Origin of the sequence: Bacillus sp. BR3(2024) (genome assembly GCF_039134555.1) — a bacterium.
Lineage (GTDB): Bacteria > Bacillota > Bacilli > Bacillales > Bacillaceae_G > Bacillus_A > Bacillus_A cereus.
In genome coordinates, this window is sequence record NZ_CP152433.1 from 4,922,346 (window position 1) to 4,980,016 (window position 57,671).

Below are 57,671 nucleotides of genomic sequence, written 5' to 3' on the forward strand. Positions count from 1 at the left end.
TTGAACGTGGATTACGACTCGTCGTTTTTTGATCGATTGAAATTGCTGGTGACAATCCTTCAATCGTGTCCACATCTGGCTTATCCATTTGTCCTAAAAACTGGCGCGCATACGCAGATAATGATTCTACGTATCTGCGCTGCCCTTCTGCATAAATCGTATCAAATGCTAATGATGATTTCCCCGAACCAGACAATCCCGTTACAACGACAAGCTGATTTCTCGGAATGGTTACATCAATATTTTTTAAGTTATGTGCTCTAGCACCTTTTACAACGATAAAATCCTTGCTCTTACTCACTTTTTTCACCCTTCCGCTTTTAATTCTAATAGTAAATCTCTTAGTTCAGCTGCACGCTCGAAGTCTAACGCTTTTGCTGCTTCTTTCATCTCTGCTTCCATCTTCGCAATTGTCTTTTCGCGCTCTTTTTTCGTCATTTTCTTAGCAGGAGTTGCTTCGTATGTTTCTGTCTCTTCAGCAGCTGTCGTTGCACGGATAACATCACGAACGCCTTTTTGAATCGTTTTCGGCGTAATACCATGCTCTTCATTGTAAGCTTCTTGTATACTACGACGACGCTTCGTTTCTTCAATCGCAATTCCCATAGATTTCGTTATACGATCTGCATACATAATAACGCGGCCGTTTTCATTACGCGCGGCACGACCGATTGTTTGAATTAATGAACGTTCTGAACGCAAGAACCCTTCCTTATCAGCATCTAAAATAGCTACAAGTGATACTTCCGGAATATCTAATCCTTCTCGCAATAAGTTAATGCCGACAAGTACATCAAATTTACCGAGGCGAAGATCGCGGATAATTTCAATACGTTCTAACGTTTTAATTTCAGAGTGAAGATAGTTAACTTTAATTCCTACATCTTTTAAGTAATCCGTTAAATCCTCTGACATTTTCTTCGTTAAAGTCGTAATTAATACACGTTCATTTTTTGCAATACGATCTTGAATCTCTCCTAATAAATCGTCAATTTGCCCTTCAATTGGTCGTATATCAATTGGTGGATCTAAAAGCCCTGTTGGACGAATAATTTGTTCTATTACTTCTGGCGACTGCTCTAACTCATACGGTCCTGGCGTTGCTGAAACATAAATAACTTGATTCGTTTTCTCTTCAAACTCATCGAATGTGAGCGGTCTATTATCTAAAGCTGACGGCAGACGGAATCCATGATCCACAAGCACTTGCTTACGCGCTTGGTCCCCGTTATACATCGCTCTTACTTGCGGTACTGATACGTGCGATTCATCCATAACGATTAAGAAATCTTTCGGGAAATAGTCTAATAGCGTATACGGCGTTGCCCCCGCTGGACGAAGTGTTAAATGACGGGAGTAGTTTTCAATACCTGAACAAAATCCCATCTCGCGCATCATTTCTAAATCATAACGTGTACGCTGTTCTATACGCTGCGCTTCTAACAACTTGCCGTTATCATTTAATTCCTTTAAACGCTCTTCTAATTCTTTTTCGATATTTTCAATAGCGACCTTCATCTTTTCTTCACGTGTAACGAAGTGAGATGCTGGGAAGATTGCTACATGATCACGTTCTGCTAATACTTCACCTGTTAACGCATTTACTTCACGAATACGATCGATTTCATCACCGAAAAATTCGATTCGAATACAATGCTCATCAAGTGATGCCGGGAAGATTTCAACTACATCTCCTCGCACACGGAATGTACCACGCTTGAAATCAATATCATTACGTCCATACTGTACATCAACAAGTTCACGAAGCAATTGATTACGGTCTTTTTCCATACCAACTCGAAGCGAAACAACTAGCTCGCGGTATTCTTCTGGAGAACCTAAGCCATATATACACGAAACACTCGCAACAATAATTACATCGTCCCGTTCAAATAATGCAGACGTTGCCGAGTGACGCAATTTATCAATTTCATCATTAATCTGCGCATCTTTTTCAATAAACGTATCTGTTTGTGGTACATACGCTTCTGGCTGATAATAATCGTAGTAACTAACAAAATATTCAACTGCATTATTCGGGAAAAAGTCTTTCAACTCACTATATAACTGCCCTGCTAACGTTTTATTATGAGCCATAACAAGTGTTGGCTTTTGCACTTCTTTAATGACATTTGAAATCGTAAATGTCTTACCCGTTCCTGTTGCTCCAAGCAACACTTGCTTTTTCTTTCCACTATTAATTCCCTCTACAAGCTTCTCTATAGCTACCGGCTGATCACCTTGCGGGGAATACGCTGAGACAATTTCAAATTGACGTTCCAAGAAGATCCGACCTCCTCATAAAAATCTGTATTATTATTTTACCACGAATACCTATAAAAAACCTAAAAAAACGAACAGATATTCGGTAAAGTTTTCGACAATATACACATAGAAAAAGGAAGGAGTAAATACTTCCTTCCTCTACTAACTCTATTTTTTTGATACATATAATAAGTCATATCCATTGCGTCCATCTTCATTCATACAATCTGTTAACCGATAAGTACTTTCTGATTCGCGCTGCTCTTTAACAATACTTTTACAACTATCTTTATGTAATCCTTTATGGTCACCAGCAAACTTGTCTTGTCTACTATCTAACACATAAAGGATATCTTTCCCACTATGCTCTAACGTTTGAAAAACCGGGTCACCTTCATCGGTATACTGTACAATTCTTATTTTATCAACTTCCCCTTGATCAACGTTCATAACGAACTGTTCGAATTTATCTAGATTGGAAGTTCCTGCTCCCTTTACAATGACATCATTCTTCTTATCAATTGTAGTGCTAGATGGTGAACATGCTACTAAACTAAAGAGAAATAGACATATACAGCTGATTCTTTTTTCTCTTGTCATCCTCTCCTATAAAAATTATTTGTATACCAGAAAAGCTACTTTCAACTATGAAAGTAGCTTTTCTTTTCCTTTCTCCTTCTTCGGAAAAATCGCATATGAAAATGAAATTGCTGTATCAACTAAAAATACAATCGCCCACACTTGGCTCACGCGACTTGCAGCTTTATTTAAAACGATTCCCGATTCTAACCAATTACCCCATTGTTCAAATGGAATAAATCCATACGCGAAGAAAAAGAATATGTGCACACCAACGAATAAAACAAGATGTAATACCCAATTTTTTATTTCCTGCTTTGCATAGGCCATGCCTGTTAATTCTATCTGTTCTTCAATAATAGGCGCCGGTTCATTACGCCATTTCGCAACTGATTTTTGTGCAAATATATCAAGCTTCTTCAAATCCTTTTTCCCGTAGAAAACTGCATACAATAAAATAATTACAGTAATAATTTGAAAGTTAGAGAACTTTCCTGTTTGATAATAGTCCACTACTCCTAAAGTTAAAATAAACACTTCATTTACGAGGAGTACAATTCCCATAATAAAACTCGCCTTTTTCAAACGGAATCCGTAGCGAAGTAAAAAGAAACCGATAGCTGATAACCAAAATACAATTTCTGCCCCAATTAAAAAATACCAACGATATTCTGCGAGTATGCTCATTTATCCTTCTCCCTTTCATCATAAATACGAAAAGCCTCATCCATATACACTAAAAGTTCTTCTTCAATTGGATACATGCTCATTTTCTGTGAATCTTCCTTCGATTTTCTAACTTCCCATAACTTATCTAAAAACGCTTCGTCACCATTAGCCATTTCTAAACACTTCTGCATTAATCTCTTCGTTGCCTTTTGTACCTCATCACTCGCGACTTCTTTACCCTCTTTCATAAAAACACGTAATTGCTTTAATAAATCTACCCATTCTAAAACATTCGGATCTTCTTTACTCATGTTTGGTAAATTATGAAGCAATTTTTGTTCTTCCTTTGAAAATACTTCATTTTGAAATATTTCACGTATACGAGAAGACTGCTTCGAAAGCTGAATCAGTTCAAACATAACTTTCCAATCGAGTTCTCCCTCCACATCTACCGAATAAACAACTGCTTGTAAAACACTCTCCATTCGATTAAATTTCTTTTGTTCTTCCTGTACAAACCGAAGTTGTTTTTCAAGCGAATTTTTTAAATCCAGCTCACCTTTTACTAACATATTCGCAGTTTCTTTTAATGAAAATCCCATTTCTTTTAAAAATAAAATTTGTTGCAAACGAATAACGTCATTTTCACTATATAACCGATGTCCACCCTCTGTTTTTCCGCTCGGCTTTAATAAATCTATTTGATCATAATAACGTAGTGTACGTACTGTAACCCCTGTTTCTCTCGTCAATTCTTGTATTGAAATCACTACCATCACCTCTTCCCTTTCATTATAAAAGATGACGTTACGTAACTTTCAAGCTTTTTGTAAAAAAAATACAAAAAGCTGTTTATACAAAATGTATAAACAGCTTTTATGGAAATAACCCCTTTTGTATGGCGCGCCCACAAAATAAAATAAGTGCTCCAACAACAACACTCGTTGCCGTTTTATGATAATGGGCTAATAATAATAAATAATACGATAAACCTACAGTACCAATCATAATACAAATACTCGGCACTGGATTACGAGAAAAGTTTTGCATTCCCCAAAGAAGCGAAAATATAGCTGTAGCGACACATAACACCGGTAATCCCATCCCAGTTCCCCTTTTTCTATCTATTATTCCTTGTTGCTAGCACACTCGTTGATGCGATACTTATTAATACACCAAAAATAGCAATATATAATAGCTCAGTTACATGTACTGCTTGCCTATCTAAATACTTATTTACACAAAGATACATAATAAACAAGAAAACGAAGCTTGTAATACAAATCGTAAAATATGACTTCATCTTGTTCACAACTCGCTCATCAATCGATGGTACTCCCTCTTCTTTCAAACGCTTCTGCTCTTTATATTCCGAAATTCCATATAAAATGACTAGCGCTACATTCGATATAAAAATAGTTCCCCACGAAATACTTAAAATCATTAAACTCGTATTTAAAAGAATTCCTGCTACAAGCAAACTCCCTACGAATCTCATGACCTCTCTCTTACTCATACATGATCAGCCTCTTTTCGATTTCTATATTTCCACTTCGGCCAATAGTTCACAAGAAAATACACCCACTACCCTAGTACAAATAAAACAAACGGCATACCAGCATTTCCATCAACAATTAAATTATATAAACTCCATATCGCTAAACTAATCGTAAAAAATAACCCTACATATTTAAACGCTTTATCTGACTGAAATCTCTCAAACTCATCCTGCATTTTTTATTCCCCCTATCGCTATGCTCGTTTTCCTACCATTTCTCTCCCCTTACTCCAGCGTAAAGATTTCCTCCACCTTCACTCCAAAATATTTGGCGATTTTTAAAGATAACTCTAGACTCGGGTTGTAATGGTGGTTTTCAATCGCTACGATTGTCTGCCGCGTCACTTGCATCGCCTTTGCCATTTCAACTTGCGTTATATGATGTTGCTTTCTTAATTCTTTAATTTTATTTTTTACACCCATAGGATCCACCTTCAAAAGTAAAGATATCTTTACTTGAATTATAAATATTTTCCAGTTATAAGTAAAGATATCTTTACAAATTTCAGAAAAATATTTCATTGAACATCTACTCTAACAAAGTACAAGAGTAATTCAATTTATATCAGCGATTTTTTAAATATATCAGCGCAACTTAACTTATATCGGCGATTTCCCAAATATATCAGCGCAACTCCATTTATATCGGCGATTTTTCAAATATATCGACATCCGTAGCGCTACTATAATCATAAGAAAAAGCTGTCCCCAAATACCTTCGGGAACAGCTTTCTCCTCTACTACATAAATCCTAACGCATATACAAGAACGTATCCAAGAACCGATAAGCAAACCGAGCCAATCAGCCCTGCCACGAATGCTTTACTTCCTAATTTACGGAACGTTTTAAACTCTACATTTAAACCGAGCCCTGCCATCGCCATTGCGATTAGCATATAAGCAATGACAACAATGTATCCCGCAACAACTTCTGGAATAATCCCGAGCGAATGCACTGCACTCATCGCTAAGAACCCGAAAATGAACCATGGTATTGGAAGTTCGCGCCACGATTTCTTTTCTTTGCTACCTTCACTCTTACCAAACCATAGACCAATTAAAATCGCTACTGGCACAAGCATTGCTACGCGCGTTAACTTCACAATAACTGCGATGTCTACAGCAGTACTTCCTCCTGGCGCCGCAGCTGCGATGACATGAGCGATTTCATGAAGCGTCGCACCTGAGAATACACCATAACCGTACGGAGATAAACCAAGCACTGGATATAATAACGTATAAATAAGCGTAAATATGGTACCTAAAATCGCGATGATTGCTGCCCCAACTGCTGTTTCATCGTCCTTCGCTTTCACTTGCGGTGCAATTGCCACGACCGCGGCTGCGCCGCAAATTGCCGTACCGCATGCTGTTAAAATCCCAAGTTTCTTTTCTACTTTAAATACTTTCGTTAGTCCGTATACAACAAAAATAGTAAATGTAATAACAACCGCCGCGATGACCAATACTTTCGGTCCCGCCTTCGCAATATCAACAAGATTTAATCGCATTCCAAGTAAGATGATCCCAAAGCGCAGCAACTTCTTACTCGCAAAGTTCGTTCCTGCTATCGCATCGTGAGGAACTCCAATTGCAGCGCGCCAAACCATCCCAATTAGAATAGCAATTACTAATTGTCCCATAATATTTAAAAATGGAAGCTCTGCTAAATATTTCGCGGCAATTGCGATTAATAATGTAATCCCAATTCCTTGCGAAAATCCAAAACGCTTCTTCTTTTGTATAACAAGTGTTTGTTCCATTTTGAACCACTCCAATAATCGTATTGGAACATGCATGTTCTTTCTACTTACATTATAAGAGAGTTTCTATAATAAGTTTAATACCAATACCAAATATCTATCATCAGAAATACTTATGATAAGATGATAGAAAAAGAAAGGAGCCCATTATATGAACGTAGACATTTTAAAAATTTTTGTTACTGTCGTTGAACAGAAACACTTCTCCCGTGCAGCAGAATTATTAAACCTTTCACAGCCTGGAGTAAGTATGCATATACGCAACTTAGAAAACGAATTTGGCACTACGCTTATTCAACGCTCCCCGAAGCACGTCCAAGTTACTGAAGCTGGAAACATATTATATATACATGCAAAGCAAATGCTCTCTCTTTACGAAGATGCTAAACAAGAAATTAATGAACTACATAACGTTGTAACAGGAACACTTCGCATTGGTGCTAGTTTTACAATTGGCGAATACTTACTTCCAAAAATACTGGCTAACTATGCGAATGAAAATCCACACGTCGAAGTTCATACTTTCATCTCAAATACAGAAGACGTTTTGCAAAGCCTTCGCTCTAATCAAATTGATATCGGCCTAGTGGAAGGACAAGTCGTATACGCCGACGTAGATGTTGAAACATTTATGCAAGATGAAATGAAGCTCGTCGTCCCGCCAAATCATCCATTACTCCGCACAAATGAAATAAATGAAAGTACACTCCAAGATCAAGTATGGGTATTAAGAGAAAGTGGTTCTGGTACACGCGCTTATAGTGACCGCTTTATTCATCAACACCATTTAAAAATGAAACGATTCTTTACATTCAGTAGTATCCAAAGCGTAAAGGAAGCTGTTAGTGCCGGGCTTGGCATCGCTATCCTTTCTGATTGGACTGTACGGAAAGAGCTATTAGCAAAAGAACTATTCCACGTCGAAGTTCCAAATGAACAACTAATCCGTCCGTTTTCCATCGTGCGCGGTAAATATTTCATTCCATCTAAAGCCATTCAAGTGTTCTTAAATCATGTAGATTCTTTTGCGAAAAAACAGAGTTGACCTTCACATTAGTGTGAAGGTTTACAATACATGTAAAAGGAGTGAAATACATTGCGAATTGGAGAATTATCAAAAGAAACTGGCGTTAGTGAAAGATCACTAAGACATTACGAAGAAAAGGGCTTACTCCCTTCTAAGCGCCTTGCAAATGGCTACCGTGATTTTGATGAAAGTGCCATCGAAAAAGTGGAGCTTATTCAAATGTACTTTCAAATTGGCTTAAATTTAGAAGAGACGGCAAGGATGCTGCGCTGCCTTGAAATTGAACCGCACCTGTACGACAATCCGTGCAGCAGTATCCTTACACTTTACGAAGATAAACTCAATGAAGTAACAAAGCAAATTACATTACTTTCCAACATCCAAACGAATTTGCAAAAACACGTTTCACTCCTAAAACAAGCAAAAGAAAAGGAATGATTACATGTTTGTTATACATGGCAGTTCAAGACAAAACGGAAATACAGAAGCTTTAACACATATGATGATAGAGGACATTGAAACAGAACAAATTTATTTGCGTGATCATACCGTCTATCCTATTACAGACCAACGTCATGATGCAGAAGGATTCCAATCCGTAAATGATGACTATGAGCAGTTAACCAAACGCATGCTAGAGCACGACACGATTATCTTTGCTACACCATTATATTGGTACGGAATGAGTGGACATATGAAAAACTTTGTTGATCGCTGGTCACAAAGCTTGCGCGATACATCTCTTCATTTCAAAGAAAAAATGAAAGGCAAAAAAATGTATGTTGTCATCGTTGGCGGGGATAATCCAAAGCTAAAAGCATTACCGCTTATTGCTCAATTCCAATATATCTTTGATTTTGTTGGTTCTTCATTTGAAGGTTATGTTATTGGAGATGCAAATGGACTGGATGAAATTAAAAACGATGCTGAGGCGCTGGCAAAAGCACAATTGTATAATAATAAATTCAAAAATAGCGAACAGAAATAAGTTTGACAAACCCTTTTGTATGCGCATACAATAAAAGTAATATTATGAAAGGAAGGTACTTTGACCAATGAAGTTCTAATTCTCTTATTTATTTCATCCATCACAAATAGTGAACAAAAATGATGAAAACTAGCAGGGGATTAGTCTGTCCATTTGTCGATACTTTCTTTCGAAACGATCATGTAAAAAATCGTTTATTTATGTACGATTTTTTACATACAAGGGCGACGTTTATCCTCTCTAGTGAAACTAGGGAGGTTTTTTTATGACTATTTTATTCGCACGTAATATTGAAAAGAGCTTTGGTGATCGCACACTATTTACATTACCATCACTGGAAATTCAAGCACAGGATCGCATAGGAATTGTCGGAGTCAACGGAGCTGGTAAATCTACGTTATTACAAATATTAAGTAAAGAAATAGAAGCTGACAGAGGCATAGTAACTCATCATAGTTCTATCGCCATCATTCCTCAGCTCAGCGAAGAACTACCGGAAACCGCTTCTTCTCTCGCAAAAGGAAAATGGAGTATTTCAAACGTTACCGACGCAATGAGCGGCGGTGAACGAATGCGACTAAAGATTGCGCATGCTCTCGAACAAAATGCAGGCATTTTATTCGCTGATGAACCAACAAGCCACTTAGATATGGTCGGTACAGAGCAATTAGAAAAGGCACTTTCATCTTATAAAGGGGCACTTGTTTTAATATCGCATGACCGTGAATTTCTAGATAATACATGTACCAAAATTATTGAAATTGAAGACGGTATTATTCAAGAGTACAAAGGTAATTATTCAAACTATCGAAAACAAAAAGAACGTGAACGAATACAAAAACAAGCAGAATATGAGCAATATATACAAGAAAAAAATCGTTTAGAACAGTCCATTCTACAAAGAAAGCAACGTGCTTCTAACATGAAAAAAATCCCAACACGGTTCAGTTCATCTGAATCTAGACTTTATAGGTTAAGTGGGGCTCATGGCCAAGAACAGGTTAGTAAAGCAGCGAAAGCATTAGAGACACGTCTCGAAAAACTAGAAAAGAAGGAAAAGCCAAAGGATCTTTCTCAAGCTCAATTTGACGTGCAATACCATACACCCATTCATAGTAAGGTGGCAGTACAATTCAATAAAGCAACAAAGAAAATAGGCGACCGTATACTATTTAAAAATATGAATGGAACTATTGCCCCTGGTGCAAAGCTTGCCGTTTTAGGGGCAAATGGAAGCGGCAAAACCACTTTGTTCAACATGCTTCTCATAAACGAGCGTGGCATGCAGCTATCGAAAAGTTGTAAAATTGGATACTTCGAACAAACATTATCTATTTTAAAAACAGATAAAACCATTTTAGAAAATGTTCTAGAAGAAACAAACTATACAGAAGCATTCGTTCGCACAATACTTGCACGACTTCTATTCCGCCGTGAGGATGTTCATAAACCTGTGCACGTTCTAAGCGGGGGTGAAAGAATGAAGGTTGCACTCGCAAAAGTATTTTTAGGAAACTATAATATGCTTCTGCTAGATGAACCGACAAACTATTTAGACTTAGCGACGCAAGAAGAATTAGAAACCATGTTACAAGAATATCCTGGCACAATACTTTTCATTAGCCATGACCGTGCCTTTATTCGCTCTGTTGCAGACCATATTCTACAAGTAGATGAGAATGAACCAAGAATCTTCCACGGTAATCACGAGCAATACACAAAAAGAACCACCGGAGATTCTGTAAACGTTACTGAGCAAGAAATGTTACGATTACAAACAAAATTAACAGAAGTCATCGGCCGGATTTCCATTCCAAATCATCACGATGACATCACATCTCTCGAACAAGAATACGCAAAATTATTAACTCAAATTCAAAAATGTAAAGAAGCACTCTAATGTCTTCCCTATATATCGACGGAGCATTCCACATTTCCCAAGAAATATTGAATCTTCGACATAGAATACAAAAAGCCGTGCATCAGCACGGCTTTTCATTTTAGATACGGACAGCAGTCCCGCTCACAGCAACCATTAGCATTCCTTCGCGAACTACCTCGTAGTCCACGTCGATACCAACAATTGCATTTGCATTTTTTTGTCTTGCGAAAGTTTTCATTTCTTCCATTGCGATGTCGCGTGCTTCTTTTAATTTACTTTCATAAGCACCCGCACGACCGCCGACAACGTCACGGACGGAGGCGAAAAGGTCACGAACGATATTCGCGCCCATAATCGCTTCTCCATTGACAATATCAATATACTCAATAATTTCTTTTCCTTGAATTGTAGACGTTGTTGTTACAATCATACTTTATAGCCTCCCATATGAGATTTTTACCTACTTATGGTGCACTAATTCTGTACAAATTATATTTACGAACTAAACTGAGCTTCGTATAACCTACTGTATCCTCCACCTTGCTCAATTAATTCATTATGTGAACCTTGTTCTGCAATACCATCTTTATTTACAACGACGATGCGATCTGCATTTTTAATCGTTGCAAGTCTGTGAGCGATAACTAATGTTGTACGGCCAACAGATAGCTCCGCAAGCGATTTTTGAATCGCAAGTTCTGTCTCTGTATCTAATGCAGAAGTTGCTTCATCCAATATTAAAATTGGGGGGTTTTTCAAGAACATACGAGCAATAGCTAGACGCTGCTTTTGTCCACCTGAAAGTTTCACGCCGCGCTCACCGATAACAGTATCTAAACCGTCCGGCTGTGAGTAAATTAAATCTTCTAATTGCGCACGTTTTACTGCCTGCCAAATTTCAGCTTCTGATGCTTTTAAATTTCCGTAAGCGATATTTTCACGAATTGTTCCTGAGAATAAGAACACGTCTTGCTGCACAATTCCAATTTGCTTACGAAGTGAAGATAATGTCATATCTTTCGTATCAATTCCATCAATTTGAATCGATCCAGATGATTGTTCATAAAAACGTGGTAATAGGCTACATAACGTCGTTTTCCCAGCTCCTGATGGTCCAACGAACGCAACTGTTTCACCTGCATGTATTTTCAAACTAATGTCATTTAAAATCGGTTCTTTGTTTTCATATCCAAACGTAATGTTGTTATATTGAATATCACCGTGTACATGCTTCACTTCCATTGCATCTTTAGAGTCTACAATGTCAGGCTCTGTTTCAAGAAGCTCTACATATCTTTTAAAACCGGCGATTCCTTTCGGATAGCTTTCGATTACCGCGTTAATTTTTTCAATTGGGCGGAAGAAAATATTCGTTAATAGAACGAATCCGATAAATCCACCGTACGTTAATTCTCCTTGCAGCACAAACCATGTACCGCATATTAAGACGAAGAGCGTTACGAGACGCATGAGCATATAACTAATCGACGAATTTAACGCCATAATTTTATACGCCATTAATTTTGTTGTACGGAAACGAGCGTTGTTAACAGCAAATTGCTCTTTCTCAAACTTTTCATTTCCGAATGCTTGTACAACGCGAATACCACCAACATTGTTCTCAATGCATGCATTAAAATCAGCAACGTCTGAGAATAAACGTCTAAATGTACCTGTCATTTTTTTATTAAAGTAAAGTGCTAACCATAATAGGAATGGAATGACGAAGAACGTTAATAACGCTAACTTCCAGTTGATCATCATCATAAATGAGAATGCCCCAACTAAAGTCATTACGGCGATAAATAAATCTTCTGGTCCATGGTGAGCAATTTCCCCAATTTCCATTAAATCGTTTGTAAGGCGTGAAATTAAATGACCTGTTTTATTATTATCAAAAAATCTGAATGATAGCTTTTGAATATGATCAAATAATTTCTGCCTCATATCTGTTTCAATGTTAACACCAAGCATATGTCCCCAATATGTAACAACATATTGCAGGCCTGCATTTAACATATAAACTGCGAGTAAACCGAAACAAGCCCATAAAATAAGCGTCCAGTTTTGCCCTGGCAATAACTTATCAATAAATTGGTTTACGATAAGCGGGAAGCCAAGTTCTAATAATCCTGCGACAACCGCACAAGAAAAGTCGAGTATAAATAAACCTTTATACGGTTTATAGTACGAGAAAAATTTACGCAGCATATCTTACCTCCATTTTCCAAAATTAAAAAGACTCCCTAAATGATAACCATTATCAAATGATTATTCAAGTTATCCGTCTATGAAACTGAAAATAAGCTTTGCGATAGTTGTCGTTTTTTGCTGGAAAGTCGATATATTCGAATAATCGCCGATATATTTCGAGTTGCGCTGATATATTTGCAAAATCGCCGATATATTTCAAGTTGCGCTGATATATTCGGATAATCGCCGATATAAATTTCATTTACTAACTACTCTCCCATCCCCCAAAAACAAAAAAGGTACCACCACAAGGTGATACCATTCCTTCTATTACATCGCTTCCGAATCCCACTCATGCTCCTGTTCAACGAATACAATACCTAATTCGTGATGTCCACCAGCATATAATGCAGTTTGTGCAAGACGAAGCTCACCATTTGTATCTAATACTTCTAATTTACAAAATGCTCCTGTCGTCTTCGTTTGAAGCGCATCATAAAATTCCTCGGCGCTTTTTGGAATGACTCCATTTACTTTCGTAATAATTTCTCCAGGCAGTAATTTCAGCTCTGCTCCAATTGTATTTGGAATTGTATCTAGTACAACGAGCCCATCATTGCGTGCAGCAAAATACGCTGGTCTTGTTTCATCGGCAATTTTTTCTTGCATCGAAATTGTGAAACGCCCAAGCATAGCGACTCCCATCGCGATAATTGCAAGTACGTGCCACCAGTAACTTGCGATTCCTAAAACGAGCACAAGTCCTGCTAATCCGTACACACGTCTTCCTGTAAATAATAAAGCTTCCGTCGGCTCATAACTTCTAATCCTTCTCATAAATCCAATTAAAAATGGAACGAGGAATAGAGAATATGTATTTGAACCTATTGAAACGACAGGCCACCATGAAATAAACTGCGTTACCGCATCACCCGGTACAAGAATAAAAATAGGAACGATCCATAAACGCTTTGATTCGTGTAAACCAATCTTTAATCCACGCTTCCCCTGCCTAAGCCTCGGCGTCGAATATCCTACTGCGTTTTTCGAAATCAATAAGCCTTCTACAATAAGCATAACGCCTAGTAAAATAACAAGGGATACAATGGTACTCTCTTCACCTTCTCGAAGCTGTAAAAAGGAAACTGGTAGCTTAGAAGATAATAGAACACATACAATCGCAATGCTAAATGTATAAGCCGCCGATAAATATCGATACATAGCCGTTAATCCAAATAGTAACGTCCAAATTAAAATGGCCCATAAGCTTGCTTTAGAAACAACAAGTCCAAGCCCAATCGTAATAATAGATACTACTAATCCGTATCCAATCCCTGCAAATAGAGAGGTTCGCAGTTCAAACCAAATATCATAAACTTTAAAAGAAAAATCTTTTCGTTCTCTTAACATACGTAAGTATCCAACGAAGATACTACTTATTACAAATATATAGACAGCAGGGTGTAAGAAAAAACGTCCAACTGCCCGCATTATTTCAAAAATCCACGCCTCCACGAACTCATTCACCACCATTTATATCATTCTTTCTTTTTATATTATCATAACTAAACAAACGTTTGTTTAACACAAAAAAATACAGGCAGCAAACTGCCTGTATTTCTTCTTATTTTGCCATTAATTTTAATGCTGACTGTAATTGTAGATCATTTTCTCCAGAACGGATTTTTTCGATAATTTTAGTTTGAATCGCTTCAGCTGTCTTTTTATCAAGCTGTCCTGTCGCTTCCATTTCATTTGCATTTTGGAATGCTTTCAGAGCCGATTCTGTCTCTTTACTAAAGTATCCATCTTCACGACCTGGTACATAACCTAAGCTCTTAAGCATTTCCTGAGCATGTTTTACTTGTACATCATTTGAATTGTATGAAAGTGTTTTTTCAATTTGAATTGGTGTCGCATGATAATAATTTGGTTGCTTCACTTCTACTGTTGGCGCGATTCCTTTTTTATGAATCCAGTTCCCATCCGGTGTTAACCATTTAAACATCGTTAATTTAATGTTGCTGCCGTCTTTAAATGGAACAGCTTGCTGGACAGTACCTTTACCAAATGTCTTTTCACCAATTAAATCGTATCCTTCTCCTTCTTTTAGCGCACCCGCTAAAATCTCTGAAGCAGAAGCACTTCCATTATCAATTAATACTGAAATTGGATATGGTTTTCTCTCTTTCAGTTCCGTAGAGAATTTCTTCTTCTCACCATTTCGCTGCTCTACTTGTAGCATCGGCTTTTTATTCGTCATAATTTCCCCTAGTATATCTTCTACACTATTTAAGTAGCCACCAGGATTACCACGCACGTCAATAACTAAGCCTTTTATATTTTTCTTCTCTAACTCTTTTAACTGATCCTTAAATTCTTTCGCTGTATTTTCAGCAAAAGAAGTGATTTGCATATAACCGATATCTTTTCCACTCTCTTGCTTCACAGAACTAAACACTGTAAAGATCGGAATCTTTTCACGCTTAATTTTAAATACAATCGGATCAGTTACTCCCGCACGTTTAATTTCAATTGCGACAGTCGTTCCCTTTTTACCACGAATTTTTAATACTGCTTCTTCACGTGATAAGTCTTTCACACTGTTTCCATCTACAGATAAAATTTGGTCATTCGGTTTAATTCCTATCTTTTCTGCTGGTGAACCTTTAATTGGCGATACGATAATAAGCTTACCGTCCGTCTTGTTCACCTCAGCCCCAATCCCCTCTAATTCGGGATCAAGCGATTCACTAAACTGTTTGGCTGTTTCTTTATCCATATACGTGGAATAAGGGTCCTTCAGCGTAGACAACATACCTTGTATTGCACCTTCAACTAACTTTTCATCTTTCACGTCTTCCACATAACGTGAATCAATTAGTGCATACGCCTCATTAATTTTTGCCAAATTCCCTTGCGCAGTGCTAGCATTCCCACTCGAAATTGTTTGCGTTACTTCTGATGGGTTAACCCCAAATACAGACATGCCTGCAAACATTCCGCCAGCACCAATTAAAAATGCAACAACCATTCCAATAATTGCAACTCTACGTTTCAATGCGGAATTCCCCTTTCCAAAACACACAGGTGGTGTAGCAAAAGGCATCACACAGTGTGTGATGCCTTTACCTATTTCTACTATATGATAAGCTTGTACGAATTATGTTTGCAACTTTTTATACTTTTAAGAAGCGACGAATTGACATTACACTTCCCCACATACCGATTAAAGCACCGATTAACACTAGTAAACCAGCTAATTGGAATACGAACGGACTGTATGGTAGAAGCTCGAAAATTGTTCCGCCAAGTTTTTCATTAAACACACCTTGCAACGAATTATACGTAATTAGAATTAGGCCAATTGGAATAATTGATCCTAATACTCCTAAGAATAATCCCTCTAGCAAGAATGGCCAACGAATAAACCAGTTTGTTGCACCAACAAGTTTCATAATTTCAATTTCTGTACTACGAGCATAAATTGTAATTTTAATTGTATTAGAGATTAAGAACATCGCTGTGAATAAAAGACCAGCAATTAACGCAATCCCAATGTTACGACCAGTTTTTACAGTATCAAATAATCGTTCAACTTGTCCTTTTCCGTACTGAACATTACTAACAAACTGCATTTTTTCAACCTTCTTCGCGATTGTCGCTGTATCGGTTGGTTCTTTTGCTTTTACAACGAATACGTTTTTAAGTGGGTTATCTTGTTCAAATAACTCAAACGTTTTTCCACTATCACCTAAGCTTTTAATTAAACGTTTTAACTCTTCTTCTTTAGAAGAATATTTAATAGAATCTACTTTTGCAATCTTACTCATATCTTCTTCTAATTTCTTTTGATCCGCTTCTTTTGCAGCTGGATCAATGTGTACACGAATCTCTACATCTTGCTCTACTTTCGTCGCAAAATGGTTCATATTCATAATCGCTGTTAAAAAGACACCTACAAGTAATAATGTAACTGTTACTGCACTAACAGAAGCAAATGTCATCCATCCGTTACGTGATAGATTCTTTACACCTTCTCGCAAATGTCGACTAAGGGTCTTAGCCTTCATATCCGTATCCTCCCTCAATCTCATCTCGAACAATTTTTCCGCCTTCAATCGCGATTACACGATGACGGATTGTATTTACGATATCTGCATTATGCGTCGCCATAACAATCGTTGTGCCGCGCTCATTAATGCGAGTAAAAATATTCATAATATCAAGAGCTGTTTCAATATCTAAGTTACCTGTTGGCTCATCGGCAATTACAACCTTTGGTCTATTTACAATTGCTCTTGCAATAGCCACACGTTGTTGCTCCCCGCCCGAAAGCTCACTTGGAAGTGCGTCTGCACGATCTTCAAGGCCTACAAGACCTAGAACTTCTGTTACACGCTCACGAATTGCATCCGGTTCTTCTTCAATTACTTCTAAAGCAAACGAAACATTCTCATATACCGTTAATTTAGGTAGCAATTTGAAATCTTGGAAAATCACGCCTAATTGACGACGAAAATACGGAACGTCTCTTTCTGCCAATGTTTCGATAGTAAGTCCATTTACATTAATAGATCCTGTAGATGGTTTCTCTTCACGATACATCATTTTAATAAATGTAGATTTTCCGGCTCCACTCGGTCCAACTACGTATACGAATTCACCTTGTTTAATGTTAACTGTAAGACCAGCAATGGCTTTCATACCATTCGGGTACTCCTTATAAACATTCGTCATTTTTATCATTATTTATCACCCAATACTTAATGATTTTTTTCGAAATACTTTTCTGTACATCTGAAAACAAAAGACATCCTTCATTTTCATTTAGTCATCCTTGTTGAAGATAGTTTACTTATGCTTTCTCATAAGCAATACCACTCTATGTAATATATTTCAGCAAAATTCTACAAACCCCATTGTAACATCAAACGGTTTCCAATTTGGATACATTTTTGTTACAGTTATGTTACATACCAGAAAAAAGGAAAACGAGTTGACTATATTATCAACTCGTCCATTTCACCTTTTTTATTTATGTTCAGCTAACCATTCAGACACTTTTTTCGCATCTTCACCTTGAATAAGTCCTGGTGACATTGAACCGCGGCCTTTTTTAATAATCTCTTCGATATCTGTAGCGTCGTACTTACCGCCTACTTTTCTTAAATCAGGTCCAGTTGCCCCTGATAAATCTGTTGCGTGACATCCCGCACAACTTCTTTGGAAAATTTGTTCTGCGCTGTCTGTGCTTGCAGACTGTTTCGAAGACTTACTCTCTTCTTTATTTCCGCATGCTCCTAAAGCAAAAACAACCGATGTCCCTAGCGCAATAGCCAACAATTTTTTTTTCACTTCTATCGCTCCCCATTGTTGATATTCTTTTTATTCCTAACACACTCATTTTCATTATAAGCATTATCTTTATATAGAAAAACTAAGGTGTATTTCATATCCCTCAAAAATACAGTGAGAACCTTGATAAAATAAAGCTTTCATAAGTTGTTTCAATTCTGTGAACAACTTAAAAAACTTCTATAAAGCATCCTTTTTAAAAGGAAAATTAGAAAAGTTCTATATAAATCTTTACCATATTACCGCTCTATTTTACTATTCTCTACTTTTTACAAAACAATATACAGCATTGTAATCTACATATAATCCCATCAAAAAGAGAAGTTGTCGTTTCCAACTTCTCTTCCTCTTTACTTCATCTATAAAAATAAAATCAAATTCTTTATATCCTCTATTGTCCTCAGCATGCGCCAACAATTTCGTTGGCTTTTTTTCGCTTATTAGATGCGAGAACGTAAGTAAGCATCAATAAATGGATCAATCTCTCCATCCATAACAGCTTGTACGTTACCAACCTCCGTATTTGTACGATGGTCTTTTACAAGAGAATACGGGTGGAATACGTAAGAACGGATTTGGCTACCCCATCCGATTTCTTTTTGCTCTCCGCGAATTTCATCTAATTCTGCTTGTTGCTCTTCTAGTTTCTTTTGATATAATTTCGCTTTTAACATTTTCATCGCATGCTCACGGTTTTTAATTTGAGAACGCTCCGACTGACATGTTACAACCGTATTTGTCGGTGTATGTGTAATACGAACTGCTGAATCTGTCGTATTTACGTGCTGTCCACCAGCTCCACTTGCTCGGTACGTATCAATTTTTAAATCTTCTGTACGTACTTCGATTTCAACTTCATCATTGAACTCTGGTACAACTTCACAAGATACGAATGATGTATGACGACGCCCTGAAGAATCGAATGGTGAAATACGTACAAGACGATGTACACCTTTCTCTGCTTTTAAGTAACCGTAAGCGTTATGACCTTTAATTAATAAAGTTACACTCTTAATACCAGCTTCATCACCTGGTAAATAGTCAACCGTTTCTACTTTGAATCCGCGTTTTTCAGCCCAGCGTGTGTACATACGTAATAGCATAGAACCCCAGTCTTGTGACTCAGTTCCACCTGCACCTGGATGTAATTCTAAAATCGCATTATTTTTATCATAAGGATCACTTAATAGTAACTGAAGCTCATACTCATTCATTTCTTGAATTAAGCCTTTTACTTCTGATTCTAATTCCTCATGTAAATCTTCATCATACTCTTCTTTTAAAAGCTCATGCGTGATTTCTAAATTTTCGAACGTCTCATCTAACTGACGGAACTTTCCAACCATATCTTTTAACGCATTCGCTTCATTAATTACAGCTTGTGCGCCTTGTTGGTCATCCCAAAATCCTGCGCCCATCATTTTCTCTTCTAATTCTGCAATTTGTTTCTCCTTAGTAGGGAGGTCAAAGAGACCCCCTAAAAGCCGCTAATCGCTTAGCCATTTTCTCTAATTCCTGTCTAATTTCTACTAATTCCATTTCCTTCACCTCTATGTAATTGCTGTTACTTTCGTATGAAAACAAGGGAAACTCTCTCCACTTATTACGGAGAGAGTTTAATCCTTCTTAATTATACATTTTTGATATAAAAGTTTGCAAAACAGCCTAAGCTACCGTCCTATATTACTGAACGATACCACAGCAGTTTTTATATTTTTTACCGCTACCACATTTACATAAATCGTTGCGGCCCACTTGGTCACCTTTTACAACTGGCTTTTTCTTTGCTTCTTCGCCATCGCTAGAAGGATGAACAGCTTCACCTTGAACAACTTCTTGACGTTCTAAGTTTTGTTCAATTTCAGCTTTCATAATGTAACGAGAAATTTCCTCTTCAATAGAAGCAACCATTGACTCGAACATCGCGAACCCTTCCATTTGGTACTCACGAAGTGGATCGATTTGACCGTAAGCACGTAAATGAATACCTTCACGAAGGTGATCCATCGCATCAATATGCTCTGTCCATTTCGTATCTACAACGCGGAATACAACAACCTTCTCAAACTCACGCATTTGCTCTTCTGGCATAAGCTTTTCTTTTTCATTGTATCGCTCAATTAATTTCGCAATAATTGGCTCGCTCATTTCCTCAGGAGCAAGGCGACGTAATTCTTCTTCTTTTACATCTCCGTCTTGAAGAAGGTTTGTATTTAAGTAGTCAACAAGACCTTTAATGTTCCAATCTTCTTCAATTTCCTCTTGTGTATGAAGAGCAACAGCACGTTCTACTGTAGATTTCATCATACCTTCAATAATGCCGCGTAAGTTGTCAGACTCCATTACCTCTTGACGCTGTTTGTAAATAACTTCACGTTGCTGACGAAGTACATCATCATATTGCAGTAACTGCTTACGTGCATCATAGTTATTTCCTTCAACACGTTTTTGTGCAGATTCTACCGCACGAGAAACCATTTTACTTTCAATCGGCTGAGAATCATCCATACCAAGGCGGTCCATCATTGCTTTCATATTATCTGAACCAAATCGGCGCATTAATTCATCTTCCATCGATAAGTAGAACTGCGTAACACCAGGGTCCCCTTGACGACCAGCACGACCACGTAACTGATTATCAATACGACGACTTTCGTGACGCTCTGTACCGATAACTGCTAAACCAACGTTTTTCACATCGTCTCCAAGCTTAATATCTGTACCACGACCTGCCATGTTCGTCGCGATTGTTACAGCACCTTTCATACCAGCCTCTGCAATGATATCTGCTTCACGAGCATGGTTTTTCGCATTTAAGATGTTATGACGTACACCTTTACGCGTTAACATTTTTGAAATAAGCTCTGAAGTTTCAATTGCAACTGTACCTACAAGAACAGGTTGTCCTTTTTTATGACGATTTACAATATCCTCAACAACAGCATTGAACTTACCTTCCATTGATTTAAAGATTAAATCGGCACGATCATCACGAATAATCGGTTTGTTTGTCGGAATTACAATAACGTTCATATTGTAAATGTTACGGAATTCCTCTTCCTCTGTTTTCGCTGTACCAGTCATACCAGATAATTTTTCATACATACGGAAGTAGTTCTGGAATGTAATTGTTGCAAGCGTCATGCTTTCATTTTGAATTTCTACACCTTCTTTTGCTTCAATCGCTTGGTGTAATCCTTCGCTATAACGACGACCTTTCATAAGACGACCAGTGAATTGGTCTACAATTACGATTTCGCCTTCTTGTACAACATAATCTGTATCACGATGCATAACAACGTGTGCACGAAGCCCCTGATTAATATGGTGAAGAAGTGCTACATGTTTTAAATCGAATAAGTTTTCAATATGGAAAGCTTTCTCTGCTTTCGTAATACCATCTTCTGTTAGCATTACATTTTTCGTTTTCACATCAAATGAATAATCTTTTTCATTTTCTAACGTACGAACAAATGCATTTGCAAACATGTATAGCTCTGTTGATTTTTGAGCTTGTCCTGAAATAATAAGCGGCGTACGTGCTTCATCGACTAAAATAGAATCGACTTCATCGATAATAGCAAAGTGAAGTGGACGTTGAACGCACTGCTCTTTATATAAAACCATGTTATCACGTAAGTAATCGAATCCAAGCTCATTATTTGTGCTATACGTAATATCAGCAGCATAAGCCTCTTGTTTCTCTTCGCGTGACATACTATTTAAGTTAATTCCTACCGTTAAGCCAAGGAACTCATGAAGTTGTCCCATTTCGCTCGCATCACGTTGTGCTAAATATTCATTGACTGTAACAACGTGAACACCTTTTCCTGTTAAAGCATTTAAATATACAGGTAATGTAGATGTTAACGTTTTACCTTCACCCGTTTTCATCTCAGAAATATTCCCTTCATGTAAGGCAATACCACCCATTAACTGTACGCCATATGGACGCATTCCAAGAACACGAGTTGCCGCTTCGCGAACAACTGCAAAAGCTTCAGGTAGTAAATCATCTACTGTTTCACCTTTTGTTAGACGTTCTTTAAATTCAAGCGTCTTTCCTTTTAATTGTTCATCAGTTAGTGGCTTAATAGATGACTCTAATGCATCAATTTGCTCAACTGTCTTTTGCATACGTTTAATTTGGCGTTGATTTACATCAAACACCTTTTTTAAAATACCGATCATAGGAAATACGCTCCTCTTTTTATTAAAATAAAACTTCCGATTGTTTTTCTTTTTCTCTATTACAATCAGTCGTTATAAAAATCAAATGTATGTTATGCCAATTTTTCTCCTAATTAAAAAAACTAAAATGTATATACCTAATGATAATTGTAACACTTGTCTTATAACTATGACAACAATCGGCCGATTGTCTCGTTCTAAATTAAGAAAAGTTTTTTAAAAATCTATTTTCAGCAAAAAAAGCGCAGCCTCATTCGGCTGCGCTTTCGAATTATTATTTAGTTTCGATTAAACCATATTTCCCATCTTTACGACCATATACAACATTAGTTTCATTTGTATCAGCATTTGTGAAGACGAAGAAATTATGTCCTAGCATATCCATTTGTAGGATTGCCTCTTCAACATCCATCGGTTTTAAATCGAATCGTTTTGTACGTACAAGTTCTAATTCATCTTCTTCTACCTCATCCAGCACAGCTACTGCTTCTGGAAGGATAAAGTTCGTTTTTATAGAACCTTTCTCACGTAACTTACGATTTACTTTTGTTTTATGTTTACGAATTTGTCGCTCAATTTTATCAACTACTAAATCGATAGCAGCGTACATATCGCTATTAGTTTCTTCTGCACGAAGTAATAAATCAGTAAATGGGATTGTTACCTCGACACGTTGCTTGTCAGAGTATACTTTTAAATTAACTTTAATCTCTGGGAATGTATCAAAATAACGCTCTAACTTACTTAGTTTTTTCTCTACATATTCCTTTAATGCTGGAGTTACTTCAATATTTTCACCACGAATGTTGAATTTCATAGATGAATTCCTCCTTTCAAGCCTATGTACTATAATTTCGACATTGGCTTAAAAACTCCTTCTAACTTTTTTAAAAAAATTAGTGGAATTGCGATTTTTTTATCGTTTTTTGTTGAAATGAAAAGATGCATCGTTTCTATCTTTATTTTATCCTATTAACATCGTGAATAACGAATATAACTGTGGACAATTCGTTACAGAAAAGAAACAACTTTTTGACAACTTACCCTATAACAAAAACCCCTTGCGAAAAACAAGAGGTTCTACTACATATATATAACGTTGCCACAAACGCAGCTTTCTCTTCCCCAAACAATATACCCTACAGTTTCACAACATTAGCTGCTTGTGGTCCACGTGCTCCATCTACAATGTCAAACTCTACTTGTTGCCCTTCTTCCAATGACTTATACCCATCTTGTTGAATAGCAGAAAAATGGACAAATACATCGTCACCATCTTCACGCTCAATAAACCCAAATCCCTTTTCTGCATTGAACCATTTCACTCTTCCTTGCATGTTCATTCCATTCCCTTCACTCTAAAAATCAGGGCATTCGCCCCATATTTTGACTATAACGAATGACAACATATGAAGTCAAAGAAGACTTATCGTCTTTTTATTATCCCTTTCGACACTGCCATATTAACTTCTATAAAGTGTCAAACTAGATACTTCCCTTGCCCCTCTTTCATATAACAAACTTCCGATTTGCCTAACTGTAATCCCTGTCGTATACACGTCATCAACGAGTAAAATATGTTGCCCAGAAAACATCTCTTCTCCCTGAAAATAAAAAGGATTGCTTCCTGACACCCTTTCTTTACGTGTCTTCTTACTTTGCTTTTCTGTTTCCCTTCTTCTTAATGATGGATAAGAAATTTTGACAGGCAAACAAACTGCTAATAACTCAGCTTGATTAAAACCACGTTCAACTTCCCTTTCCTTACTAAGTGGAACAGCGATAACAGTTGAAACATTGGCAAAACACTTTTGAAATAAACTTCGAAAAGGACGATAAAAAATGTGCACTAACTCTGCATCCCCCCGAAACTTAAACTGCGCTACTATTTCTTTCATCTTATCATCATACATATATAACGAACGGTTTTTAAAAGAACGATACTTCTCCTCTTTCATCCACCTTATACAATCTATACAAATACCGTCTTCTTGAAATGAGGCAGGAACAAATTCTAAAGGTCGCCCGCACTCCATGCAAATTTCTCCTATAATATAGGAAAGTTTCTGCTCACATCTCTCACATATATATTTTCTATGACACTTTACAAAAAAAGTGTACCAACTAACCTTTTCTACAAAATACTCATCACAAAGTAAACAATGCATTAATCGATCAATCCTTGTTCTTTCGCATTTTTATTCATACCTTGAATATGTTTTTTCGCGCGCACCATCGCCTCTGTCTTGCCATAGTGAAAATAAATGACCTCTCCATACGGTGCTTCAAAGCTCCGCCCTGCTCGGCCCGCAATTTGTACGAGCGCACTTTCTGAAAATATTTCTTCTTCCGCCCCTAAAACTGCAACTTGCAAATTTTTCACCGTTACGCCTCGCTCTAAAATTGTCGTTGTAACTAATAATGGGATTTCTCCCTTTCTGAACGCTGCGACTTTCTCTTTTCTCATCGGATCTTCTGCATGTACCCCTTCAACTTTATTATGCAATGATTTCAATAACGAGCTTATTTCTTCTATATATCGTATATGGGGAACGAATAAAAAAACAGGATACTTTTTGTTTAAGTACATCTTTAACCATTGTAGTAAAACTCGAGGAATTCTTTCACGGTTGAGGCTTTTCTTCCAATTTCCGCACCAGCAAAATAGAGGAACTGGCAACGGATGACGGTGATATCGTCCAGAAACAATAACACCTTTTTGTTTACCTTGTTTAAGTTTTCGCTTCCACGTTTCATCTGGAGTCGCAGTTAAATAAATACGCGCCGCTTTTTCTTTCATCGCTTGTTTTACCGCGTACTGTAACATTTGATCTGCACAATATGGAAAAGCATCTATCTCATCTACAACTATGACATGAAACGCCCTATAATAACGTAATAATTGATGCGTGGTCGCAACGACTAGTACTGCATCTTTTTCTTTATCTACACTCCCTCCATATAAAGCCGCTACCTTTATATATGGAAATACTTCTTGTAATCTCGGTGCTAATTCCAAAACAACATCCGTTCTTGGCGTTGCGATACAAACTCTTTCTCCTTTTTGAAGCGCTTCGTTAATACCGTAAAACAACATCTCTGTTTTCCCAGCCCCACATACAGCCCAAATAAAAAATGATTCTTTTTGCTTAATAGCCTCTATAACTCCTTGCGCCGCCAAATTCTGGCCAGTAGACAACGTCCCGTTCCACTGTAACAAATTTGAATTCTTTTCTCTCTTTCTTTCAGCAATCCCGCGAACAAGTACAGCACATTCACTTACTCTCCCCATCGCTATACACTTCCGGCAATATGTGCACACTTTACTGCACCTTTTACATAAAAACGACGCAAATAGCCACCGATCTACGTTTCCACAGCGTTGGCACATATATTTAGAATTCTTCTTTTTTACACCTTGTACACATACGATCTCTCCCTTCTTTTTCAAATCGTTTAATTCCCTCTGTAAATCTGAAGAAAGTTCTTCTAATAGCAACTGTTTCCCCGCTAGCATCAACAATCACCTCCAGCACTACTATAAACCTTTCTCATCATCTCGTAAAAACTCAAAAAAGCCGATAACCTACTTAGAAAATAGTAAGCTATCGACTTTATACACGTTTTTCATTGAATTATAATTCTATAATCTTCCGTAACCTAAGAAATGTTTTTGGTTGTAAGAGCTATTTACGCTACCATAAGTAACACCTGTTGACTCATCAGCAGCATGAATCATTTGACCGCCACCAATGTAAATTCCAACGTGAGATACGCCCGCTCTATATGTGCCTTGTAAGAAGATAAGGTCTCCTGGTTTCGCTTCAGATGGGCTAATTTTTTGTACAGAACTCCATAGACTTCTAGTATCTTGACGACCTAAACCGTAAACGTAAGAGATTAAACCACTGCAGTCAAAACCACCGTTTGAAATTGACGCACTACCCCATACGTATTTTAGACCTACTAAGCCTTTAGCTTTTTCAACAACATCTTGTCTTCCGCCACCATCATTTGTTACTACTGGTGCTGGTTTTTTCGCTTCTTCTTTTTTAGGTTCTTCTTTTTTAGACTCTTCTTTTGGAGCTTGTACAGCATTATTTGCTGGAGCTGCTGGTTGAGCTTGCGTTTGTGCTGGTTGAGCCGCCGCTGGTTGCTGTGCTGGCTGAGCTTGCGCGTCTTTAGCAGCTTGCTCTGCTTGCTTTTGAGCAGCAGCTTCTTGTGCAGCTTTTTCTTGCGCTTCTTTTTCAGCAATTTGTTGTAATTTTAATGCCTGTTGTTCAAGCTCTTTTAATTGGCTTTCCGTACTTGTCATTGTAGTTACAACTGTTTCCATTTTACCGCTTAAATCATTTACTGCAGTTTCTTTTTTCGCTTTTTCAGCGTCAAGATCTTTCTTAGCAGTTTCAATTTGAGCTTGTGCTTCTTTTAATTCTTTTTGTTTCTCTTTTACCGTTGCAACATCTTTTTTCACACTAGCTTGATCTTCTTGTTGTGTTTTCATGATATCTTCATCAGACTCAAGAATTTTAGAAACAGAAGTTAAGCGATCAACTAAATCTGCAATATTTTTAGAGTTTACAAGAACTTCTGTTACAACGTTCGTATTTGGTTGTTCTTGAAGTGCAACTAAACGCTTTCTTAATAGTTCTTCACGTTTTGCAATCTTTGTTTGTAATTCTGCAATATCTTTATTTTTCTTTTCAATTAATTGCTCAGTATCAGCAACTTTTTTCGTTGTTTCATCAAGCTTTGCAGCATTCTCTTGAACAGATTTATCTAAACCTTGAATTGTTTTGTTTAAGTCATTCATTTGTTTTTGTAATTCATCACGTTCTTGTTGTTGTTTATGTAAAGTGTCATTTTGTGTATTAATTTGTGATTTCACGTCAGAAATTTTATCTTCTGCAAATACATTTGGTGTTAGCCCAGAAAACATTAACCCTGCAACTAATGCGCAAGATGCCATTTTTAGCTTTTTCATTTTATTTTTTACACCGCTTTCTTTTTTCTTTTTCCGTATATAACCTATAAAATTTATACCATAATTCGGGATTTTTTTTGCTAATGTTACGTTTTTGTAAAACAAATGTAATATTATATGTAGCTCTAGCGCAAAATGCGTATATTTTTGTATGTATGTGTAGAAATTTATATACTTTTCTCACTTCTATAAACAAAGAAAAAACGTAAGGAATCCCTTACGTTTTATTAAATATACGAATACAAATGAAATGCTACTTCATCCATTTCTCAGCCCAATTTTGGACCTCATCCATAACACTTTCTAACGCTTTTCCCTTGTCAGTTAAGCCATACTCGATTCGAACTGGTACTTCTGGATAGACATTACGAACTACAATGCCCTCGCTTTCCAATTCCTTCAAACGCTCTGACAACATACGATCGCTCATATTTGGGATAATATCTGCAATTTCTCTAAAACGTTTCGACTCTTCAAGCAAAGATTTAATAATTAAGCCAGTCCACTTCTTACTAAGCAGAGTAAAAGCTGACTCAAACTTTGGACATAAACAAGAATTATGCTCCATATGTTTCACCTCTCTTCTATTATAATATAGTTTCTTGTAAAAAGTAAGTTATAAAACTTTCCTCATTATTTTATTTTACGTACATTTTACCATTTCCAAATATTAACTTGTCAACTAAACGTAACATACCCGTAAAAAAACCCTCTTAAAAAGAGAGCTTTTTATATCTTTATTACTTCGTATACCATCCAAGACCTAATGCACCTTCACCTAAGTGCGTACCAATTACAGCTCCAAAATAACCTGTACGAATTGTGACGTGAGGATATTTTGCTTCTAATTCTTTCTTCCATTCATTCGCTTCTTCTTCACGTTGTGCATGAATGATAACTGCTTCCATAGGTACACCTTTACTTGCTTGCTCATCAAAAATTTCAATGATACGTTTTAATGCTTTTTTACGTGTACGAATCTTTTCAAACGGAATAATGATTTTATCTCTAAAATATAAAACTGGCTTCACTTGTAACAGACTGCCGATGAAAGCTTGCGCGCTATTCAATCGACCACCACGTTGTAAATGATGTAAATCATCAACTACAAAATAGGCGTCCATCGTTTTCTTCATTTCATCAAAACGAGCGATAATCTCTTTTGGGTTCTTTCCTTCACTTGCTAACTTTGCACCTTCACGCACATAAAATCCTTGTACTTCACAACTAATTTCAGAGTCATACGTGTATACATCAATACCCTCTACCATCTGTCCAGCTGTCGTTGATGTTTGATATGTACCACTAATTCCACTTGATAGGTGAATACTAATAACTGCATCATAATCTTTAGCTAGTTCTTCATATAGCTCAACAAACTTTCCGATTGCTGGTTGAGAAGTTTTTGGAAGTTCCTCTTGTTCACGTACTTTCACATAAAAATCATCTGCTGAAATTTCAGCTTCTTCTTGATAAGATTCTGTTCCAAACACAACGTTTAATGGAATCATATATATATTGAGTTCATCACGAATTTGCTTCGGTATATATGCCGTACTATCAGTAACAATAGCTATTTTCATTTTCGTACCTGCCTTATAAAAAGTTTTATTTCCTAATTTTACACGAAAACTACAAATGGTGCATCCATACATGAAAATGCCGGTTGAAATTATACCTACCATCTCGACAAATTACAACAAAAAGATAAAATACTCACCAAAAACTTCAGCATATTTAGAAAAAATGTTTGAATATAAAAAGGCTCGCTTTTAAAATGGAAAGTACTAGTCATTTTGATAGATAGGGGCGTACACAAGTGCTATTACAATATTTAACAATCAAAGACTACGGCGAACACGAAATCGTCATTCAAAAATCAAGATTTATTTGTTATATTAGCCGAGCAACGACTGAGGAAGAGGCTCAAGAATTTATACAAAAAATAAAAAAACAACATTGGAATGCAACACATAATTGTTCCGCTTATTTAATTGGCGAACAAGATCATATTCAAAAAGCAAATGATGACGGCGAGCCTAGCGGTACAGCTGGCGTACCAATGCTGGAAGTACTTAAAAAACGGGGACTAAAAGATACCGTCGTTGTTGTAACACGCTATTTTGGTGGCATTAAACTTGGTGCAGGTGGATTAATTCGTGCATATGGAAAGTGTACAAGCGAAGGCATTAATCATGTCGGTGTTGTCCAGCGAAAACTAATGCGTGTGATGCAAACCGAGATTGATTACACATTACTTGGCAAAGTGGAAAATGAATTACGCAATTCAAAATATGCCATTAAAGATATTCATTATCTAGAAAATGTCACATTTGATACGTATGTAGAAGAAGACGGCAAACAAGCATTTACAGATTGGATGATTGAATTAACAAACGGGAAATGTACAATTACAGAAGGAGATATGTTGTACTTGGAACAAGATGTTATCTAAGCATAACCAATTTATCACCTTCAAAGATTAATGTAGTGAATTACTTCCCTACAAATGAACTAACGAACTAAGGAGATTATATATGGAAGAACGTTATTATCATCTCCAAAATAGCAGAATAAAAAAGAAGCGAAGAAGGAAACTTTTCTTCTTCCTTATTTTCGCATTTTTATTTGGCAGCATAGGAGTTTATGTGTTAAATTCTTACTCTTCTCTTATGGGGATGTATAGTGGTTTTACTCGTGAAAAATCAGATTTAAGAAACAAAGATGTAGAAATTACAAAAGAACCTTTTACAATTCTCATTATGGGTATAGAAGATTATGCGACAGATGGTCAAAATGGTCGTACAGACTCATTAATGTTTGCAACAGTCAATCCAAAAACGCAAAAGATTTCACTTATGAGTATTCCTCGTGATTCTCGAGTTAAAATTGTTGGCAAAAATAAGGAAGACAAAATTAACGCTGCCCATGCTTACGGCGGAGAAGAAATGGCAATCAAAACTGTCGAAGGCTTTCTAAAAGTTCCTGTAGACCATTATCTGAAAATTGATTTCCAAGGCTTTAAAGGTATCGTTGATGCTGTTGGCGGCGTTACCGTTGACGTACCCTTCGATTTCTGGGAGCGCTCTGACGTGGATTACTACAAAAAAATTCAATTTAAGCAAGGACAGCAAAACTTAAACGGTGAAGAAGCACTTGCTTACGTCCGTATGCGAAAGCAAGATCCAAATGGCGATTATGGTCGAGCTGCTAGACAAAGACAATTACTGGCCGCTGTTGCTCATAAACTAAACTCCACCTCTACTGTATTTAAAATTAAAGATTTAACAGCTGTCGTTGGAAAATATATAAAAACCGACATTCCTATTTCAGACGGACTTGCTCTTTATAATAAACTTTCTGGATTTGATCCTTCTACAATGCAAACGTTAAAGCTTGAAGGCGAAGACAAAAAGATAGGCGGTATTTATTACTTCCTTCCAGATCCAATCAGTGTAGAAACGGTGCGTAACGAAATTGAAAAAGAATTAGGAGAAAAAGCAAAAAACCCAACTACAAAAAACAACTCAAATCCTGATTTAAATTCAAGTTCTAATTCTAACGAACAAACAAAAAAAGCAACAAACCAAAATAAAACACCAACTGATCCGCCACCTTCTACAAATGCTCATGCAGAGTGGATTATGCGCAATCAGCCGTAACAAAAAGGCCCAATCTATTCGATTGGGCCTTTTTTATTTACTTATTAAAGTGCTGTAAAATTGCTTCTACAATACGCTCTGATGCACGACCATCACCGTAAGGATTAGATGCTTTCGCCATCTTATCATGAGCTTCTTTATCTGATAACAGCTCATCAGCAAGACCAAAGATTGTCTCTTCGTCTGTTCCTGCTAATTTCAGCGTACCTGCTTCAATACCTTCAGGGCGCTCTGTTGTATCACGAAGAACAAGAACTGGTACACCAAGTGATGGAGCTTCTTCTTGTACACCACCAGAATCCGTTAACATTAAGTATGAACGAGCTGCAACATTGTGGAAATCAATTACATCTAGCGGCTCAATTAAATGAATACGGTTATGTTCACCTAAAATTTCATTTGCTATTTCACGAACAACAGGGTTCATATGAACAGGGTACACAACTTGTACATCTTCATGCTTATCAACAAGACGCTTAATTGCACGGAACATATTACGCATCGGTTCACCTAAGTTTTCACGGCGGTGAGCTGTCATAAGTACAAGACGATCATTTCCAAGTTTCTCTAGTACAGGATGACTATATGTTTCTTTTACAGTCGTTTGTAGCGCGTCAATCGCTGTATTTCCTGTAATGAAAATACGTGACTCATCTTTATTTTCCTTCTGTAAGTTCGTTGCTGATTTTGCTGTTGGTGAGAAATGAAGATCCGCCATTACACCTGTTAATTGACGATTCATCTCTTCTGGGTATGGAGAATACTTATCCCATGTACGAAGGCCCGCCTCAACATGACCTACTGGAATTTGATTATAAAAAGCAGCTAAGCTTGCAATAAATGTTGTTGTTGTATCACCATGTACAAGTACAATATCCGGCTTCGCTTCTTTCATTACTTTATCCAAACCTTCTAAACCACGCGTTGTAACATCAATTAAAGTTTGGCGGTCTTTCATGATATTTAAATCGAAATCTGGCGTAATTCCAAAGATACTTAATACTTGATCTAACATTTGGCGATGCTGTGCTGTTACAGTCACAATCGATTCAATTTTTTCTGGGTGTTTTTGCAACTCTAATACAAGAGGTGCCATTTTAATTGCTTCTGGACGTGTCCCGAAAATTGTCATTACTTTTAAACGTTCAGTCATGTGATTGCCTCTTTTCTTTCACTAATTACAGCTCCTATTATGACATATAAAAATATGCATGAGTACATCCCTTTTTAACGCATAACAGAAACTTTTCTATTACAAATACTTTTTCTTCCCACCGAGTAATAATCTATCTTTTGTTTCTTAACATCTTCATCAGTATAACAATTTCTCCCATCAAATAAAATAGGCTCCCTCATAAGTTGTACGTACTTTTCTAACGGATAAGTTTGAATATCTTCCCATTCTGTTACGATAAAAACCGCACTCGCATCTCTAATCGATTCATCTATACATCTACTATATTGTATAGCATCTCCAAATATATTTTTTACATATTGAATTGCTTTTGGGTCGTAAAGAACAATTTCTGCACCTATATTAAGTAATGCTTCTATTATAATAAGAGATGATGCCTCTCTAATATCATCCGTATTCGGTTTAAAGGATGCGCCAAGAACTGCAATCCGCTTTTTACTCATGTTCATAACTTTTTTCGCTTTTTCAATCAATAGCAGCTGTTGCTTATTATTTACTTCAATAACCGCTTTTAACAAACGAAAATCATGAGCAACATTTCCCGCAATTTGCACCAGCGCTTTCGTATCTTTCGGAAAACACGACCCTCCGTAGCCAATGCCCGCATTTAAAAAAGATGCACCAATTCTCTTATCCATTCCCATCCCTTTGGCAACATCCAATACATTCGCGCCTACCTTCTCACATATATTTGAAATTTCATTAATGAAACTAATCTTTGTAGCTAAAAAGGCATTCGACGCGTATTTAATCATCTCTGCACTTTTAATATCTGTAACATACGTTTCTAAACATAATTCACTATACAAACTCTCTACTCTTCTTGCTACTTCCTCACTATCCGCTCCAATTACAATACGATCTCCATGAAAGAAATCATAAATACCTGAACCTTCACGCAAAAACTCTGGATTCGATACGATATGTACTGTATGCCTCCCTTTTAACTTCTCCTCAATCCATCCCTTCATTACATGATTTGTACCTACTGGAACTGTACTTTTCGTAACAACAATAATATCGTTCGTCGCATATAATCCAATATCGTTACAAGCACTCTGAATATACGTTAAATCTGCCGTCCCATCTAATAAAGGTGGTGTTCCAACTGCAATAAATATAAACTCTACATCATCAAATGCCTCTTCTTTATTTGATGTAAAAATTAAAGCATTATTCTCATATGTATAATTTATTAATTCATGTAATCTAACCTCATAAATAGGTAAATCCCCTTTTTTTATCCGTTCAATTTTTTCATCATCTATATCAAAACATGTAACTGAATGCCCTAATTTTGCTAATCCTACTCCTGTAATCAATCCAACATATCCAGTACCTACTATCGTAATTTTCATTTCCTTTTCGCACAGGAATTTACAATAGAAAAGATATGAAATATAGAACTCTCCCTGCGCTTCCCCCTCTCATATTAAAAATGAGAAAACCCTTTTCCTTCTTCATTATATGAATTACTTCCCTTACTTTTTTTAAAGTTTTTGTAAAATTAAATGCACTATAAAGTAAAACTTAATCAGTGAGAATCCGGCTGCCAGTTCACGCGTGATAAATTCCCACATTTTAACACGAAACTTACTCATTTCTACGTGCAACACTTATAATACTGAAATAAAAGTATTCACTATTGAAGAAAAAGAGGAAATGTTACATTCCAAAGCCCAGTACGATTAACCTTCTTATATGATTCAACATTCTATATACAATTGTCATATATTCTATCCGCTTCCATTAACCGTAAAAAGAAAAAAAGATTGAATTCTAATCTTTTTGTGATACCATATGTTATGAGCCTGTAAATAAACATCATAATTTTCAGATAAATTCATTAAAAAAATACGTTAGACTATAAAGGGTGGGGTATTAATGGACTCACAAGTGATTTATGCCATTTTGGCATCTTTCATCACTGTACTCGTCGTTACTCCTTTAGTTATTAAATTAGCTTTTAAAATAGGAGCGACAGATAAGCCAAACGCACGTAAAGTGCACCAAAAGATTATGCCACGTCTTGGCGGGTTGGCAATATTTATTGGTGTAGCTGTAGGATTTGTTGTCGGCGGCTTATATGAGCAAAGAATGTTATCGATAACGCTAGGTGCGATTATCATTGTAATCATCGGAATCTTAGATGATATGTACGAGTTATCTGCGAGAGTAAAATTCGGTGGACAACTGTTAGTTGCCATTATGATTGTAAAAAGTGGATTATTAGTGCAAGTATTATATATCCCATTCTTTGGGGATACTGAACTTGGATGGCTTGCTTATCCAATTACAGTATTTTGGCTTGTAGGTATTACGAATGCAATCAACTTAATTGACGGCTTAGATGGATTATCTGCTGGGATTTCATCTATCGTACTTGCAACGCTAGCATATATGGCCTTCACTAGCCCATGGGGTACTGGAACAGCTATTATATTGCCACTTGCATTAATTATATTAGCAAGTACAATTGGATTTTTATTCTACAACTTCCATCCAGCAAAAATTTTCATGGGAGATACAGGAGCACTATTTTTAGGATACTGTATTTCTGTTATATCGTTACTTGGATTATACAAAAGTGTAACGTTATTCAGTTTTATCGTTCCAATTATCATTTTAGGTGTACCTATATTTGATACGATATTTGCAATCATCCGTCGTATCGTAAATAAAAAACCTATTTCAGCACCAGATAAATCGCATTTACATCACCGCTTACTTGCAATGGGATTCTCTCATCGCAAAACGGTACTAATTATATACGCATTCGGTATTTTCTTTAGTGTAAATGCCATTATTTTCACTACTGCAACATTATGGTTATCCATTATTCTTCTTTTCGCTTTGATTTTCTTCACAGAAATCATCGCTGAAATAATCGGGCTTGTACATGAACGCTACAAACCAATCATTTCCTTTTATAAAAAAGTGAAAAAACGCGAAGACTAATTGTAGTATAGCCTTTTCAATTATGAAATATTCAAATAGCATCCTCTTTCTTATAAGAGGCTGCTATTTTTTATTCCATATTTTATATTTCCAAAATATAGATTGTTTGAGAGTTCCTCTATTGGAGAAAGATATACATAATAAGAAAAGTATCAAGTTTTCTTTTTTTACATCTTGATTGTCAAACTGAGGGTGAATGTTATGATCAAGCGAGTATTTCAATGTATTATTTTATTTTTAACGATTACTATGTACGTATCATCTAATACTGAAGCAACAACTGTTATTCCTGCTGAATATCATCCAAATGCTGAAACAACTTCTCCTACACAAAAAATTGCGTACTTAACATTTGATGACGGGCCAAACAAATATACTACACAAATTTTAAACATCTTAAAAGAAAAGAACGGAAAAGCAACTTTCTTTGTTATTGGTGGAAAAGTACCACATTATAAAAAGACAATGCAACGATTAATTAAAGACGGACATTATATCGGACTTCACAGTATGTCACACGATGTAAAACGCCTTTACACTGGTGACCCTTCCACTTTAATTGCAGAAATGGAGCAAACACAAAGCATTGTCCAGCAAGTTACGAAATTAAATACACATCTCGTTCGCGTTCCATATGGTAGTATGCCTTACTTAAAAAAGAATTACCGTGACGCACTTGTATCGGCCCAGTATAAAATGTGGGATTGGACGATCGATACATACGACTGGAAAAGCTATGACAATCCTTCTGCCATACTCGAAAGAGTACGTAATCAAAGTGATGAACAAGTCGAAGTCATTTTAATGCATGATTCGAGTGTAACCGTACAAATACTGCCAAAAGTAATTGATTACTTACAGTCACAAGGATACAAACTTCTTCCCTATAATCCTTCTTCTCATCTCAAGGTAAATTTTTGGAAAGACACAAGATTGTAACAGCTTTAGTGCCTATGTGCTAAAGCTGTTTTATTTTTCTCTTCCCACCCTTCCCATTTTTGTGTAAAATTTTAAATAGTGATGAAGTTTCGAGGTGAATAGAAATGAAACGAATAGATCTCATTTTTAACGCAATACAAAAAGGCAATTATACAGAAGGTGTAACCGCATCAGAACTCGCTACATTTCTGCAACTAGATCGCGCCAATGTAAGTAGCGATTTAAACAAACTTGTAAAAGATAAACGTTTATTAAAAACAAATACGCGACCTGTTCGTTTTTACATAGAAACGAACACTTCGTTGGAAACGCATTCAAAAGACATAACTTCATTGGATACATTTGCAATTGAAAATACGAGCCTTAAAATTGCAATTGAAAAAGCGAAAGCTTCTATTCTCTATCCTCCAAACGGTATGCATACTTTACTACTGGGAGAAACAGGGGTCGGAAAGTCTATGTTTGCTTCTTTAATGCACGAATATGCAATTGAAGTTGAACAGCTTCCCAAAGATGCACCATTTATCGTCTTTAACTGTGCTGATTATGCAAATAATCCACAGTTACTACTCGGGCAATTATTTGGGATTAAAAAAGGAGCTTATACAGGAGCAAGTGATCAAAAAGGGTTAATTGAAAAAGCACATGAAGGAATTCTTTTCTTAGATGAAGTACATCGCCTGCCTCCAGAGGGACAAGAAATGCTTTTCACCTTTATTGACCGCGGAGTATACCGCCGCCTTGGAGAAACAGAGAACGAACGTAAAGCACAAGTATTAATCATTACTGCAACAACAGAAGAACCAAATTCATTTTTATTAAAAACATTTACAAGACGTATACCGATGACTGTTACGCTGCCACCACTTCGTGAGCGTACACATAAAGAGCGCTTTGCTTTACTACAGCTATTTTTCACAAATGAAGCAATTCGTCTGCGAAAAGACATTCACGTTAGCCCAAATGCAATGCGTGCTTTCGTCTTTTACAATTGTCCCAATAACATCGGTCAATTAAAAACAGATGTTCAAATTGCCTGTGCGAAAGCCTATTCTGATTTGGTCACAAAGAAACGTGATTCTGTCTATGTTTCAAGTACAGATTTACCTTGGTATATGAAAGAAGGGTTATTCATTGAAAGGAAGAGCCGTCACCTATACCAAATACCAAATGAAACATTTGTATTTACAGGTGAGGAAGGTTGGAGTAATCATAAAACAGAAGATGAAAAACGCTCTTCTATTTACGATTATATTGACTATAAATACGAAGAACTTCAAGCACGTGGTATTGAAGAGGAAGAATTAGAATTACTAATAGAAAATGATGTTCAAAGCTTTTTCGTACAATATTTTAACCAAATATCCAAAAAAACAAGCCATGAAAATGTTTTTAAAATTGTGGATCGTAATATCGTTTCCGTATGTGAAAAAATAGCGGAACTTGCTGAAAAGCATTTATCTAAGACGTTTGATGAAAAAGTATTTCTTGCTTTAAGTTTACATGTACAGACAACTCTACAACGTTTACAAAGCGGAAAACAAATACATCACCCACAATTAAATCAAATTCGTACGAAATATAAAGAAGCTTTTTCCGTAGCTATGCAATGCATTCAACTACTGGAGGAAGAATTACAAATAACAATGCCTATTGATGAAGCTGGCTTTTTAACAATGTTCTTCGTTGTTGATCCAATTCCTGCCTCACAAACAGAAGTAAAAGTATTAATATTAGCACACGGTAATGGCATCGCAACTGAAATGGCAAACGTTGCAAACGAACTTCTCGGCATTGAGGAAGTAACCGGTATTGATATGCCGTTACACGAATCACCGAAAGATTTCTTGGAACGTGTGAAAGTGTATATGAAAACACTACAAAATGTAAATGGGCTGCTCTTACTTGTCGATATGGGGTCACTTGCTTATATCGGTGACATATTAGAAACGGAGTTCAAAATCCCTGTACGTGTTCTCTCGATGACGAGCACACCACATGCACTAGAAGCAGCTCGAAAAGCTCAGCTCGGTTATTCATTAGATGCGCTGTATGAAACAGTAAAAAATTTAACACCGTTTTACTTAAACGTACAAGAAGAAAAGAAAAAACCTCTCTCTCCAATGAAATCTGTTATTTTAACAGCTTGTTTAACTGGTGAAGGAAGTGCTTTAGCTATTCAAAAAATGTTAGAGAACTATTTACGATTTGATAAAGACTTAATTGAAATTATTCCGATTAGTATCGTCCATGAAAAAGATTTAACGAAAATGATCGAGAACATAAAAAAAGAGCGTAATATCATTTGTATCGTCACGAATTTCGATGTGCAAGTGCCGTGCTTAACATATCATTTCCATGACATCGTAAACTACACAGCGATTCAGCCCATTCAAGAATTAATTACGTATGAAGAAACATATGCAAAAATGGCGGATATTCTTGAACAACAAATGCAGCGTAACGATGGAGCATTACTTATTAAAACAATTCGTTACGCATTAAATACAATTCAAGAATTAATTTCCTTACAGCTAACTCCTGATAGCTTAATGGGGGTTATTCTGCATATGAGCTGTATGGTTGACCGTCTTCAAAAAGGAGAAAGCCTTCTTCCTCACCCTGATAAAGAGAAAAGAAGACAAGATGAATACTGGATGTATATGAAAGTAAAAAAAGCATTGCAACCGATTGAAAATACATTTGAAATACAAATACCTGATGACGAAGTATTTTACGTTATGGACTTCTTTATTAAAAATCAGCCTGTTAAAAATTAATTGAGGCCTTTTTTAAAAATATCGACCGTAACGTGAGTTATATCGGCGCAACTCAGATTATATCAGTGATTTTCAAAACATATCGATTTACCGACAATAATCGCTAAAACTAGCACCTTATATAATGAGAAAAGGCTGTTCCAACATATGGACAGCCTTTTCCTCTACTTCTTTACTTTTCTAACTCGCCCTCTTATTTCTCCTCTTTTTTGTGATTTCGTATGGACATTAACATATACATTTGCTTGAATAATTTCTTGAAGTAAATGTACAAATGATTTCCCTTGTAAAGGTCCCTCAAAATCCTCTACATTCACTACACCAGTAATACTTCCCTCGTTCAAACTAATCCCTTGCTCCAGTGGACCATACAAATATAAAACAACAGGACCAATTTGAGTAAACTTCCCTAAATGAATTTGACACGATGTAACCTTTTCTATATTTTTTAGTATTACTCTGTAATGCAATTTCGTTAAATCATCACTAAAAATAAACTCTGCTACCCCAAAAGCTTCTGTATTTACAGGAGGCACTTCCCTCTTACCTGTTAACCTGGCAAAGAAATGTGTTGTCATAAGGCATTCTCCTTATATAAATTTCCCAGCACTACTTCTACTACTTTATGGTTTAGACATAATCATTTATGACTTTTTCAATTTTAATTACAAAGAAAAGATTCACAAAATCTTTACATTAAAATCGTTCCTGTAGATTGAAAGTCTCTTGTATAATGCACATAGAAAAACATTATAGGAGGTTATTTTGAAAAAAAACAAACACATCTTTCACACATTATTAGAGATTTTTCTCGTCTCATTTAAATTAGGACTTACTTCATTCGGCGGTCCTGTCGCTCATCTCGGCTATTTTCACCACGAATACGTGCAAAAAAGAAAATGGATGGATGAACGAAGCTATGGAGATTTGGTAGCGCTATGTCAATTCCTTCCTGGTCCTGCCAGCAGTCAAGTCGGTATGGGGGTTGGATTATTAAGAGGCGGACTATTAGGAGCTATTATTTCATGGATTGGATTCACTTTACCGTCTATACTTGTTTTGGTTTTCTTCGCCTCATTCCTTAATCAGTTCGATCTTGGAAGTGCTGGCTGGATTCATGGACTAAAACTTGTAGCAGTAGCTATTGTCGCTCATGCCATATGGGGAATGGCGCGAAAGTTAACTCCAGATCGCAACCGTGCGACGATTGCGATTGTAACTGCCGCAATTGCCTTATTATGGCCAAATAGTTGGACACAAGTCATCCTTATTATACTATGTGGCTTTATCGGTTGGTTTTTATATCGCAACCAACCAATTAGCCAATCTCAAAATATAAAAGTACCTATTTCAAAAAAGATAGCAGTTTCTTGTCTCGTCTTATTCTTTGGACTATTACTACTGCTACCGATATTAAGACCGTTTTCTTATTACATCGCTTTATTTGATAGTTTCTATCGCTCTGGCGCACTTGTATTTGGAGGAGGACACGTCGTGCTGCCCCTTCTTGAAGGTGAGTTCGCACAAAACGGAATGATGACGAAAGAACAGTTCCTAGCTGGATACGGATTAACACAAGCAGTACCAGGACCACTATTTACATTCGCCTCTTATATAGGAGCAGTATTAAACGGGACGCTCGGGGCAACACTCGCAACAATTGCGATTTTCCTCCCTGCTTTCTTACTCGTTATTGGTGTTTTACCATTTTGGAACAGTGTGAGAAAAATATCATTCATACAAGGCGCACTACTTGGTGTTAACGCCGCAGTTGTTGGTATTTTAATTGCCGCTTTTTACGATCCTATTTGGACGAGTACAGTTATAAATGCTTCAGATTTCGTTTTCGCTTCGCTTCTTTTTTGCTTACTAGCTTTTTGGAAAACACCACCTTGGGTTATCGTTATACTGGGAGCCTTTGGCGGATATATTCTGTCCATTTTATAAATAGAAAAAACGACGGCATGATGTAGCCGTCGTTTTTTCTATTAAAACTTCACAAGCTCTATGCCTTCTGGCAACTCACTCTCTGTTAAAATACGCAATTCCTTCACACGATCCATTACGTAAGAAGAACGCTTCACAAGCTCTGGATCAATATAAGCTGGATGAACCATAATTTCTACCGTTTGTTCACCTTGTACTCTTTCTTTTAACTTCACAAAGTAATCTTCCGTCACACCATCCGCATAAAAGTCACTGTAAAACACATCAGAAAATGGATGCACCGCTCTATCTTCCTCACAACGACGAATCGGAACATTATATTTAGCCGCTAATCTCTCAAGAACATCATGTAAAATCGGTAAACCATGCACATGATGATGACTATCTAAATGAGTTGGTGTTAATCCGTAAGATAAAAACTGCTCAATTTGAGCAGTCCATTCTCTCTCAACTTCTTCTGGATTTATATTCCCTTCCCTTACAACACTTTGTTTATGAAACGACCCGTTTGCCCCTATGAGTGACGGTACATCCTTTAACAGTGGTTCTCCTGCCGTTAATACGAGATGTACGCCTACTCCGAGTAGGTTATACTCTTTCGCTAAGCGTACCGCATGCTCTGTTCCTGGCATATTCATCATCATCGTCGTTGAATTTACAAGTCCATTTATATGCCCATCAATAATGCCGTAATTTGTACCTTCTGTAAGACCGAAATCATCTGCATTTACAATTAACTTAATCATCATAATACCTCCTAATAGAATAAAAAAAGCGGGCTAAATAGCGCCGCTTTTACTTCTCTACCTTTTTAAAGAACTGTGGAAGATACTCTTTATGTGCTTCCAACATTTCATCTAAAATTTGTTTTGCAACTTTATCTGATGGTACAAGTGGATTGATTGTCGTAGCAAGCAGCGCCTTATGATAATCCCCTGTAACAGCAGCTTCAATTGTTGTGCGCTCAAATGATTTAATTTGTTGTACTAAACCGCGAACTGGTACTGGAAGGTCTCCAACTGCAATTGGTTTTGGGCCTTCTTTCGTAATAATACAGTTCACTTCAACAGCTGAATCATGTGGTAAGCTTGCAATTGTTCCGTTGTTTCGTGTATTAACAGGCTGGATATCACCTTTATTATTGTAAATAGACGTAATTAAGCTACATGCTGCATCACTATAATAAGCTCCGCCACGTTTTTCTAATTGTGGTGGTTTAATATCTAAGTTCGGGTCTTTATATAACTCAAATAAATCATTTTCTAATTGTTTTACTACTTCTGCACGTGTACCTTTTTCAACAGAAGCTTCTTTCTCTTCTTCTAACATTTCACGTGTTTTGTAGTAATAACGATGGTATGGACATGGAATCGCACGAAGTCCTCGAATAAAGTCTGGCTCCCAGTTAAGCGCTGCGATATTTTCCATCGTAATTTGTTTTTCTGGATCTGTCACAAGCTCTAACACACGGTCCATTACACTTACACCATCTAAGTATACATCTAGTCCGTATACCATATGATTTAAACCTGCGAAATCAACGTGAACACGACTCGCATCTACTTCAAGTAATCTTGCAAGACCCATACGAATTCCGATTGGAACGTTACATAGACCAACTACTCTTTGAATATTTGTATAACGAAGGACAGCCTCTGTTACCATACCAGCTGGATTTGCAAAGTTAATTAACCATGCATTCGGACAGAGCTCCTCCATATCCTTACAAATATCTAAAATAACAGGAATCGTTCTCAACGCTTTGAATAAACCACCAGGACCATTCGTTTCCTGACCGATTACATCATACTTTAACGGAATTGCTTCATCTTTTGCACGTGCTTCTAATAAACCAACGCGAAGTTGTGTTGTTACGAAGTCAGCATCTTTTAATGCTTCACGGCGATCAAGTGTTAAATGTACCTCGATTGGTAAGCCTGATTTTTTCACCATACGTTTCGCTAAGTTACCAACGATTTCTAACTTTTCTTTTCCTGCCTCAATATCTACTAACCAAATTTCACGAACAGGAAGCTCATCATAACGCTTAATAAATCCTTCAATTAACTCTGGTGTATAACTAGATCCACCGCCGATTGTAGCAATTTTAATTCCAGTCATGCTTTATTCCCCTTTCGCTTCAAGCTTTTTATAAAGATCGATAAACTCTGCTGCTAATTCTTTCACTGTAATCGCATTCATTAAATGATCTTGTGCGTGAATTAAAAGAACACTAACCTCTGTTTTTTCTCCTCTTGCTTCTGATTGTATGAGCTCTGTTTGGAAATGATGCGCTTCATTAATCGCTTCTTTTGCCTTTACCATCGCTTTATCTGCTTCTGCCATTTTCCCCTGTTTGGCAAATTGAAGTGCCTCCATCGCAAAGCTTCGTGCGTTACCACTATTTAAAATCAATTGGAATGGAATTTGTTCTGCTGTAGTCATCATAATTACCGCCCTCTCTATAAGGTTCAACCGATTTAAATACCCCTTCAGTTTGAACATGTCTATTAAAGTATGAATTTATTAATGATAGTTTAGTGTTCATATAGATGTTTTTCATCTTTTTGAACATGATATAAAGGTAATTGTTCTCACAGATTATGTTGTCTGTGAGAACAATTACTATGTTACATAGGTACAGAATTATTATTTCCTTGTGCTGCTGCTTTTTCAGTACGAACAACAGAACGGTCGCACAATACAACGAATGGATAGTAGATTACCATCGCAATTACAAAGTTGAATAACTGTAGAATTGCACCTGAAAGATGTCCACCTGTTACAAGATAACCACTAATAATTGGTGGTGTTGCCCATGGAATCATTGCAACTGTTTTTGGTACCCAACCAATAGATATAGCTGTATAAGAAGTAATTACCAATACAATTGGTGTTATGATAAACGGCAAGAATAAAACTGGATTTAAAATAATTGGTGTACCAAAGATTACTGGTTCGTTAATGTTGAATGCACCTGGACCAATTGATAAGCGAGATACACCGCGTAATTGTGCACTTTTTGCTACAAGTAATACAACTACTAAGAACGCTAATGTTGCACCAGAACCACCAAGATATACGAAAGTATCAAAGAATGGTTTTGTAACAATATTTGGAACATCAAATGCAGATGTGCCACCTTGGAATAACTTCATATTTTTCTCTAATGCTGGTAAGTATAACGGCTCAATAATACCACCAACGATATTTGGACCATGTAAACCGAAGAACCAAAGAAGATGAACAAGGAGTACAATGACAATTGCACTTGGTAATGTCCCTGCTAAACTTTGCAGTGGTGATTGAATCGTATTAAAGATAAATTCATGAACACTTGTACCAGCTAATTTCACTGCTAATTGAATACCTGCAACTACTGTTAAGATAACAAATGCTGGAACTATAGCTGCGAAAGATCTTAAAACTGCTGGTGGTACTCCATCAGGCATTTTAAAAGTAATGTTTCTTTGTACGAAGAAACGGAATACTTCAGTAACAAGGAGTGCTACAATAATTGCTACGAATAACCCTTGTGCACCTGTCCAAGCTAAGTTCAATCCGCCTTCTTTCGGTGTTGTTGGCGTAAGAATAATTAACGCACCAAATGAAATAATACCTGCTGACAAACCATCAACGCCGTAAGATTTTGCTAAGTTATAACTTGTTGTAAATGCTATGATTAGTGCTAGAATCGCAAAAGAACCAGTCCACATTCCACCGCCAACTTGTTTCCACGTTTCACCAAACAAACCTTTCATGAAATCTTGGAAAGCCTCAGATGGAAAACCATTAATTAGTGATGCCAGTGCACCAACTAAAATAAGTGGCATAACTGCGATAAATCCGTCACGGATCGCAGCTAAATGACGTTGCGACCCAATTTTACCAGCGACAGGAACAATATATTTCTCCATGAATGCAATAAACTTTTGCATTTCGCTTCCCCCCTAATTATTTTTTAAGTGTTAATGCGTGATCTAAAACTGCTTCTCCATTCATCATGCCATAGTGCATTGGATTGATAACGTCGATTCCAACGTTTCTCTCATCAGCAAGCGTTTTCATTGAAGAAAGCATGTAACGAACTTGTGGTCCTAGTAATAATACATCTGCTTGATCGATATTCGTTTTTACTGCATCCCCGGATACAGCCCAAATCTTGCCTTCTAAACCGCGAGCTTTTGCAGCCGCTTCCATTTTTGTAACTAGTAAACTTGTAGACATCCCTGCTGAGCAACATAATAAAATATTCATTTGAAAATCCCCCTTGTGTAGTATAAAAAATTTATGTTTTATTTATTTTTCTTTACGCTATTTATTAATGCAATTAGCGTGCCAACTTTTTAAAACCACTAAAATCAGCACTTTTTTGACTATTTTCTTTGTGTGTTAACGCTTTCAATTAGTGTGTCGTCCAAAAAACACACAGTGTGTTATAAAACAACACGCTTTTAACACATAACTGTATGAAAATAGATTAGTGTTTAGTTGTCTAGTTGTGTTTAATATGAAAAAACACTAAAAAAACTTTTTTATCGTAGGAATCTAGTAAAAAACAACATTTTCTTGGGCTCAGTCTTCTATCTATTCTATTGTCCAAGCAAACTCTACTAGATTACATAAAATAAAATAGAATAAAATAACACAATTCGAAAGGGGATTCCTATGCCAAAACATAGAAAACAAAGCAAAATAAAGATTTATAGAATAACAAGCTATAAAAAAGACAAGCGTTCTGAATTAGACTCTGACAAATTTGAACTAGAACAGCAGGACAAGCATGATATACAAGACAAACAGGACAAACAGGATGAGCAGAATAAGCAAGATAAGCAAGATAAGCAAGTACAATCGGAAAATGTAACTATAGTACCTACAGATTCACACAGCTTAGATGTGTGGGATGAAATTTCTCTAAAGGAAATACAAGCTGGTGAACATACGAGCCTATTTGAAGAAAAGAGTAATTATCAAAATATTAATTTAGTCCAAGTAAACGATGTTCGCTTATACTTGGACAAGCAACTACAATTCAGTTCCGTTGATGAGCAAATTTATCATGAAGCACTTGTACATCCGATTATGGCAAAAGTAATTGATCCAAAACGTGTTCTCATATTAGGTGGTGGCGATGGCCTTGCCTTACGAGAAGTTTTGAAATATGAAACTGTGCTACATGTAGACCTTGTTGATTTAGACGAGGCAATGATTAATATCGCACGTAATGTTCCAGAAATAGTATCTTTAAACAAAAATGCTTTTTTTGATAATCGTGTGAACGTGCACGTATGCGATGCAAAAGAATTTCTAAATTCACCTTCATCTTTATACGATGTAATCATTATTGATTTTCCAGACCCAGCGACAGAATTATTAAGTACTTTATATACAAGCGAACTATTTGCTCGTATAGCTACATTCTTAACAGAAGATGGTGCTTTCGTCTGTCAATCTAATTCACCTGCTGATGCACCTCTAGTATATTGGAGTATCGGTAATACAATTGAACACGCTGGATTAACTGTAAAAAGCTATCATACAATCGTTCCTTCTTTCGGAACTGACTGGGGATTTCATCTTGCTACTAATTCTGCACATGTACTCGATCAAATTGAACAATTATATGTAGTACCAACTCCTCGAACATTGCCTGCTCTTCTTTTTCCTTTATTTCAATTTAAAGAAGAACATCTAGAACAACGTAACCTCGCTCTTTTAAATTCAGAATCAAATCTTATCTTACATCAATGCTACAAACAGGAAATGAAGTTTTGACAATATTATAGTAAGGAGTGCTACCCTATGGAATATTCTACTTTTGGCAAGCATATAATAGTAGATTTGTGGGGAGTGGACTTTTCCCTATTAGATGATATGCAATTTTTAGAATATCACCTAGTTACAGCTGCAGATTACTCTGGTGCCCATGTTTTAAACGTAAGTAAAAAAGAGTTCCAGCCATATGGTGTTACTGTATTAGTGTTATTATCAGAAAGCCATCTTTCCATTCACACTTACCCGGAACAAAATTTTGCAGCTATTGACTGTTATACTTGCGGTACAACCGTTGAACCACAAATATCGATTGATTATATCGTAAATATATTAAAACCGGAGCGGATGCATATAAAAAGATTAATTCGTGGTATAGGAGAAATTGTTACTGCCGATTAATTATAACTCTTACTCATCCGAAAAAAGGAGGATTGTAAAATACCATCAGTGGGATGAACATTTCGCTGATGGTACAGGCACATACATAAAATGAAATTTTAATTAGTGGGTGTTTTACTGCCCGTTAATTCGAGATAAAAAAACCTTGCATAAGCAAGGTTCATTCATCCACCGACATCTTCCTATATAACTCTACAAACTCACTCGCTAATTCTTTCACCGTAATTGCATTCATTAAATGATCTTGCGCGTGTACCATTAAAAGAGTAACTTCGGTCTTTTCGCCACCAGCTTCTTTCTGGATAAGCTCCGTTTGTACACGGTGCGCCTCTTTTAATTCCTCTAGTGCTTCTTGTAATTTAACTTCAGCTTCTGTAAACTCCCCACGCTTCGCACAATCAATTGCTTCCATTGAACAACTTCTCGCGTTTCCCCCATGCAAGATTAAATGAAAAGCTTTCGTCTCTATCGTATCCATTTTAGTTCCTTACTCCCCCTTTTCTTCCGCCAGTTTTTGTTTATCCCATATTTTTAAGAACGGTAAATAAATGAAGAATGCTAGCGCAAAGTTAACAAGTTGCAAAATAACACCTGAAATTTTCCCGCCCGATCCTAAATATCCACTAAAAAGAATAGGTGTCGTCCAAGGTACAGCGGCCCCACTCGGACGTGCGACCCATCCCCATTCCATTGCAAAGTAAGAAACAATTGTTAACACAACTGGAACTAATATGAATGGAATTAGTAAAAGTGGGTTCATTACAATCGGCATACCAAAAGTTACCATCTCATTAATATTAAATATACCAGGTGCAATTGACAATCTCCCTAAACTTTTTAATTGTTGACTTCGTGCAAATAGTAACATTCCGACAACTAGAGCAAGCGTTGCACCAGAACCGCCCATATAAATCCATAAGTCAAAAAACTGTGCCGTAATCGTATTTGGTACATCTTGCCCAGCTTGAAAAGCAACTCGGTTTTGATCCATTAACGACAACCAAACGGGGCTCATTACACCACCAACAATAGTAGCACCATGAATTCCACACGACCAAAGAACATGAACGAGAATAACTGCTATTATTGCGCCCCAAAGACTAGCACCAAGTACACTAAGTGGTTCCTGTAAAATTTGTCCTACAATATTATGGATACTGCCAAAAGAAGTATTTTCTATAATTAAGCGTAAAATCCAAATAACTGTTACAACAATAAATCCTGGAACAAGTGCCGCAAATGAACGCGTGACAGCTGGTGGAACTGTCTCTGGCATCTTTATAATTATCTTTTTTTGTACAATAAATCGATACAGTTCAGTAGATATAAGTGCAATAATCATTGCTACAAATAACCCTTGGCTTCCCATTAATGCAGCTGGGATAGCGCCTTCTACAAGTACACTTTCTTTTGTACTTGGTATAATATATGCAACTTGAAATGGCGTCGCAAGTAAAAACGTCACAAGCGACAATGCCCCGGATGCTAAAGCATCCACTTTATAATACTCTCCAAGCCTGTAAGCGATTCCAAAAACAGCTATTAAAGCCATTATATTAAAAGTTGCACTAACTGGATACCCTAAAGCTCTCTGCCAATTCTCACCAAACAAACCTGCCATAAACTCGTTATATCCGGGTATCGGCAGTGCACTAATAATGAGGAAAAACGATCCAATAATTAAGAAAGGCATCGTTAAAATAATTCCATCTCGAATTGCTTGTAAATGCCTCTGCTCTGCAACCTTCCCTGCTACCGGCATCACATACTTCTCTAAAAACCGTATCATCTATCCCACTCTCCTCATGGTTTCATTGACAAAGCTGCTTGCAAGATAGCTTCTCCATTACAAAGTCCGTAATGAACAGATTGAATGACATCAACAGGTATCCCTTTATCCTTACATAATTCTTTCATTTTCGGTAATAAATAACGTACTTGCGGTCCAAGTAAAAGGACATCAGCTTTATCAATATGACTATTCACTTCAGAACCTGATACTGCCCAGATTGTTACTTCTATCCCTCTTGTCTCTGCTGCTTTCTCCATCTTTGTAACAATCAAACTGGAAGACATTCCCGCTGCACAGCAAAGTAAAATATTCATCCCGCTTCCCTCCCCTTTTTTCTCTACCTAAATTATGGTGCACTCCTTGCCACCACTAGGTTACAAATATATATGTCTAGATTTCCTGCTGTATGCCGAGCTTAAAAACAAAAATTTCTTGGTTTTCGCGCTATTCCATCTATCCGTATTCTCCTAGTAAAGAGAACTCTAACTCGCTATAATGATTCAGTATGACTTTTTTTAATTGATAGGAGGATATATTTATGAAGGCATATCGCTTTCCACTTATTTTATTATCTTCTATCCTAATTGGTGGTTTCATTGGTTATTTCATGGGTACCGATGCAGTTGCTTTAAAGCCGCTTGGTGACATTTTCTTAAACTTAATGTTTACGATTGTTGTACCTCTAGTGTTCTTTAGCATCGCATCGTCTATTGCTAATATGGATGGATTAAAACGTTTCGGTAAAATTATGTCTAGTATGGCTGGGACTTTCTTATTTACAAGTATTTTAGCTGCTATTTTTATGATTATTGTTGTGAAAATATTCCCGCCAGCACAAGGTGTTGTACTAGAACTAACACAACCTGACAAAGCCGGCAAAGCTGTTAGTGTTGCAGATCAAATCGTCGGTATTTTAACAGTATCTGACTTCTCGAAGTTACTATCTCGTGAAAATATGTTAGCTCTTATTTTCTTCTCTATCTTAATGGGGATTGCAACTTCAGCAGTTGGCGAAAAAGGAAAGCCATTCGCTACATTCCTACAGGCTGGTGCAGAGATTTCAATGAAGGTTGTATCTTTCATTATGTACTACGCCCCAATCGGACTTGCTGCTTACTTTGCAGCATTAGTTGGCGAATTCGGACCACAACTTCTTGGAACTTACTTCCGAGCAGCAATGGTATACTATCCTGCTTCTCTAATTTATTTCTTTGTATTCTTCACGTTCTATGCATACCTTGCAGGTCGCAAACAAGGTGTACAAGTATTTTGGAAGAACATGGTCTCTCCTACAGTTACATCACTTGCAACTTGTAGTAGTGCCGCAAGTATTCCAGCGAACTTAGAAGCAACGAAGAAAATGGGTATTTCTTCAGACGTTCGCGAAACAGTTGTCCTTCTTGGTTCTACACTTCATAAAGACGGCTCTGTTTTAGGTGGCGTATTAAAAATTGCTTTCTTATTCGGTATTTTCAACATGGAATTCGAAGGACCGAAAACATTAGCAATCGCACTTGTTGTTTCTCTATTAGTAGGAACAGTAATGGGTGCTATTCCCGGCGGCGGTATGATCGGTGAAATGTTAATTGTATCTCTATACGGTTTCCCGCCAGAAGCACTGCCAATTATCGCAGCAATTAGTACAATCATTGATCCACCTGCAACGATGTTAAACGTAACAGCAGATAACGCTTGTGCGGTAATGACAGCTCGCCTTGTAGAAGGTAAGAATTGGATTAAAAACAAATTTGCTTAATAGAAAGAGGATGCTCGTTTAGAGCATCCTCTTTCTTTATTTGTTGATAAGTTGATATTTCCTCTCGCCACAAATTTGTTACAATCTTCACAAATATTCCACATCCATTATCCATTCTCCGTACTATAATCATGTATGGAAAAGGAGATGGAAATAATGACACAAAGCGCACCTGAATTTAAAGTTTTGCAAAGCATTGCATTTCTCGCTGTCGTTTTGCAAAGTTCGTTATTATATACAATGAATCAAGGAAATGTCTTACTTGAGCAATCCCTCATTATGGGTATGCTATTTAATCTCGCAAAATTCTCAGCACCAGCATTCATATTTATCGTTGGATTTCACTTAATTCGTCACTATACGAAGCAATTAGTATATAAAGAATATATTTCTGAAAAAGCGACACACTTACTCATTCCTTATTTCTTTTGGTCTATTCTTTACTTATTAACAACAAACGATCTTATTACGTTACAAAGTGGAATAAAAAGTTTATTACTCGGAACAGCCGCGCCCCATCTTTGGTACGTTATTATGATGTTCCAAATTCACTTATTGTTCCCTTTACTATGCACACTTTTTTATTGGTTTCAAAAACGAACAGAAAATAAAAAAGACATATATAAATATATGACCTTTTTCGCTTGCCTATATTTTCTATTAATGTGGTTCTCTTCTCACTATATTTTTAATGGAGAAAAATTAACAAGTTCAACAATTTTACATTATACAGATCGATCATTTCTATTCTACTCATTCTATTTCGTTATGGGCGGCATTGCCGCTGTAGCACTAAAAACTTGGCGGCTATTCGTCATGAAACATATCCCGCTTATAACAATATTATTTTTCATCTTATTTTTATTCATCAATTATGAGTTGTTTAGTTTTTACGGAGCAAACTCTATCCATTTAACTGTTTCTACCTATTTAAAACCATCTATGTTTTTATATATAGTATGCGAAATTATCATACTGTATGTGTTATCTATTATGATAGTACAGCGTCGTGGTTTCTTATATAAAACGTTACGTTTCATTGGAAATTACACGTATGGTGCTTATTTAGCTCATTTATTCTTCTTGCAACTATGCACAAAACTTCTTTCCTTATTCACGCTGCAAGAAAATACTATATTATATACCCTATTACTATTTGTGTTAACGGCCATTATCTCTATTTCAACAATGGTCATTTGTAGCACAATACCATTTCATACTTGGATTACAGGACCTTCTCCTACAACAAAGATGAAATGGACGAAGGTTGTATTCCGAAAAAATCATAAAAAACTATTCAAGCCATATATTTGATATAATAATACGCATATAAAAAGAAAGCGAGAGACACCTATGATTAATCAAGTTGGACAAATTATGCTATATGTAAATAACCAAGACGAAACAGTACAATTTTGGACAGAAAAAGTAGGGTTCCAAATCATTGCGGAAGAAAATAACGGAAATGGCTTCCGCTGGATTGAAATTGCACCGGCGAAAGAAGCAGGAACAAGCATCGTCCTTCACGATAAAGCGTTAATCGCGAAGATGCAACCTGAACTAAACCTAAATACACCTTCACTTATGTTCTTCTCAAATGACTTAGACCGTCTATATAAAGATCTTTCTGAGAAAAATGTCACAGTTGGACAGGTTGTAGATTTACCTACTGGTAGAGCATTCAACTTTGCTGATAATGAAAATAATTACTTTGCAGTAATGGAACGTAAATAAAAAATAAGCTATCCGAAAAAATCGGATAGCTTATTTCATCTTAAGAAACTTGTTCTACATTCGTTTCTCTATGCTGTATATGACTCGTGATCCAAGCAATTCCACCGGCAACAACGAGATAACATAACAATATTAAAATTTGCATTTGTAATTGCGACCAATCTCCTAAAGAAATAACATCTTGTAATCCTCTAAGAGAATGAGACATTGGGAGAAATTGTCCAATTTTACTAAGAACAGCTATATTTAATTCTCCTGGGAAAGTACCTCCGCTCGTCGCTAATTGCAGGACAAGAAGGGTTACCGCTAAGAACTTTCCAACAAGACCAAATACTGTTACTAGCATAAGAATAAATGTCATGAACGTAAAGGAAATAACAATACTTGATAAAACAAAAAGTGGCACACTTGCGACTTCTAATTTCATAACACCTAGCACAACTACATCTACGAGTAGCGCTTGAATAAGTCCAATTAAATATACCAATCCTAGTTTATTAATAAAATGTACCGTTCCGCTTACCTTCATATTTTGTCTGCGGCCAAGCGGTAAAATATTCGATGCCATAATTCCGCCAACATAAAATGCAAGCGATAAGAAATATGGTGCAATACCTGAACCGTAATTAGGCACGTCAGAAACTGTTGACTTCACTAACTGAACTGGCTCTGAGAACATCGTATTGCGTGCATCATCATTACGAATATCCGCTATCTTCTCTGCGCCCTCTCCTAATTTCCTAGAAAGTTCTTTCGCACCATCATCAAGTTTAACAAGTCCGTTCGTTAACTGATTAGCACCATGATTCAGCTCTGTTCCGCCACTCGCAAGTTGATTTACACCTTCTTGTAATGATGTAAATCCAGCTCCCCATTTCGTAAATCCACTAGCTAAATTTGTAGCACCATCTGCTATTTTTTTTGTTCCAGCAGTAGCTTCATTTAACTTAACTCCGAATGTATTCATACCTTCTTCAACCTTATGCTGACCATTTGCAAGCTTCTGCGCACCTTGTGTTAATTGTTGTTGGCTATTATTTAAAATACTTGTTGCTTTAGCTAGTCCATCAGACGTAGCAACAATTTTTTGAAAAGCGGGATCTTGCTGCACTTCTGGATGATTTTTCACGTACTCTTCTAATTGTTGTTTTATACTATTAGCTGCACCATCCGCTTTTACTTGGCCTTCAGCAAGCTTCTCACTTCCGCTCACCCATTCATTTGTACCAGCACTTAATTCACTAACCCCTGATTGTAACGTTTTTTCACCTTGTGCTAATAACTCCATACCGCTATGAAGTGAAGTTGCTCCTTGACTTAGCTCATTCGCTCCCTCAGTTAAGGCTGATTTGCTAGAAGCAAGTTTTTCACTTCCCTCTTTCACTTTTGATGTCCCGTCACTTAAACGATGAATACCATCTGCAAGCTGATCTGCCCCATTTCTTGCATCTGTCGTTCCTTCATGTAACTTCCCAGCACCATTACTTGCATCACTCAACCCTTGTGCTAAGTCTTGAAACTCTGAAAACACACCTTCTGTATAAGATTTCGTAATACTATTTGAAATTTTTGTTTTCATATTTTCAACAGCTGTCGTTCCAATTTGCGCTGCTACAAAGTTTTTACCCGGATTTACTTTGTACTGCAATTGTGCTGGTTCTGGTTTCTCATCCATAAGTGTACTTACCTTTTTAGAGAAATCAGCTGGAATCGTAACAACCATATAGTACTTATCTTCTTTTAGCCCTTCATCAGCATTTTTTTCTGATACGAAATGAAAAGCCAGTTCTTTATTCTCCTTTAAATTTTTTACAAAATCGTCTCCTGCATGAATTGTTTTCTCATCCATCGCAGCACCTTTATCTAAATTCACAACCGCAACAGGTAATTTATCTAATTTTCCGTACGGATCCCAATATCCAGCTAAAAAGAATCCTGAATAAATTAACGGAACGATTAATAAAAAAATTAAAGCGATACGTCCATGTTTATGGTGCCACATCGCTTTCCAATCTTTAAATACAAGTTGAATTCCCTTCATGAAACATACTCCTTCTCCGAATTTAACACCATTAGAATGGTTTAACAGATTTACTATACACGTCACTTTCCATACTGTATAATACATCTTTAATTATTAATTCATTCCTTTTGGTCTATAGAAAGGAGACTCGAAATGGAACTGCTCCAGTTAAAATACTTTCAGACAGTCGCACGACTAGAGCATATGACAAAGGCAGCTGAAGAATTGCATATCGCACAACCTTCACTCAGCAAAACAATAGCTAGACTCGAAAAGGATTTAGGCGTTCCTTTATTTGATCGCCAAGGTCGACAGATTACTTTAAATTCTTTCGGAAAAGTATTTTTAAAACGAGTAGAGCGTATTTTTCATGAATTAAGCGAAGGGGAACGAGAAATTAAAGATTTAGCCGAATTACAACAAAGCTCTATTACACTAGCCGTTTCTATTCCGAGAATATTACCAGAACTACTTGGCTCTTTTTTACTAGAACATCCTAACGTTCGGTTCCAACAATTTCTGGCATCCACTCCTTCTATGAAACGACAACTAGATAATATAGAAATTGACTTTTGTATCTCCTCTGTGCCAATTGAAGGAGAAGAAATTGGTTGGGAACCACTTATTACAGAAGAAATTTTCTTAGTCGTCCCTTCAGGCCATCGTTTATCAGGCCGAGAAAATATCCACCTCCATGAAGTAAAGGACGAACCGTTCATTAGTATGAACACTGGTTATGGATTTCGGCACTTAACGGATGAATTTTGTAAAGAAGCTGGTTTCACTCCACATATTGCTTTTGAAGTCGATGAACCGACCGTGATTAGCGACCTCATTAAGCAAGGTCTCGGCATCGCTTTTGTTCCAAGTTTAACTTTATTAAAAAACTCTACTTTAGCATCGAGCAAGTTGCGTATTATTGAACCCACTTGTCAGCGAACCATCGGATTAAGTTGGTCAAAAAAACGCTACTTATCAAAAACAGCTCAGCAATTCCGTGAATTCGTGATTGACTACTTCTCTAATATTAGGACGTAAAATTATATGAACAAATAAAAGGTGCCACCCTCATATGGTGGCACCTTTTATTGTTCACTCTTTTTTAATTCCATTTCAGCTAAAAGTGGTAGTACGTTATCAAAAATATGCGTATTATTATTTTCACCTGTTACATATCCACCGTAATATCTACTAAATACGTTGTCATTTCGGAATGTGGCCATATGATCATACAATTCCTTCGCAAACTTTGTATCACCTGTTTGTAGTACGTACAAAATCGTTAGTCCATACGCGGCCGGCGATTCATAATTCACAGTTTGTTTTCCCGTTTCTAAATTGTAACGACCGTATAGCTTTCCATCCTCCTGGAACTTCTTTTTTATAAATTCCAAATAAGCAGCTGATGAAAGACCACCTAAACTTCGATGATATGCAACGTATGATTGGTCAATAAGATTCACTTCTTTATCGTACGTAAATGTACCATCTTCTTTATACTCTTTTGGGAATGCCCAGCCATGCCTTGGATAATCTGCTAAAAATTGAACGACTTCCTGATATTGCTGAGCAGAAACTTTGCCGTACTTCTTCATATAGGAGAATGCACGCGGATTTATGTATGATGTTGTTACAAAATTATTTTGTTTCCCTGCATCTGCATCATAATAATCAACATAATAATTATCTTTTTTATTATAACGAAGTACAGCATCACTTAATTGATCGGCAAGGTTTTTATAACGCTCTTCCTTATACATTTCATAAGCACGATATAATTGTTCTATAATACGAAGATCATCTATAAGTGCATTTGTAGCTGACTGTCTCTCTCCCTTTTCAGAGAGTTTCCATAAAACGATATAATTCTTATATATGAAATTATCTTGAATAACCTGTACTTGCTCATCAAATAACGCCTGATCATCTTTATCAAGTGTATACTGTAACCATAATCCCGCCGATTCTGATAAAGCTTCACGTCCCTTAGCTTCACCCGTACCTGCCTTAGTATCTACTAAACGATACGTGGCAAGTGTTCCATTGTCATTCACCATATGTCTTAAAATAAAATTTTCTGTACGGTTTCCTTGTAAAGCTGAACAAAATACAATTCCACCTAAAGCGATTAAGAAGATAACTCCAATCCCTATATATAAACGTTTCCGCAATCTTTTCACCTCCCTAGTAAGGCTAACCTTAATTTTATCAGAACATACATAAATTTAAAAAAGACAATCTATTAGATTGTCTCCCCCCATTTCTATCCCTCGCAAACCTCTTTAGAAGGTTTATATAGCGATTGTACAAGTCGATCATATTCACGACGTGTAATTTCTTTATTATATAGCTTTAATAATAAATCTCTATGCTCTTTTGAAAATGCCATCTTTTTAATGACTTCAGGATACATAAAACACCCTCTCCATTTCACATAAACTTCTTCATTCTAAAAACAGAACTTATGTTCGCATAAAAGATTATAAAAGATTCCTGAGCAAAAAACAAACAAAACATGAACAACTATTTATTTCTTTCTATTCAAAATATTACAACATTATATTATCATATTCACTTTTTAAATACATATATATTTTTGGTAGTTTTTTTGAATAAATCTTCCAATTCAATCAGAAAATAATGGCAAAAAAGAAGAGGAGTTTACATATGGATACGGTAACATTAGCAAGAGCATTTTTCGGTTCTTCATTAGCATTCCACATTATCTTTGCAACACTTGGGGTCGGACTTTCATTGATGATTTTTATAAGCGAAATACTCTATCACTGGAAGAAAGACTCCGACTATGCCATTATGGCGAAAAGATGGACAAAGGCGTTTGCTATTCTTCTCGGTGTAGCAATTCCAACTGGAACAATCGTTGGTGTGCAAATCTCACTTCTTTGGCCTGGTTTCGCCAAAATTGTTGGGCAAGTTATTTCTGTTCCCTTCCAAATTGAGATTTTCGCCTTCTTTTTGGAGGCTTTATTCATGTCGATTTACGTATATGCAGCCGATAAACTTCCTCCATTTATGAGATTAATATCGCTATTTTTCGTCATGCTTGGTGCCACGGCATCCGCCGTGCTTATTACATCAGCAAATACATGGATGAATACACCAGCAGGCTTTTCAATGAATCCAGATGGATCTGTTTTTAACGTTGATCCTTGGAAAGCTTTCTTTAATCCGAGTTTTGGTACAAGTGCATTCCATGTCGTTATTACGGCTTATGCAACTGGTGCGGCTGT

56 protein-coding genes and 1 pseudogene (2 of these 57 cut by a window edge) are annotated in these 57,671 nt (G+C 36.6%); 17 read left to right on the plus strand and 40 right to left on the minus strand.

Annotated features, from left to right (window positions below; genetic code table 11):
* From uvrA to V7S45_RS25520, 10 genes and pseudogenes are all read right to left on the minus strand, one after another.
* Nucleotides 1-301 carry the 5' end (the start) of an excinuclease ABC subunit UvrA gene (gene uvrA / locus V7S45_RS25475; RefSeq protein ID WP_342761549.1) on the minus strand. It extends 2,576 nt beyond the left edge of the window, so 301 of the gene's 2,877 nt are visible here — the first part of the coding sequence; the start codon lies at nt 299-301; its stop codon lies beyond the left edge, outside the window.
* A gap of 5 nt (nt 302-306) precedes the next feature.
* A complete protein-coding gene (gene uvrB / locus V7S45_RS25480; protein ID WP_000441059.1) occupies nt 307-2,283 on the minus strand; it encodes an excinuclease ABC subunit B in 1,977 nt (658 codons plus the stop codon).
* Between the two features lie 150 nt (nt 2,284-2,433).
* Nucleotides 2,434-2,865, minus strand: a complete 432-nt coding sequence (locus tag V7S45_RS25485) for a DUF4362 domain-containing protein (RefSeq protein WP_342761550.1) — start codon at nt 2,863-2,865, stop codon at nt 2,434-2,436.
* Between the two features lie 45 nt (nt 2,866-2,910).
* Nucleotides 2,911-3,531 carry a hypothetical protein gene (locus V7S45_RS25490; RefSeq protein WP_342761551.1) on the minus strand — a complete coding sequence of 207 codons (621 nt, stop codon included), beginning with the start codon at nt 3,529-3,531 and terminating at the stop codon, nt 2,911-2,913.
* Entirely contained in the window at nt 3,528-4,289 is a 762-nt protein-coding gene (locus V7S45_RS25495; RefSeq protein WP_342761552.1) for a MerR family transcriptional regulator, read from the minus strand. The genes V7S45_RS25490 and V7S45_RS25495 overlap by 4 nt, the downstream gene beginning before the upstream one ends.
* A 100-nt stretch (nt 4,290-4,389) precedes the next feature.
* Nucleotides 4,390-4,617, minus strand: a complete 228-nt coding sequence (locus tag V7S45_RS25500; protein ID WP_000524139.1) for a hypothetical protein — start codon at nt 4,615-4,617, stop codon at nt 4,390-4,392.
* A 16-nt stretch (nt 4,618-4,633) separates the two neighbouring features.
* Entirely contained in the window at nt 4,634-5,029 is a 396-nt protein-coding gene (locus V7S45_RS25505) for an ATPase (protein WP_342761553.1), read from the minus strand.
* Nucleotides 5,026-5,247: pseudogene (locus tag V7S45_RS25510) on the minus strand (hypothetical protein). Before V7S45_RS25510 ends, V7S45_RS25505 begins: the two are co-directional and overlap by 4 nt.
* A 49-nt stretch (nt 5,248-5,296) precedes the next feature.
* Nucleotides 5,297-5,494 carry a helix-turn-helix transcriptional regulator gene (locus V7S45_RS25515; RefSeq protein ID WP_000538359.1) on the minus strand — a complete coding sequence of 66 codons (198 nt, stop codon included), beginning with the start codon at nt 5,492-5,494 and terminating at the stop codon, nt 5,297-5,299.
* A gap of 317 nt (nt 5,495-5,811) precedes the next feature.
* Nucleotides 5,812-6,834: a YeiH family protein gene (locus V7S45_RS25520; protein ID WP_342761554.1), complete on the minus strand. Its 1,023-nt coding sequence runs from the start codon at nt 6,832-6,834 to the stop codon at nt 5,812-5,814.
* A 151-nt stretch (nt 6,835-6,985) separates the two neighbouring features.
* On the opposite strand from V7S45_RS25520, the gene V7S45_RS25525 reads away from it, so the two are divergent.
* From V7S45_RS25525 to abc-f, 4 genes are all read left to right on the plus strand, one after another.
* Complete coding sequence (locus V7S45_RS25525) at nt 6,986-7,879, plus strand: LysR family transcriptional regulator (RefSeq protein WP_001099987.1); 894 nt, start codon at nt 6,986-6,988, stop codon at nt 7,877-7,879.
* Nucleotides 7,880-7,930: 51 nt separating this feature from the next.
* Complete coding sequence (locus V7S45_RS25530; protein WP_342761555.1) at nt 7,931-8,299, plus strand: MerR family transcriptional regulator; 369 nt, start codon at nt 7,931-7,933, stop codon at nt 8,297-8,299.
* A gap of 4 nt (nt 8,300-8,303) precedes the next feature.
* Nucleotides 8,304-8,849 (plus strand): flavodoxin family protein, encoded by a 546-nt coding sequence (locus tag V7S45_RS25535; RefSeq protein WP_000497611.1) that lies wholly within the window; start codon nt 8,304-8,306, stop codon nt 8,847-8,849.
* Nucleotides 8,850-9,114: 265 nt separating this feature from the next.
* Complete coding sequence (abc-f, locus tag V7S45_RS25540; protein ID WP_342761556.1) at nt 9,115-10,749, plus strand: ribosomal protection-like ABC-F family protein; 1,635 nt, start codon at nt 9,115-9,117, stop codon at nt 10,747-10,749.
* A gap of 100 nt (nt 10,750-10,849) precedes the next feature.
* Here the strand turns inward: abc-f and V7S45_RS25545 are convergent, their stop codons facing one another.
* The 16 genes from V7S45_RS25545 to V7S45_RS25620 all read right to left on the minus strand — a co-directional run bounded on the left by V7S45_RS25545 (nt 10,850) and on the right by V7S45_RS25620 (nt 29,040).
* Nucleotides 10,850-11,161 carry a heavy metal-binding domain-containing protein gene (locus V7S45_RS25545; RefSeq protein ID WP_000637523.1) on the minus strand — a complete coding sequence of 104 codons (312 nt, stop codon included), beginning with the start codon at nt 11,159-11,161 and terminating at the stop codon, nt 10,850-10,852.
* 65 nt (nt 11,162-11,226) lie between these two features.
* The gene (locus V7S45_RS25550; protein ID WP_000944620.1) at nt 11,227-12,942 is read right to left on the minus strand and encodes an ABC transporter ATP-binding protein; all 1,716 of its coding nucleotides are present in this window, start codon (nt 12,940-12,942) and stop codon (nt 11,227-11,229) included.
* 312 nt (nt 12,943-13,254) lie between these two features.
* Nucleotides 13,255-14,457 (minus strand): PDZ domain-containing protein, encoded by a 1,203-nt coding sequence (locus V7S45_RS25555; RefSeq protein WP_033687562.1) that lies wholly within the window; start codon nt 14,455-14,457, stop codon nt 13,255-13,257.
* Nucleotides 14,458-14,548: 91 nt separating this feature from the next.
* Complete coding sequence (locus V7S45_RS25560) at nt 14,549-16,033, minus strand: S41 family peptidase (protein ID WP_002005957.1); 1,485 nt, start codon at nt 16,031-16,033, stop codon at nt 14,549-14,551.
* Between the two features lie 70 nt (nt 16,034-16,103).
* Nucleotides 16,104-16,997 (minus strand): permease-like cell division protein FtsX, encoded by an 894-nt coding sequence (gene ftsX, locus V7S45_RS25565; RefSeq protein WP_000645027.1) that lies wholly within the window; start codon nt 16,995-16,997, stop codon nt 16,104-16,106.
* The gene (gene ftsE / locus V7S45_RS25570; RefSeq protein ID WP_000594321.1) at nt 16,987-17,673 is read right to left on the minus strand and encodes a cell division ATP-binding protein FtsE; all 687 of its coding nucleotides are present in this window, start codon (nt 17,671-17,673) and stop codon (nt 16,987-16,989) included. The genes ftsX and ftsE overlap by 11 nt, the downstream gene beginning before the upstream one ends.
* Nucleotides 17,674-17,958: 285 nt before the next feature.
* Nucleotides 17,959-18,282 (minus strand): cytochrome c551, encoded by a 324-nt coding sequence (cccB, locus tag V7S45_RS25575; protein ID WP_103622726.1) that lies wholly within the window; start codon nt 18,280-18,282, stop codon nt 17,959-17,961.
* 440 nt (nt 18,283-18,722) lie between these two features.
* Nucleotides 18,723-19,821, minus strand: a protein-coding gene (gene prfB / locus V7S45_RS25580; protein ID WP_096001716.1) for a peptide chain release factor 2 whose coding sequence is annotated in 2 segments (ribosomal slippage) — nt 18,723-19,748 and nt 19,750-19,821 — 1,098 coding nt in all. Because the reading frame shifts where the segments join, the coding sequence is not laid out codon by codon here.
* 144 nt (nt 19,822-19,965) lie between these two features.
* Nucleotides 19,966-22,473 carry a preprotein translocase subunit SecA gene (secA, locus tag V7S45_RS25585; protein ID WP_000579387.1) on the minus strand — a complete coding sequence of 836 codons (2,508 nt, stop codon included), beginning with the start codon at nt 22,471-22,473 and terminating at the stop codon, nt 19,966-19,968.
* Nucleotides 22,474-22,747: 274 nt separating this feature from the next.
* Nucleotides 22,748-23,290 (minus strand): ribosome-associated translation inhibitor RaiA, encoded by a 543-nt coding sequence (gene raiA, locus V7S45_RS25590; protein ID WP_000671185.1) that lies wholly within the window; start codon nt 23,288-23,290, stop codon nt 22,748-22,750.
* Between the two features lie 322 nt (nt 23,291-23,612).
* Complete coding sequence (gene cspC / locus V7S45_RS25595) at nt 23,613-23,810, minus strand: cold shock protein CspC (protein ID WP_001990088.1); 198 nt, start codon at nt 23,808-23,810, stop codon at nt 23,613-23,615.
* Nucleotides 23,811-23,936: 126 nt separating this feature from the next.
* Nucleotides 23,937-24,641, minus strand: coding sequence for a ComF family protein (locus V7S45_RS25600; protein WP_342761557.1), 705 nt, complete (start codon nt 24,639-24,641; stop codon nt 23,937-23,939).
* The gene (comFA, locus tag V7S45_RS25605; protein WP_089607723.1) at nt 24,641-25,990 is read right to left on the minus strand and encodes an ATP-dependent helicase ComFA; all 1,350 of its coding nucleotides are present in this window, start codon (nt 25,988-25,990) and stop codon (nt 24,641-24,643) included. The genes V7S45_RS25600 and comFA overlap by 1 nt, the downstream gene beginning before the upstream one ends.
* Nucleotides 25,991-26,116: 126 nt before the next feature.
* Complete coding sequence (locus V7S45_RS25610) at nt 26,117-27,562, minus strand: C40 family peptidase (RefSeq protein WP_025686689.1); 1,446 nt, start codon at nt 27,560-27,562, stop codon at nt 26,117-26,119.
* 148 nt (nt 27,563-27,710) lie between these two features.
* Complete coding sequence (locus V7S45_RS25615; protein ID WP_000400857.1) at nt 27,711-28,025, minus strand: helix-turn-helix domain-containing protein; 315 nt, start codon at nt 28,023-28,025, stop codon at nt 27,711-27,713.
* A gap of 172 nt (nt 28,026-28,197) precedes the next feature.
* On the minus strand, nt 28,198-29,040 hold the full coding sequence (locus tag V7S45_RS25620) for a DegV family protein (RefSeq protein WP_000684725.1): 843 nt from the start codon (nt 29,038-29,040) through the stop codon (nt 28,198-28,200).
* Between the two features lie 236 nt (nt 29,041-29,276).
* Here V7S45_RS25620 and V7S45_RS25625 point away from each other — a divergent pair, with 236 nt between their 5' ends.
* Entirely contained in the window at nt 29,277-29,912 is a 636-nt protein-coding gene (locus V7S45_RS25625) for a YigZ family protein (RefSeq protein ID WP_000926669.1), read from the plus strand.
* Between the two features lie 82 nt (nt 29,913-29,994).
* Nucleotides 29,995-31,119, plus strand: coding sequence for an LCP family protein (locus V7S45_RS25630; RefSeq protein WP_342761558.1), 1,125 nt, complete (start codon nt 29,995-29,997; stop codon nt 31,117-31,119).
* A gap of 37 nt (nt 31,120-31,156) precedes the next feature.
* On the opposite strand, the gene wecB is transcribed toward V7S45_RS25630, so the two are convergent.
* Together wecB and V7S45_RS25640 are read right to left on the minus strand one after the other, a co-directional pair.
* The gene (wecB, locus tag V7S45_RS25635) at nt 31,157-32,272 is read right to left on the minus strand and encodes a UDP-N-acetylglucosamine 2-epimerase (non-hydrolyzing) (protein WP_000140145.1); all 1,116 of its coding nucleotides are present in this window, start codon (nt 32,270-32,272) and stop codon (nt 31,157-31,159) included.
* A 74-nt stretch (nt 32,273-32,346) separates the two neighbouring features.
* Nucleotides 32,347-33,672: a UDP-glucose/GDP-mannose dehydrogenase family protein gene (locus V7S45_RS25640; protein ID WP_342761559.1), complete on the minus strand. Its 1,326-nt coding sequence runs from the start codon at nt 33,670-33,672 to the stop codon at nt 32,347-32,349.
* Nucleotides 33,673-34,198: 526 nt separating this feature from the next.
* Between V7S45_RS25640 and V7S45_RS25645 the strand changes: the two genes are divergently transcribed.
* The 3 genes from V7S45_RS25645 (at nt 34,199) to V7S45_RS25655 (ending at nt 38,991) form a co-directional block, all read left to right on the plus strand.
* Nucleotides 34,199-35,272: an MraY family glycosyltransferase gene (locus V7S45_RS25645; RefSeq protein WP_006917642.1), complete on the plus strand. Its 1,074-nt coding sequence runs from the start codon at nt 34,199-34,201 to the stop codon at nt 35,270-35,272.
* Between the two features lie 201 nt (nt 35,273-35,473).
* Nucleotides 35,474-36,211: a polysaccharide deacetylase family protein gene (locus V7S45_RS25650; protein ID WP_089607725.1), complete on the plus strand. Its 738-nt coding sequence runs from the start codon at nt 35,474-35,476 to the stop codon at nt 36,209-36,211.
* 104 nt (nt 36,212-36,315) lie between these two features.
* Complete coding sequence (locus tag V7S45_RS25655) at nt 36,316-38,991, plus strand: PRD domain-containing protein (RefSeq protein ID WP_025686694.1); 2,676 nt, start codon at nt 36,316-36,318, stop codon at nt 38,989-38,991.
* A gap of 164 nt (nt 38,992-39,155) precedes the next feature.
* Here V7S45_RS25655 and exsM read toward each other — a convergent pair whose 3' ends face one another.
* A complete protein-coding gene (gene exsM, locus V7S45_RS25660; RefSeq protein WP_025686695.1) occupies nt 39,156-39,569 on the minus strand; it encodes an exosporium regulatory protein ExsM in 414 nt (137 codons plus the stop codon).
* A gap of 187 nt (nt 39,570-39,756) precedes the next feature.
* Between exsM and V7S45_RS25665 the strand changes: the two genes are divergently transcribed.
* Nucleotides 39,757-40,938, plus strand: a complete 1,182-nt coding sequence (locus V7S45_RS25665; protein ID WP_342761560.1) for a chromate transporter — start codon at nt 39,757-39,759, stop codon at nt 40,936-40,938.
* A gap of 41 nt (nt 40,939-40,979) precedes the next feature.
* Here V7S45_RS25665 and chbG read toward each other — a convergent pair whose 3' ends face one another.
* The 5 genes from chbG to V7S45_RS25690 form a co-directional block, all read right to left on the minus strand.
* Nucleotides 40,980-41,684 carry a chitin disaccharide deacetylase gene (gene chbG, locus V7S45_RS25670; RefSeq protein ID WP_025686697.1) on the minus strand — a complete coding sequence of 235 codons (705 nt, stop codon included), beginning with the start codon at nt 41,682-41,684 and terminating at the stop codon, nt 40,980-40,982.
* 49 nt (nt 41,685-41,733) lie between these two features.
* The gene (celF, locus tag V7S45_RS25675) at nt 41,734-43,059 is read right to left on the minus strand and encodes a 6-phospho-beta-glucosidase (protein ID WP_342761561.1); all 1,326 of its coding nucleotides are present in this window, start codon (nt 43,057-43,059) and stop codon (nt 41,734-41,736) included.
* A 3-nt stretch (nt 43,060-43,062) separates the two neighbouring features.
* Complete coding sequence (locus V7S45_RS25680; protein WP_025686698.1) at nt 43,063-43,386, minus strand: PTS lactose/cellobiose transporter subunit IIA; 324 nt, start codon at nt 43,384-43,386, stop codon at nt 43,063-43,065.
* 182 nt (nt 43,387-43,568) lie between these two features.
* Nucleotides 43,569-44,876, minus strand: coding sequence for a PTS cellobiose transporter subunit IIC (celB, locus tag V7S45_RS25685; RefSeq protein ID WP_001168822.1), 1,308 nt, complete (start codon nt 44,874-44,876; stop codon nt 43,569-43,571).
* 16 nt (nt 44,877-44,892) lie between these two features.
* Nucleotides 44,893-45,195: a PTS sugar transporter subunit IIB gene (locus tag V7S45_RS25690; RefSeq protein WP_001023569.1), complete on the minus strand. Its 303-nt coding sequence runs from the start codon at nt 45,193-45,195 to the stop codon at nt 44,893-44,895.
* Nucleotides 45,196-45,606: 411 nt separating this feature from the next.
* Here V7S45_RS25690 and V7S45_RS25695 point away from each other — a divergent pair, with 411 nt between their 5' ends.
* Both V7S45_RS25695 and speD read left to right on the plus strand, forming a co-directional pair.
* A complete protein-coding gene (locus V7S45_RS25695) occupies nt 45,607-46,716 on the plus strand; it encodes a polyamine aminopropyltransferase (protein WP_342761562.1) in 1,110 nt (369 codons plus the stop codon).
* A 27-nt stretch (nt 46,717-46,743) separates the two neighbouring features.
* Nucleotides 46,744-47,115, plus strand: a complete 372-nt coding sequence (speD, locus tag V7S45_RS25700) for an adenosylmethionine decarboxylase (RefSeq protein ID WP_000456823.1) — start codon at nt 46,744-46,746, stop codon at nt 47,113-47,115.
* A gap of 160 nt (nt 47,116-47,275) precedes the next feature.
* Here speD and V7S45_RS25705 read toward each other — a convergent pair whose 3' ends face one another.
* Genes V7S45_RS25705 through V7S45_RS25715 form a run of 3 tightly spaced genes read right to left on the minus strand, consistent with a single transcriptional unit; the run spans nt 47,276 to nt 49,221 of the window.
* A complete protein-coding gene (locus V7S45_RS25705; protein ID WP_025686700.1) occupies nt 47,276-47,593 on the minus strand; it encodes a PTS lactose/cellobiose transporter subunit IIA in 318 nt (105 codons plus the stop codon).
* Between the two features lie 9 nt (nt 47,594-47,602).
* Nucleotides 47,603-48,904, minus strand: a complete 1,302-nt coding sequence (gene celB, locus V7S45_RS25710; protein ID WP_000617789.1) for a PTS cellobiose transporter subunit IIC — start codon at nt 48,902-48,904, stop codon at nt 47,603-47,605.
* A gap of 14 nt (nt 48,905-48,918) precedes the next feature.
* On the minus strand, nt 48,919-49,221 hold the full coding sequence (locus V7S45_RS25715; protein WP_001023557.1) for a PTS sugar transporter subunit IIB: 303 nt from the start codon (nt 49,219-49,221) through the stop codon (nt 48,919-48,921).
* A gap of 224 nt (nt 49,222-49,445) precedes the next feature.
* Here V7S45_RS25715 and V7S45_RS25720 point away from each other — a divergent pair, with 224 nt between their 5' ends.
* The 3 genes from V7S45_RS25720 to V7S45_RS25730 all read left to right on the plus strand — a co-directional run bounded on the left by V7S45_RS25720 (nt 49,446) and on the right by V7S45_RS25730 (nt 52,397).
* Entirely contained in the window at nt 49,446-50,663 is a 1,218-nt protein-coding gene (locus tag V7S45_RS25720) for a dicarboxylate/amino acid:cation symporter (RefSeq protein WP_342761563.1), read from the plus strand.
* A gap of 156 nt (nt 50,664-50,819) precedes the next feature.
* On the plus strand, nt 50,820-51,977 hold the full coding sequence (locus V7S45_RS25725; RefSeq protein ID WP_000194344.1) for an acyltransferase: 1,158 nt from the start codon (nt 50,820-50,822) through the stop codon (nt 51,975-51,977).
* A 39-nt stretch (nt 51,978-52,016) separates the two neighbouring features.
* The gene (locus V7S45_RS25730; protein WP_000610162.1) at nt 52,017-52,397 is read left to right on the plus strand and encodes a VOC family protein; all 381 of its coding nucleotides are present in this window, start codon (nt 52,017-52,019) and stop codon (nt 52,395-52,397) included.
* 40 nt (nt 52,398-52,437) lie between these two features.
* Here the strand turns inward: V7S45_RS25730 and V7S45_RS25735 are convergent, their stop codons facing one another.
* Nucleotides 52,438-54,438: a YhgE/Pip domain-containing protein gene (locus V7S45_RS25735; RefSeq protein ID WP_342761564.1), complete on the minus strand. Its 2,001-nt coding sequence runs from the start codon at nt 54,436-54,438 to the stop codon at nt 52,438-52,440.
* A gap of 135 nt (nt 54,439-54,573) precedes the next feature.
* Here V7S45_RS25735 and V7S45_RS25740 point away from each other — a divergent pair, with 135 nt between their 5' ends.
* Nucleotides 54,574-55,458: a LysR family transcriptional regulator gene (locus V7S45_RS25740; protein ID WP_342761565.1), complete on the plus strand. Its 885-nt coding sequence runs from the start codon at nt 54,574-54,576 to the stop codon at nt 55,456-55,458.
* Between the two features lie 47 nt (nt 55,459-55,505).
* Here V7S45_RS25740 and V7S45_RS25745 read toward each other — a convergent pair whose 3' ends face one another.
* Nucleotides 55,506-56,591: a transcriptional regulator gene (locus V7S45_RS25745; RefSeq protein ID WP_342761566.1), complete on the minus strand. Its 1,086-nt coding sequence runs from the start codon at nt 56,589-56,591 to the stop codon at nt 55,506-55,508.
* A 92-nt stretch (nt 56,592-56,683) separates the two neighbouring features.
* Nucleotides 56,684-56,833 (minus strand): hypothetical protein, encoded by a 150-nt coding sequence (locus tag V7S45_RS25750; protein ID WP_000283179.1) that lies wholly within the window; start codon nt 56,831-56,833, stop codon nt 56,684-56,686.
* A gap of 254 nt (nt 56,834-57,087) precedes the next feature.
* Here V7S45_RS25750 and cydA point away from each other — a divergent pair, with 254 nt between their 5' ends.
* Nucleotides 57,088-57,671 carry the beginning of a cytochrome ubiquinol oxidase subunit I gene (gene cydA, locus V7S45_RS25755; RefSeq protein ID WP_000381978.1) on the plus strand. Its footprint extends 772 nt past the window's final position, so 584 of the gene's 1,356 nt are visible here — the first part of the coding sequence; the start codon lies at nt 57,088-57,090; its stop codon lies off the right edge, out of view.

Bases quoted from the DNA above. Each gene is read 5' to 3' on its own strand.
- V7S45_RS25705 (WP_025686700.1), bottom strand. From the start codon at position 47,593: ATGGATACGATAGAGACGAAAGCTTTTCATTTAATCTTGCATGGGGGA.
- V7S45_RS25730 (WP_000610162.1), top strand. From the start codon at position 52,017: ATGATTAATCAAGTTGGACAAATTATGCTATATGTAAATAACCAAGAC.
- raiA (WP_000671185.1), bottom strand. From the start codon at position 23,290: ATGAAATTCAACATTCGTGGTGAAAATATTGAAGTAACTCCAGCATTA.
- V7S45_RS25640 (WP_342761559.1), bottom strand. From the start codon at position 33,672: ATGAAAATTACGATAGTAGGTACTGGATATGTTGGATTGATTACAGGA.
- celF (WP_342761561.1), bottom strand. From the start codon at position 43,059: ATGACTGGAATTAAAATTGCTACAATCGGCGGTGGATCTAGTTATACA.
- V7S45_RS25520 (WP_342761554.1), bottom strand. From the start codon at position 6,834: ATGGAACAAACACTTGTTATACAAAAGAAGAAGCGTTTTGGATTTTCG.
- V7S45_RS25485 (WP_342761550.1), bottom strand. From the start codon at position 2,865: ATGACAAGAGAAAAAAGAATCAGCTGTATATGTCTATTTCTCTTTAGT.
- V7S45_RS25545 (WP_000637523.1), bottom strand. From the start codon at position 11,161: ATGATTGTAACAACAACGTCTACAATTCAAGGAAAAGAAATTATTGAG.
- ftsE (WP_000594321.1), bottom strand. From the start codon at position 17,673: ATGATAAAAATGACGAATGTTTATAAGGAGTACCCGAATGGTATGAAA.
- celB (WP_000617789.1), bottom strand. From the start codon at position 48,904: ATGATACGGTTTTTAGAGAAGTATGTGATGCCGGTAGCAGGGAAGGTT.
- V7S45_RS25555 (WP_033687562.1), bottom strand. From the start codon at position 14,457: ATGGTGGTGAATGAGTTCGTGGAGGCGTGGATTTTTGAAATAATGCGG.
- V7S45_RS25525 (WP_001099987.1), top strand. From the start codon at position 6,986: ATGAACGTAGACATTTTAAAAATTTTTGTTACTGTCGTTGAACAGAAA.
- V7S45_RS25550 (WP_000944620.1), bottom strand. From the start codon at position 12,942: ATGCTGCGTAAATTTTTCTCGTACTATAAACCGTATAAAGGTTTATTT.
- V7S45_RS25720 (WP_342761563.1), top strand. From the start codon at position 49,446: ATGAAGGCATATCGCTTTCCACTTATTTTATTATCTTCTATCCTAATT.
- V7S45_RS25695 (WP_342761562.1), top strand. From the start codon at position 45,607: ATGCCAAAACATAGAAAACAAAGCAAAATAAAGATTTATAGAATAACA.
- V7S45_RS25600 (WP_342761557.1), bottom strand. From the start codon at position 24,641: ATGCATTGTTTACTTTGTGATGAGTATTTTGTAGAAAAGGTTAGTTGG.
- V7S45_RS25615 (WP_000400857.1), bottom strand. From the start codon at position 28,025: ATGGAGCATAATTCTTGTTTATGTCCAAAGTTTGAGTCAGCTTTTACT.
- secA (WP_000579387.1), bottom strand. From the start codon at position 22,473: ATGATCGGTATTTTAAAAAAGGTGTTTGATGTAAATCAACGCCAAATT.
- ftsX (WP_000645027.1), bottom strand. From the start codon at position 16,997: ATGAAGGCTAAGACCCTTAGTCGACATTTGCGAGAAGGTGTAAAGAAT.
- V7S45_RS25515 (WP_000538359.1), bottom strand. From the start codon at position 5,494: ATGGGTGTAAAAAATAAAATTAAAGAATTAAGAAAGCAACATCATATA.
- chbG (WP_025686697.1), bottom strand. From the start codon at position 41,684: ATGATTAAGTTAATTGTAAATGCAGATGATTTCGGTCTTACAGAAGGT.
- V7S45_RS25750 (WP_000283179.1), bottom strand. From the start codon at position 56,833: ATGTATCCTGAAGTCATTAAAAAGATGGCATTTTCAAAAGAGCATAGA.
- celB (WP_001168822.1), bottom strand. From the start codon at position 44,876: ATGCAAAAGTTTATTGCATTCATGGAGAAATATATTGTTCCTGTCGCT.
- V7S45_RS25490 (WP_342761551.1), bottom strand. From the start codon at position 3,531: ATGAGCATACTCGCAGAATATCGTTGGTATTTTTTAATTGGGGCAGAA.
- V7S45_RS25495 (WP_342761552.1), bottom strand. From the start codon at position 4,289: ATGGTAGTGATTTCAATACAAGAATTGACGAGAGAAACAGGGGTTACA.
- V7S45_RS25650 (WP_089607725.1), top strand. From the start codon at position 35,474: ATGATCAAGCGAGTATTTCAATGTATTATTTTATTTTTAACGATTACT.
- cspC (WP_001990088.1), bottom strand. From the start codon at position 23,810: ATGCAAGGAAGAGTGAAATGGTTCAATGCAGAAAAGGGATTTGGGTTT.
- abc-f (WP_342761556.1), top strand. From the start codon at position 9,115: ATGACTATTTTATTCGCACGTAATATTGAAAAGAGCTTTGGTGATCGC.
- V7S45_RS25630 (WP_342761558.1), top strand. From the start codon at position 29,995: ATGGAAGAACGTTATTATCATCTCCAAAATAGCAGAATAAAAAAGAAG.
- V7S45_RS25620 (WP_000684725.1), bottom strand. From the start codon at position 29,040: ATGAAAATAGCTATTGTTACTGATAGTACGGCATATATACCGAAGCAA.
- V7S45_RS25735 (WP_342761564.1), bottom strand. From the start codon at position 54,438: ATGAAGGGAATTCAACTTGTATTTAAAGATTGGAAAGCGATGTGGCAC.
- wecB (WP_000140145.1), bottom strand. From the start codon at position 32,272: ATGACTGAACGTTTAAAAGTAATGACAATTTTCGGGACACGTCCAGAA.
- exsM (WP_025686695.1), bottom strand. From the start codon at position 39,569: ATGACAACACATTTCTTTGCCAGGTTAACAGGTAAGAGGGAAGTGCCT.
- V7S45_RS25725 (WP_000194344.1), top strand. From the start codon at position 50,820: ATGACACAAAGCGCACCTGAATTTAAAGTTTTGCAAAGCATTGCATTT.
- V7S45_RS25560 (WP_002005957.1), bottom strand. From the start codon at position 16,033: ATGCCTTTTGCTACACCACCTGTGTGTTTTGGAAAGGGGAATTCCGCA.
- V7S45_RS25715 (WP_001023557.1), bottom strand. From the start codon at position 49,221: ATGAATATTTTACTTTGCTGTGCAGCGGGAATGTCTTCCAGTTTGATT.
- V7S45_RS25690 (WP_001023569.1), bottom strand. From the start codon at position 45,195: ATGAATATTTTATTATGTTGCTCAGCAGGGATGTCTACAAGTTTACTA.
- V7S45_RS25645 (WP_006917642.1), top strand. From the start codon at position 34,199: ATGGACTCACAAGTGATTTATGCCATTTTGGCATCTTTCATCACTGTA.
- V7S45_RS25740 (WP_342761565.1), top strand. From the start codon at position 54,574: ATGGAACTGCTCCAGTTAAAATACTTTCAGACAGTCGCACGACTAGAG.
- speD (WP_000456823.1), top strand. From the start codon at position 46,744: ATGGAATATTCTACTTTTGGCAAGCATATAATAGTAGATTTGTGGGGA.
- V7S45_RS25535 (WP_000497611.1), top strand. From the start codon at position 8,304: ATGTTTGTTATACATGGCAGTTCAAGACAAAACGGAAATACAGAAGCT.
- V7S45_RS25655 (WP_025686694.1), top strand. From the start codon at position 36,316: ATGAAACGAATAGATCTCATTTTTAACGCAATACAAAAAGGCAATTAT.
- V7S45_RS25680 (WP_025686698.1), bottom strand. From the start codon at position 43,386: ATGATGACTACAGCAGAACAAATTCCATTCCAATTGATTTTAAATAGT.
- V7S45_RS25505 (WP_342761553.1), bottom strand. From the start codon at position 5,029: ATGAGTAAGAGAGAGGTCATGAGATTCGTAGGGAGTTTGCTTGTAGCA.
- comFA (WP_089607723.1), bottom strand. From the start codon at position 25,990: ATGCTAGCGGGGAAACAGTTGCTATTAGAAGAACTTTCTTCAGATTTA.
- V7S45_RS25500 (WP_000524139.1), bottom strand. From the start codon at position 4,617: ATGGGATTACCGGTGTTATGTGTCGCTACAGCTATATTTTCGCTTCTT.